Below are 56562 nucleotides of genomic sequence, written 5' to 3'. Positions count from 1 at the left end.
GTTAGCTCAGTTGGTTAGAGCAGAGGACTCATAATCCTTTGGTCACAGGTTCAAGTCCTGTACGGCCTACCAAAAATTCGCGTCCGTTGCCAGAATCTTGCGGGAATTGGGCTGAATCCCGGCGGCTGTTGGCGAACGAACACGGACGAGGCGAGGCCCTGGAGGGCCTTTCTTGGGGCCGGGGTCGTTCAGCCACCTTGCGGCCCTCGGCCTGCACGGCCTGCTGCCTGGGCCAGAAAGTAGGCATCTGATGCCGCCCTGATGCCGACACCCCCAGGCCCGCAAGAAGCTTTCGCCGCAGCCCTCCGACCCAGCGCCGGCACCCTGCGCACCATCAAACCCCGCGTATTTCCCCACAGCGGCCCGACCGGCAAGGTCCTCCGCACGGTCTATCATCCCCGCCGCAGTCAGGGAGTACGACATGGGGCCTACAGAGCTCAATACAGACGCCAAAGTGGCAGTGTTGGTGGATTGCGAGAACGCATCTCCGGATGTCTTGGAGTACGCCTTGCAAGTGGCGGCGCAGTTCGGCCGCGTGGTGCTGCGCCGGGGCTTCGGCAATCAGAACGCGCTGGCCAACAAGTGGCAGGAAGCCCTCGTCAGGCGGGCCTTCACGCCCTGCCTGCAGTACACCTATTCCTCCGGCAAGAACACCTCCGACATCGCCCTGGCCATGGATGCCATCGAGGCGATGTTTGACGGCCGGGCCGACACCTTCTGCCTCGTCACCAGCGACTCCGACTTCGCCGGCCTGTGCCGCAAGCTGCGCGAGCGTGGTGCCACCGTTCACATCGTGGGCGAGGCCAAGACGCCCGAGGCCCTGCGCAACGCCAGTGACCAGTTCTTCGAGTGGGCCCCTGCAGAACCTGCCGCAGCAGCAGAGTCGGCGGCCCAGCCCGCCAAGCCCGTGGCGCCGCCCAAGCCCAAGCAGCGGCCCAAGTCGGTCGTCAATGCCGTCAGGCTGATGGCTGCCGAGATCACCGATGGGCGCGTCGCCCTCAGCGCGCTGGGCTCCTACTTGCGACGCATGGACCCCGGATTCACGCCGCAGGCAATGGGCTACTCGGGCCTCGCCAGCATGCTCAAGACCTACGACCTCCTGCCCCTCCGCCAAGAACCAGGCGGGCACTGGACTGTCGCACTCGCCACCCCCAAAGACACCCCCGCACCGGCTGCTGCAGCCGCTGCCCCCTGAGCCCTGCCGTACCGCTCCCTCATGCTCGACGACATCAAGAAAACCCTCTGGGCCGCCGCTGACAAGCTGCGCGCCAACATGGACGCCGCCGAATACAAGCACCTGGTGCTCGGCCTGATCTTCCTGAAGTACGTGTCCGACACCTTCGCCGCACGCCGCGCCGAGGTCATCGACCGCCTCCGCAACCCGGACGACGAGTACTACTACAGCGACGCCAGCGAGGATGACCTCGCCGCCGAAGCAGACGACCGCGACTACTACACCGCCGTCAACGTCTTCTGGGTGCCCGAGGGCGCGCGCTGGGAGCACCTGCGCGGCCAGGCCAAGCAGCCCACCATCGGCCGCAGCATCGACGACGCGCTGACCTTGATCGAGGGCGAGAACCCCAAGCTCAAGGGCATCCTGGACAAGCGCTATGGCCGCGCGCAGCTGCCGGACGGCAAGCTGGGCGAGCTGGTGGACCTGGTGTCCACCATCGGCTTTGGTGACAACCCGAACACAGCCCGCGATGTGCTGGGCCAGGTCTACGAATACTTCCTGGGCCAGTTCGCCAGCGCCGAGGGCAAGAAGGGCGGGCAGTTCTACACGCCCGCCTCCATCGTGCAGACCCTGGTGGCCGTGCTGGCCCCGCATCACGGCAAGGTCTACGACCCGTGCTGCGGCTCCGGCGGCATGTTCGTGCAGAGCGAGAAGTTCATCGAGGCGCACGGCGGCAAGCTGGGCGATGTGTCCATCTACGGCCAGGAGAGCAATCCCACCACCTGGCGCTTGGCAGCCATGAACCTGGCCATCCGCGGCATCGACTTCAACCTCGGTCGCGAGCCGGGCGACACCTTCACCCGTAACCAGCACCCCGATCTGCGGGCCGACTACATCCTGGCCAACCCGCCCTTCAACATCAGCGACTGGTGGCATGGCAGCCTGGAGGGCGACCCGCGCTGGGTCTATGGTGACCCGCCGCAGGGCAACGCCAACTACGCCTGGCTGCAGCACATGCTGCATCACCTGAAGGACACGGGCCGGGCCGGCATCGTGCTGGCCAACGGCTCCATGGCCAGCGGCCAGAACAACGAGGGCGTCATCCGTGCCGCCATGGTGGAGGCGGATGTGGTGGAGGTGATGGTGGCACTGCCGGGCCAGCTCTTCTTCAACACCCAGATCCCGGCCTGCCTGTGGTTCCTGGCCAAGAGCAAGCCCGCGGCGCGCAAGGATCAGGTCTTGTTCATCGACGCGCGCAAGCTGGGTCGCATGATCGGCCGGGTGCAGCGCGAGCTGGCCGATGAAGACATCGCTCGCATCGCCGCCACCGTGGCGGCTTGGCGTGGTGAAGCCGCGCCGGGCGAGGCGCCGGGTGAGTACACCGATGTCCTGGGCTATTGCCGCAGCGTGGAGCTCTTCGAGATCGCACAGCACGGCCATGTGCTGACGCCGGGGCGCTATGTGGGCGCTGAGGAGGTCGAGGACGACGACGAAGCCTTTGCCGAGAAGATGACGCGGCTGACCGAGCGGTTGGGGGAGCAGATGGCCCAGGGGGCGGAGCTGGATGCGGTTATCCGGGCGAAGCTGGGGGCACTCGGATATGAGCTCTGAGTTGGCGACGTTTACCGTCGAAGACCTCGTGCAGGCGGGAGTGCTTGCTCCACCGATTGACGGCAACCATGGCGAGATCCATCCCAAGGCCTCTGACTTCGTGCCTACCGGCGTGCCATTCATCATGGCCTCTGACCTGAAAGGCGGTCGCGTCGACGTTCAGAATTGCGCCTTCATCACGCATGAACAGGCCGCCTCGCTGCGCAAGGGGTTCTCGAAGGCAGGAGATGTCCTTTTGTCGCATAAGGCAACGCTCGGTAGAACTGCGCTGGTTGGTCCTTGCGACCATGACTACTTGGTGCTCACGCCACAAGTGACGTACTACAGAGTTCTTGACCCGGCCCGACTCAACAATCGCTATCTCAAGTACTACTTCGACTCGGGTCCGTTCCAACAAACACTGGCCGCATGGGCAGGTTCCGGCTCGACCCGTGCCTACATTGGAATCACGGCCCAGCGAAAGCTACCTATCGTTCTCCCACCGATCGAAGTGCAGGACGCTATCGCCGAGGTCATTGGCGCACTCGACGACCGCATCACCCTACTCCGTGACACCAACACCACGCTGGAAGCCATTGCCCAGGCGCTGTTCAAGTCCTGGTTTGTGGACTTCGACCCCGTGCGCGCCAAGATGGCCGGCCGCGCCCCCGAAGGCATGGATGAGGCCACCGCCGCGCTCTTCCCTGACTGCTTCGAGGACTCGGAGTTGGGGGAGGTGCCTAGGGGGTGGAGTAGGGCAGCCCTCGGCGACTGCACCGCGTACCTTAATCGAGGTATCTCACCAAAGTACATTGAGGAGGGGGGCGTTCTGGTCTTGAACCAGAAGTGCATTCGAGACTTCGCCATTGACTCTGCAAAGGCTCGTCGGCACGACCCGTCGCAGCGCAGGATCGACGGCCGTGAGTTGCGAACTGGTGATGTGCTCGTGAACTCCACCGGCGTTGGAACACTGGGTCGAGTTGCTCAGGTCGTCGATCTGGAAGAGACAACCATCGTCGATTCGCACGTCACAGTGGTGCGCCCCAATGAGCGTCTTACCTGGAATTTTCTGGGGCTCGCTCTTATGAGAATTCAGCCGGAGATCGAACAGTTTGGCGAGGGAACTACCGGCCAGACCGAACTCAGCCGAGGAAAGCTAGCAGCCATCCGGGTTGTCGTGCCGCCAGCAGATGTTCTTGCTCGTTTTGACGCGGCGACAGTCCCCTTGCGAATGCGCATCGCTGCGAGCCAAACCCAGGCGAAGTCGCTTGCGACTCTCCGCAACACCCTCCTCCCCCGCCTCATCTCCGGCCAGCTCCGCCTGCCCGAGGCCACCGAGGCCGTTGATCACGCCCTCGCCACCACCCCATGAGCACCAGCAGTACGCACTTCACCGCCCTCAGCGCCCTCTGGGACGAGTTCCTGGCCCGCTGGCCCATGGAGAGCCTGCGCAGCATGAGCCTGGAGGAGTACTCACAGGCCGGCAGCAAGGACTGCTTCACCTACTGGCTGGAGACCCGCACGGAGGACCTGGGGTCGATCTGGGGTGGCTCGGCCTTCAAGTTCGGCGTCTATTCGCGCAAGGACCAGAGCGACAAGTCGGGACAAGCCTCCAGCGGCCTGAGCTTTGGTCCGACGCACGGCTGGCTGAGCAAGTACGGCACCACGGCTGAGCAGGCCTTCGAGTACGTGCGCGGCCTGATTGCCGACATCGCCCAGGCCGCTCGAGAAGGCCGCCTGGACGCCATCGAGGCCGCAGACCTGGGCCACGCCACCAAGTGGAAGATCGCCTTCCTCTATCAGGACCGGGCTAACCCCGTGATCGCTCCCGTGTTCAAGCGCGCGATGCTGGACGCGCTGCCGGGTGTGAGTGCCAAGACCAGCACCGGCCAGGTCTATCAGCAGCTGATGGCCGCCAAGCCCGCCGAGCAGGGGGTGCTGGAGTACGGCACGGCGCTCTGGCAGCAGGCTGGCGAGGTGCTGGCCGGGGCCATCAGCACGGACGAGGTGCTGAGCTACCTTCAGGCCCATCCTGGGATCACGTCCATCAAGCCGCCCACCAAGAGGCACGCTGGCTTCAGGCTGCCGGATGGGCGTGAGCTGTGCCTGATGCGTGCGCGGCAAACGCCGGTCGTCTACTTCCAGCCTGGGCACTGGACGCAGGAGCTCACCGAGGCCACGCAAGGCGCCACGCCCAAGGGCGCGGACGACACCCGCAGTCATGGCCTGGCCGCCAACGCACCCACCTTGGCCGCACCGAACCCCGCGGTGTCCTTCAGCATCCCCAGCCGAGAACGCCTGCTGGAGCTGTTGGAGGCTTACACCGGGGAAGTGCCGCCCGTGTTCAACGATGGCTCCAGCGATGGCGCCGGCATCCAGCCGCTAGAAGGCCCCAGCGGGGCTGCAGACCTGGCCGCGCCCCGCCCGCCCCTGAACCAAATCCTGTACGGTCCGCCGGGCACCGGCAAGACCTACAGCACCATCGACGCCGCGCTGGAGATCCTGGATCCGGCCTTCAAGGCGGCGCATCCTCATCCCACTCAACGTGCGGAGCGCAAGGCACGCTTTGACGAGTTGACGCAGCAGGGGCAGGTGGAGTTCGTCACCTTCCACCAGAGCTTCAGCTACGAGGACTTCGTCGAAGGCCTGCGTGCCAAGCTCAATGACGACAAACAGCTGGAATACAGCGTCGAGCCGGGCGTATTCAAGCGGCTCTGCGACGCCGCCCGCCCCGTCATTGACACGGGCACCCTCACCGTGCAGCCGCATGCTCGCGTCTGGAAGATCTCCATCGCCGGCACGGGCCCGTCGCCCACCAAGGCCTATTGTCTGGACCACAACGAAGCCCGCGTCGGATGGGGCAAGACGGGAGACCTGCTGCAGGACCCTGAGAGCAACACCTACTACCAGTCCCTGGGCAGCGGGGACAAGGGCACCCTGCGCTATTTCGCTGAAGAGATGGAGGTGGGGGACATTCTGCTGTGCATCCATTCGGCCTACGCGATTGCCGCCGTCGGGGTGGTGACGGGCGACTACCGCCACGAACCGCCGGAGCAGCTGCCCAAGGGGCTGATCGGCGACTACCAGCACGTCCGGCCCGTGCAGTGGCTCTACAAGGACCTGGAGCTGCCGATCGAGCCCATCAACGAGGGCAAGACCTTCACCTTGAAAACGGTCTACCAGCTGAACCGCCTGAACTGGGCCGATCTGCAGCGCTATTTGGACAGCAAGGGCTGCAAGCCGGTGGCTGGCAGCGCACGCCAGGCGGTGGTCACCAAGCCCTATGTGCTGGTCGTCGACGAGATCAACCGCGGCAACATCTCTCGCATCTTCGGCGAGCTGATCACCCTCATTGAGCCCTCCAAAAGGGCGGGGAGCGACGAGTCCCTGCAGGTCACGCTGCCCTACTCCAAGAAGCCCTTCAGCGTGCCTGACAACGTCTACCTCATCGGCACCATGAACACGGCCGACCGCTCCTTGACGGGCATGGACGTGGCCCTGCGCCGCCGCTTCGAGTTCGTCGAGATGCCGCCCAGGCCCGAAGAGCTGAAGGGCATCAACGTCGCTGGCATCGAGGTGCAGCGCTTGCTGGAGGTCATGAACGAGCGTATCGAAGCGCTGCTGGATCGAGACCATCGCCTGGGTCATGCCTTCTTCATGCCGCTGCGCGAGAACCGCCGGCTGAGCCGGCTGGAGCAGATCTTCCGCAAGCAGGTGCTGCCGCTGCTGCAGGAGTACTTCTTCGATGACTGGCAGCGGATCCAGTGGGTGCTCAACGACCACCGCAAGCCCGAGGAGTTCCGCTTTGTGCGCAGCCAGGGCGTGAACACGGCCGCGCTGTTCGGTGATGAGGTCAACGTGTCGCGCCGCCCGCAGGCCTGGTACGTGAACGACGCGGCCTTCCGCGAGGTGCAGAGCTACCTAGGCGTCATCGACCACCTCAGCGCCACGGAGCAGGACTGAGCCGCGCATGAGCGCCATGGCATCTCCTCGGGCCCCTCAGCGCATCAGCGTGCGTGAGTACGCCTGCCTGACCACCGAGGCGGTGGACCCGACGCTGGACTGCGCGCAAGTCAGCGTGACCGCGTTCGACCACCTGTGCCGCCTGAGCGAGCGCTTCTCGCGCAATGGCGCCCGGCTGCTGCAGGTCGAGGGTCGGCAGCGCCTGAAGCTGGATAGCTTCGTCGGGGTGGTTCAAACACCCTGCGGCACGACCCTCGAGATCGTCCCCAAGCACCACGCCGAAGGCGGTGACCTGGACGAGGCGAGAGCCTTGCTGCGCAAGCTCCTGCTGGCCCTGCTGGACCTGCCGACGCGTGAAGTGGGCGCGGCCTCGCTACAGCTCTTCGACGCCCCGCTGTCCGAGTGGGTGATGCGCCAGTTCCTGCAGCACCTCGATGCGCTGGTGAGCCGCGGGCTGCGCTTCGAGTACCAGCGCGTCGAAGAGGAGCTGCCCTTTCTGCGCGGCCAGCTGGACGTCACGCGACAGCTCCAGCAGCCGCCTGGCCGGGAGCATCGCTTCCAGGTGCGGCATGAGGTCTATCTGCCCGACCGGCCTGAGAACCGGCTGCTCAAGCGCGCACTGGAGCGGGTGCGCCAGCACACGCAGGACCCGGACAACTGGCGGCTGGCTCAGGAGCTGAGCTTCCGCCTCGCCGAGATCGCGGCCAGCCGACAGATCCCGCAGGACTTCCGCGCCTGGGGGCAAGACCGGCTGCTGGCCCACTACCGCCCCGTCAGGCCCTGGTGCGAGCTGATCCTAGGCGAGCACATGCCCTTGGCCCTGGCCGGCGAATTCCAAGGCCTGAGCCTGCTCTTCCCCATGGAGAAGCTCTTCGAGCGCTACGTGGCCCGCTGGCTGCGCCAGCAGCTACCGGCGGAGGCCGTGCTGCGCACCCCGGCCCGGAGTCAGTCCTTGTGCCGGCACGAACAGCAGGACTTCTTCCAACTGCAGCCCGACTTGTTCGTGACGCACCAGGGGCAGGCCTGGGTGCTGGACACCAAGTGGAAGCTGCTCGACGCCAGCGACCGTGCCCGCAAGTACGGCCTCAGCCAGTCGGACTTCTATCAGCTCTATGCCTACGGGCAGAAGTACCTGAGAGGCGAGGGGCGCATGGCGCTGGTCTACCCGGCCACGGAGCGATTCCAGGCACCACTGCCGGCCTTTGCCTTCGACGAGCGGCTGCACCTGGAGGTGCTGCCCTTTGACCTGGACCGCGAGTCCATGGGCGGCCTGGAGCGGCTGGGCTTGCCTCAGTCGCTTGCGGCCTGCGGGCTGGCACGGGCGGCATAGACTTCATCGAACACACACATCAGCACGTAGGCCGCAGAGCCAAGCACGGGGAGCACGATGACTGAAGATCAACTCGAACAAGAAGCCCTGGGATGGCTCACCGAGCTGGGATGGGCCCACCACCACGGCCAGACCATTGCCCCGGATGGCGACAACGCCCAGCGCTCGGACTACCGCCAGGTGCTGCTGAAGGAGCGCCTGTCTGCCGCCATCGCGCGCCTGAACCCGCACCTGCCGACGGCTGCTCGAGACGATGCCCTGCAGCAGGTACTCAACCTGGGGATCCCGGCCCAGCTCTCGGCCAACCGTGCCTTCCACAAGTTGCTGGTCAACGGCGTGCCGGTGCAGTACCAGAAGGACGGCGAGACGCGCGGTGACTTCGCTCGCCTGATCGACTGGCAAGACGTGACCCTCAACGAATGGTGGGCGGTCAACCAGTTCACCATCAAGGGGCCACACCACACCCGCCGTCCGGACATCGTGCTCTTTATCAACGGCCTGCCCCTGGTGCTGGTCGAGCTCAAGAACCCGGCTGACGAGCAGGCGGATATTTGGAAGGCCTACGACCAGATCCAGACCTACAAGGCGCAGATCCCGGACGTCTTCCAGTACAACGAGCTGCTGGTCATCTCGGACGGCAGCGAGGCCCGCATGGGCTCGCTCTCGGCCAACGCCGAACGCTTCCTGCAGTGGCGCACCATCGATGGGGTGCAGCTGGATCCCCTGGGCGAGTTCAACGAGCTGGAGACCCTGGTGCGCGGCGCGCTCGCGCCCGCCCGGCTGCTGGAGTACCTGCGCTTCTTTGTGCTTTTCGAGGACGACGGGCAGCTGGTGAAGAAGATTGCCGGCTATCACCAGTTCCATGCCGTCCAGGCGGCCATCCACCAGGTCGTCGCGGCGTCGCGCGCTGACAGCGCCACGGGCACGCGCGGCAAGGGGGGCGTGGTGTGGCACACCCAGGGCAGCGGCAAGAGCATCACCATGACCTGCTTCGCGGCGCGGGTGATGCAGGAGCCGCGGATGGAGAACCCGACCATTGTGGTCATCACCGACCGCAATGACCTGGACGGGCAGCTCTTCGGCGTGTTCAGCCTCTCGCAGGACCTGCTGCGAGAGCAGCCTGCCCAGGCCACGACGCGGCAGGAGCTGCGGGCCCTCTTGGCCAACAGGCCGTCCGGCGGCATCGTCTTCGCCACCATCCAGAAGTTCATGCCGGGCGAGGACGAGGACCTGTTCCCCACGCTCTCGGACCGCCGCAACATCGTCGTCATCGCCGACGAAGCGCACCGCACGCAGTACGGCTTCGAAGCCAAGCTGAAGGAGGTCAAGGTCTCGGCGCCCAAGTCGCAGGCCTTGCCGACTGCGGATGGTGATGCGCCGGGCACGCAGCCTCCCATGGTGGAGTTCGATGGGGGCGCCAGCTACACCGTCTCCAAGTACCAGGTGGGCTATGCGCAGCACCTGCGTGACGCGCTGCCCAACGCGACCTTCGTCGCCTTCACGGGCACCCCGGTGTCAGCCGCGGACCGCGACACCCGCGCCGTCTTCGGGGACTACATCCATGTCTACGACATGCAGCAGGCCAAGGAGGATGGCGCCACGGTGGCCATCTACTACGAGAGCCGCTTGGCCAAGCTGCGGTTGAAGGAAGAGGAGCTGCCTCACGTCGATGCCGAGGTCGACGAGCTCGCCGAGGACGAAGAGGAAGACGCCCAGGCCAAGCTCAAGAGCCGCTGGGCGGCGCTCGAGAAGGTGGTGGGGGCAGAGCCTCGCGTGGCGGCCATCGCGGCCGATCTGGTGGCGCACTTCGAGGCACGCTTGGCGGCGCAGCCCGGCAAGGCCATGGCGGTGACCATGAGCCGGGACATCTGCGTGCACCTCTACAACGAGATCGTGAAGCTGCGCCCGGGCTGGCATGACGAGGACCCAGAGAAGGGCGCCGTCAAGATCATCATGACCGGATCCGCCAGCGACAAGGCCCTGCTGCGCCCCCACATCTACAACAGCCAGGTCAAGAAGCGCCTGGAGAAGCGCTTCAAGGACCCGCTCGACCCCTTGAAGCTGGTCATCGTGCGGGACATGTGGCTCACCGGCTTCGATGCCCCCTGCGTGCACACCATGTACGTGGACAAGCCCATGAAGGGCCACAACCTCATGCAGGCCATCGCTCGCGTGAACCGGGTGTTCCGGGACAAGCAGGGCGGCCTTGTCGTGGACTACATCGGCATCGGCAACGAGCTGCAGGCTGCGATGAAGGAGTACACCGCAGCCCAAGGCCGTGGCCGCCCTACGGTGGACGCGAACGAGGCTTATTCGGTGCTGGCGGAGAAGCTGGATGTGCTGCGCACCTTGCTCCATGGCTATGACTGGAGCGGCTTCCTCGCGGGCGGGCACAAGGTCCTGGCCGGCGCGGCCAACCATGTGCTGGGTCTGCCCCTTGAGGCGGGCCTGAGCGGTAAGAAGCGCTTTGCAGACACAGCCCTGGCCATGAGCAAGGCCTTCTCGCTCTGCTGCACGCTGGATGAGGCGAAGGCCGTGCGTGAAGAGGTGGCCTTCATGCAGGCCGTGAAGGTGATTCTGACCAAGCGGGACATCGTGGCGCAGAAGCGCGCCGATGAGCAGCGCGACCTCGCCATCCGCCAGATCATCAGCCAGGCGGTGGTCTCCGAGAGCGTGGTGGACATCTTCGACGCCGTGGGCCTCGAAAAGCCCAACATCGGCCTGCTGGATGACGACTTCCTGGCACAGGTGAAGAACCTGCCCGAGCGCAATCTGGCCGTGGAACTGCTGGAGCGCCTTCTGGAGGGCGAGATCAAGTCCAAGTTCGCCACCAACATCGTGCAGCAGAAGAAGTTCTCCGAGCTGCTGGGCAACGTCATCACCCGCTACCAGAACCGCTCCATCGAGACCGCCCAGGTGATGGAAGAGCTGGTGGAGATGGCCAAGAAGTTCAAGGAGGCCGCATCAAGGGGTGAGGCCCTGGGCCTGTCCGACGATGAGGTGCGCTTCTACGACGCGCTGGCCAACAACGAGTCCGCGGTGAAGGAGCTTACCGACGAGACCCTCAAGAAAATCGCCCACGAGCTGACCGACAACCTGCGCAAGAACCTCAGCACGGACTGGTCAGAGCGGGAGAGCGTGCGCGCCAGCCTGCGCCTGATGGTGAAGCGCATCTTGCGCAAGTACAGGTACCCGCCGGACATGCAGGAGGCAGCGGTGGAGCTGGTATTGCAGCAGGCGCAGGCCTTGGGGGAGGCGTGGAGTTGAGATCCCGCCGAACTCTGCGGCGCTCCTCTGGAGCGTGCGCGTGACTTCCGATCACCCCGTCCCACAGCCGCCGCAGTACCTTCGGCATGCATATGACGCCACCTTGTTCGAGGTGCTGGCATCCCCCGCAGGAGTCTTCACAGTCGGGCAATCAGGCCTCGTGATCGTTGAATGGCTGGCGCATGTCAAGGCTGATAGGGCCTGCATCATCACGGCCTGGAACCCCTTCAGCGCCCCCACATTGGACGCAGAGAATGAGCACCAGCAGGAACGACTGAAGGCGCAAATTGAGGCGGCCATGCTGCGCTGGTTGCCTTCGCAGGGGCGAGATCCCAGCGGCGAATGGCCGCCCGAGGCCAGCTTGTGCGTGTTGGACCCGACGGTGCCGCAGATCGATGAATGGCTGCGGGAGTACCGGCAGTTCGCTGCCGTGACACTGTGCCCTCGTACCGGATGCCAACTGCGATGGCATCCCGAGGTTCTGGTCTAGCCATCGGCGTCGCTGTGGTCGTCACACATCCCGCAGGACCTCCACTGCTGAATTCCCCCAGTTTGCGCAGCGTGTCCGGCCTCCACCTCGTGTTGCTTCACCCCAGTGTGCGGCGTCTGCGGCACGCAGCCGAATCTGCCGGCGATGGATTCGCTGGCCGCTCAATGCGGTGGATGCTCCCCGAGGTGCTCCAGCTCCATACATTCGGTACGCTCGCGGACCTCGCGAAAAACTACGGGGACTTCTTCGTGGCTCCATGTTCCAGAGTTCGAGCCCCCGCGAAAGCCGTGGCGATTCCTATACATCCATGTTCAGCATTACGTGGCTCCTACAACTTCCGGAGCTCTCATGCGCCCAATCATCTACCTGAACTTTGTCCTGCACCTGCCGCTCATTCCGCGGCAAATCAGCGCATGGATTGTCTGGGTCATCGTTCACATGCTTCTTTTGGCCAGTGAAAAGCGCATCTAACCCTTAGCAGCACATGGCGGCCGTGCCGCCGCCATGTGCTCCATGTTCCAGAGTTCGAGCCCCCGCGTAAGCCGCGTTGATTCAGCCGCGCCGCATGGGGCCTAGGTCTTGCACAAGCGACGTCGGACGCAGGGTTTTATGGGGTAGCCAATGGCCCTGCAGTGATGGCAGCATGCGACCTCCTAGGGCCGAAGAGGTCCTCCAGTCGATATGCAGCAACGTCCTGAAATAGCCAGAAAAATGGTGCTGGACAAATGCGCTATCAATCCCAAGAAAGTGAAGCTGCCACCGATGCAGTTCCGCAGCTTCCGTCTCCCCCCCCCACACACGTTTGAGCTCACATGACGCGCATCACCGATCGCCTCAGGTCCTTGTTCCGTCGCGCCGGTCCCGCGGAGCGGGACCCCTTGGACTACGGCCAAATGGTCCACCTGGACGCCGAAGATCTGGCGGAGGGAGGCATCCTGTCGGCATACCAACAACTGCTTCCGCTTCTCAGAAGGTATGCCAGTTCTCCCCTTGAAGTCACGGAAGAAGGCGACGACGACGGCGCCACATACTGCGTCGCTGCTGGAGGGAAGAAGTACGTGATCTGGGATATCGGTGCGAAAAGCCAAGACGGGTGGGCGCGAGCCACCGTGGCGTTTTTCGATATTGTGAATGCCAGCCTTGCTTCGTCCGAGCACCGTTTCTACGCGCTGTACGGAGGCAATGACTTGAGCGGACTATTTCTAACCGAGCAGGAATTCGCAGCCGCGCGTCGCGCCATCAAGAAGCCAGCACACTGGCCTTGGGTGCCGGTCAACCAGCCTCCGCACTATGGCTATCCAGTCGAGGGGGCGGTATAGCATGCCAGCTCGGCGGACCGCCTGCGGCGTCCGCCGACCTTCAGCTTGGCAGTGGTGTTGAACGTCAGGCGCCGGTGACCACGAGGTGGGGGAGGCTTGCAAACGTGGCCGCCAAGCTGCGCGGCACGCTTGAGCTGCCGGCTGCAGTGCTGGGCAAGCAGGGCAGGAAGGGGCTGCAGGGCAGCGCATGGCCGCGGCAGCGCCTGTTCTTCAGCGTTCGAGGCGAAGCTCCACGAATGCCGTGCGCCCCGGGAAGGGGTGGCTCTGGTAGGCCTGCTGGCCCGTCAGGTTGTTGATGCCCAGCGCCAGCTCGATCTGCCGATTGAACTTGTAGGCGCCACGGACGTCCAGCTGATTGAGCCTGGACACACCGCCGTAGACCCCGGGCTTGATATCGAGGTTGTAGGTGTCGGCATAGGCACGGCCCTGATGGCGCCAGCCGACGCAGTACAGCCATCGGGCATCCGGCCGATAGCTGGCCTGCAGCGTGGCGCGGGTGCGGGGCACGCGCAGCCACCACTTGCCCACCATGGCGGGGTCCTTGGCATTGGCCGTCACCTCGCTGCGGAAGGTGTAGGCGGCGCTGGCGCTCAGGTGCAGCCCCTTGACCCAGAGGTCTTCGGCAGACCACACCAGCTCGACGCCCTGCGTCTTCACCCGCTCCACGTTCTGCACGCAGGTATAGGTCTGCGCCCCGGTGACGGTGGTCTTGCAGACGGCGGCATCGGGTGTCGATTGGCGCAGGATGGCATGGCGGACATCGTCCCAGTACAGGGACAGCCGCAGGCGCTGCCGCTCCCAGTCCTGCTCGGCGCTCAGTTCCAGGGCATCGGAGGTCTCTGCCTTCAGGGTGGGATCTGAGAGTGTCTGGCTTGTGGCGCTCACCGTGCCGTTGTAGAGCTCCTCGACGTTGGGAAAGCGGACGCCCCGCCCGAGGCTGGCCTTGAGCAGCAGTGCATCGCTGGGGGACCAGGACAGCGCGGCCTTGGGGGAGCGGCCGTTCAGTACCCGGCTGTCGTAGTTCACCGTCACGCCACTCCCCAGTTGGCGACCGTCGAAGGCCTTGAATCGCTCCTGGCGCCAGCCCAGGGTCAGCTTCCAGTCCTCGGCGATGTCCCAGACGTCCTGGGCATACAGCGCCATGACCTCGGTCCGCCCTCCGAAGAACTGGGACGGTGTGCCCTCAGCCCCTCGCCAGTCCTCGGCGGCCGTCATGCTGTTGACGCGGTTCTCCAGCCGGTAGCTGTTGTGATGCAGGCCCAGGGCGAGGGCGTGGCGGCCGTCGCCCCAGTCACCGGGCACCGGTGTGTAGCTGGCCTGCACTTCGGCGGTGTTCCAGCCGGTGCCGTCGCGCCGGGTCAGGGTGCCGGCGCCGCCCAGGGATGCCAGCGGGTCCGGGCGGCTGGCCTGGCGTGCAGCGTCCTTCAGGATCCTGTAGTCGGACAGCACCAGGGACTGGTTCCAGCCCGGACCGTGCCGTGTCTTGAAGGTGGCGCCCAGCTGCTGGTGGGTTTCCTGGCGCGTTGCGGGCGCGAAGCTGGCCAGCGGGATGTCGAAGCGGTTGGCGCCGTCCGTCACCAGGCCGGACCAGACCGCCTGGCCGGAGGCATCGCGCAGCCAGGTCTCGTTGCGCGCCTGGGCATCCACCTGCCACCAGGAGGCCATGCCGCTGGCCACCAACGTGGGCGTCAGGTCCAGGCCCGCACGCAGGTTCAGCGTGTCCTGCACCGCATGCTCGATGGCGCCCGCGTTCGCGCCGAACGCGGCGCGCCTCAGGCCCTTGGGGTCCCGGTCATAGACGATGCCGGTGACGCGCGTGGCTGGGCCCGTCACGGTCGGAAAGACGCCCGCCGCATTGGCCACCACCGTGTGGTACTGCATGGGCTGGGAGGTCGAGCTCTGGTGGTTGAAGTCCCCCACGATCCACATGCCGCTGTCCAGGCGCGTACCCGCATGCAGGGAGGCCTGCCCGCCGCCGAAGCGGTCGCGCTGCCCGTAGGGGGCCAGCGTCTGGGAGAAGGCCGTCAGGCGGCCGGAGACCTCCAGCCGCTTCGGCACGCGCTGAGTGACCGCCACCGTGGTGCCGATGGAGTTGCCCGGAAACAGGGCGGAGTAGGGGCCGAAGAACATGTCCACACGTTCGAGCGCCTCGGGGCTGATCATGTTCCAGCGCGGCGCGTCGAAGCGGCCCAGGAAGTTGCTGATCAGGTAGCCGTCCAGGTAGACCAGACCCCGCGATGGCTGCAGGGTGCCGAAGCTGCGACCGGCGATCAGGGCATTGCGATCCCCGATGTAGCGCTTGCGCAGGGTCGTGTTGGGGGCATAGGCGAGCGCGTCTTCCGGATTGACCAGGTTCTGCGCCCGCAACTGCAGGGCCGAGGTGCCGACGGTGCTGCCGGCCAGGGTGGCAGGCAGGCCGCTTCGGATGGACTGACCGGCCACGATGACCGGCGTGAACTGGGCCTCGGTGGCCACGCCTTGCGCCAGGGCCTGGCAGGCCAGGGAGACGAGGGCGGGCAGCAGCAGTGTCTTCAAGGTTCGGAAATTCATCTTGTGAGCATTCAGCGGAGGGCGCGGTGCGCCCGGGGTGTGGGGAGCGCCTGCGCGGGAGCAACTGCGGACCGCCTAGTGGCTTGGTTTGTCCAATAGCCAGTCGAGCTGTTCGGTGCTGGGAATGCCCAGCAGGTCGCGTCGGCCGGCACCCGGCCTCAGCAGGACCAGGCGAGGGGTCTCTCCACGCCATCGGGGATCGACGGCGAACTGCAGGGCCTGCGCGCTGGGGCCTGGCCTGAACGCCCGATCGCCCGGGTGCCCGCGGCTGTGGGCGGAGGGGGAGGGGAGGGCCTGCTCGTCGGCATCCATCACCACCGTGATCAACTGGATCGGCTGGGCCTTGGCCTGGCGGAAGCGATCGAGCGCCTCGACGGCCCGGGGGCAGGTCGAGCAGTAGGTGGCCGAGAAGAGCACCACGGTCGGCCTGGTCGTTTGCCGCTGCAGCGCGCGCCAGGTCTCGGGCGTCAGGGTCGTGGCCTCGCCGGCCCAGAGGGCCTGGCATCCCGCAGCCAGGGCCAGGATGCCGAGTGGGCGCAAGAGGGGGCTGTTCATGCGAGGTCCTCCACGAAGACCTGTGTGGCGGTCTGCCAGACGGCATACAGGCGGCCGCTGCCGCTGGCCAGGCGCGGGTGATCCGCCGCATGAGGCGTCTGGGCCAGAACCCTGCGCTCGAAGTGCCGGCCACTGTCGCGGGAGAGCCAGGCATGGAGCTGATGGCGCTCGCCGTCGAAGGAGCGCCAGAGCACGACCACCTGGGTGCCCAGGGCCGCCACGACGGCATGCTCGGCCGAGGGATCGGGCAGGCTTCGCTCGGACTGGCGCAGCCGGCCGTCAGCATCCAGGCGCCCATACCGCACGCGGCCCTCTCCGGCCACATGGGTGAACCACACGGCATGGAAGCCGCCTGCTGCGTCCGCGCACAGGGAGGGGCCATGGTGCGGGCAGGCGTCCAGGCGCCAGCGATCGTGGCCGATGCGCTCGACATGGCCGGGGCGCCGGCTGGATGCAAAGGCGTTGTCGCGAGTGCCGCCCGGGAAGATGTGGCGCCACAGGAAGGCGGGCTGCCCCTCGTTGCTGACGGCTGTGGCGGTCCGGCAGCACTGGCAACTGGTCGATGCCAGCGGCTGCGGTGGCTGCAAGGCCTCGAATGCCTCGTTCGCCGTGCAGTGGTACAGCAGGGAGCCGCTCGCAGCGCCAGGGGACCCGGGCGCGTGCCGGTTGAGCCAGCTGACATGCAGCTGCCCAGAGCGATCGAAGGCCAGGGACGCAAAGCCCTGGCCTTCAGGGTAGGCCGGCTCGCCCGGGGCCAGCGCGGGGCCGAAGCTGCGGCCGCCATCGCGGGACAGATGGACCCGCAGCCGACCGGCGCGGTGGTTCTCCCCGCGCGTGCTGTAGGCCAGGGCCGCCCGGCCCATCGGCCCGAAAGCCAGGCGCGGGGCGTTCTCGCTCGTCCAATGGATGGGCTCGGCGGGCGTCCCGAGGGAGCGGGCTTCATCAAAGCGGGCCGCGCCCTGGTAGACGCGCAGCTGCAGGTCCTGGCCAGCGCCCGCACTCAGAAGCCACAGCCGGCCTTCGCCATCCACCGCGGCATCGGCGCCCAGAGGAGGCCTTGGGCCTGGCGGCAGCGGTGTTTCCTGATCGAGATCGACCTTCGCCAGCGCCGCGCCACTCAGTGCCGCCAGGGTGCCTCCCAGCAGCTGCCGGCGGTGCCGGTTCGGCGGCATGCGCACGCCCGGGAAAGGGGCATGGGCCGGTGCGTCACCCGCAAGCCGGGTGGCCTCATGAGGGTTGGCATCCATCAACGGCGAGGACGCGAGGCGAGGGGCCGTGAAGCGGGCGGCATTGAGCTGCTGGCGCATGTTTCTCTCCTGGCTTCTTGGGAAAACAGTCATGTTATATGCATGAAAAATGGCGAGCATCTAGGGATGAGTCTTCTTGCATGCGCGATCAACGAGTGAATGAATTCTCGCTATTGGTGCAAACGCCTCGCGTGCCCTGATGGCTTTGCATTTGCATCTTGCGTTCGTCGAATAATACATCTATTCTGAATGCATGTTAAACGAAATGTGATGACTCGCCATGCACACCCCCCAACGCTTCCTGAGGACGGGCAACCGCACGCTGATGGTGTCCTTTGCCATCATGGTGCTGAGCACCCTGGTCGCCTACCCGCTGGCCGACCAGGTCGGCCTGGGCCTGCAAGTGCTGGCGCATCTCGCCATCGTGATCGCGGCGGGTTTCTTCAAGCTCGGCTATGTGCTTCGCCTGGCTGCGCAGCATGAGATGAGCCAAACGACGCCGGCCATGGCCTGATGCGTCGCGTGCCAGGGATCTGGCCCGCGCTGTCGGCGCGCCGGAGGGATCCGGCGCGCCTTTTCTTTCGCTGCTCCGCGCCTGGAGATTCAGGGCAGGCCGGACGCCGGGGGCTGGCCTGGCTGCGGGTCGCCTTCGACGCCCTCAAGCGCCGCGCCGCTTTCGCAGGACTTCATGCAGGAACCAGCTCGGGCTGGCGGCCACGATGAACACCGCTGCCATGACCGCCGCTGCGTGCCAAGGCTGCTGTGCGATGCCGTAGGAGCCGTCGATCAGCCGAGGCACGGCGCACCAGCCCAGGAGCGCGGCACAAAAGAGCGCCAGCCGTGCCGCAGTGCCCCGCAACCATCGCAGGCACAGCCAGGCGGCGACGTTGCTGGCGAGGAGTCCCAGGGCGAGGAAGCTGGAAACCATGTCTTCCCCCTCAAAGGCTGCCGTAGGAATGCAGGCCGGCCAGGTACATGTTGACGCCCAGGAAAGCGAACAGCGTGACCAGCAGGCCCAGCAGTGCCCACCAGGCGATGAGGCGCCCGCCGTAGCCCTTGACCAGCCGCATGTGCAGCCAGGCGGCATAGTTCAGCCAGACGATCAGGGCCCAGGTCTCCTTGGGGTCCCATGACCAGTAGCCGCCCCAGGCCTCGGCGGCCCACAGCGAGCCCAGGATGGTCGCCAGCGTGAAGAAGACAAAGCCCAGCCCGATGAGCCGGTGCATGGCCATCTCCAGCGTGGCGGGTGCGGGCAGGTGCGCACGAAGCCGTGGCCTGTCTGCCAGCAGCCGGGCCAGGCCCAGCATGGCCGCCAGGCAGAAGGAGCCATAGCCCACGAAATTCGCGGGGACGTGCAGCTTCATCCAGTAGGAGTCCAGTGCCGGTACCAGGGGCTGGATCTGGTCCGCGCCCCGGTACATCGCATACCAGACCAGGAAGGCGCAGGCAGCCACGGAGACGAGCGATAGCAACGGGGCTGCGCCCCGCAGGCCAGAGGGCTCGAGCAGCTTTAGCTGCAGCAGGCCGCAGACGACCACGAACAGCACCATCACCTCGTAGAGGTTGCTGATGGGCACATGGCCCAGGTGGGCGCCCAACTGGTAGGACTCCAGCCAGCGCAGGACCAGGGCCCCCAGGCCGACCACGACGCTGCCCTGCAGGCAGCGCCAGCCAGCCCGGTGCAGACCCGCCAGGCGCGGGCTCAGCGCGAGGGCAAATGCGAGGAAGGCCATGAGCGCGAGCGTGACCATCAGCAGGATCTGGGCCTGGCTCGAGGCCAGGGCCGCCCAGTGACGACCCGCAGCGCCGGGCGACATGGCCACTAGCGCCGACGCTGCTGCCTGCACCAGTGCGAGCAGCAAAAGGCGTGAACCTGGCGCCCACTGCCGGGCCAATGCCAGCGCGGCGCCCAGCGCCATCATGCCGATGACCCCTTCCCAGCCCAGCAGGGCGGGCCCCGCACGCAGGGCGCCAGCCACGGCCAGCAGAAGGTAGAGGCCGCCATGGACCTGCCACTCGGGCGCGGTTCCTTGGCCGCCGACCTTGAGTCGTGGGGGCCAGGTCTCAATCTGTTTCATGGCTTTTCCTTGTCGGGTTGATCAGCGCCTTCAGAGGCGCCAGGCAGGGCGGCTCGGCCTCGTCGGCGCGAGGCGGCGGGAGCAGGCCGATCACGAGGAGGTCGGGGCCGTCGCTGCGCAGCCACAGGCGCTGCTCGCGCTGCAGCACCATCAGGGCCACGCCGATCGCCAGGAGGGCCATGCCCAGCCAGACGACGGGCGCGCCGGGCGCATGCGTCACCTGCAGCACCGTGGCGCTGACGGGGGAGGCCTCGATCGGGTGCAGCAGGGGCGGTCGCCCCGCGTCGCACCAGTCCCCGTAGGCCAGCAGCGAGTCGCGGACGAAGGCCAGTGCCTGCTCGGACGCCAGCCCGGGGCGGATGTCCCGGAGCGCCTGCACGCCAGCTCGCAGCAGCAGGTCTGCGAGCAGCGGACGGTCCGCGCGGATTCCCTCCCAGCCCCTGTCGATAAAGGCGTCGGATGCCAGGTCCAGGACCTGGCTGACCGCCTGCAGGGAAGCGCCGACGCGGGTGCTCCCGACCAGCCGCTCAGCCAAGCGAGCACGGCTGGCCGGCATGGACAGGGCCTGGACCAGGGCGGCGTAGTCGTCCAGGCCGCCCTTTGCATCCAGCGGCAGCCTCAGCCAGCGGCTGGCGGCGCCGTCGGCCTCGAGGCCGATGACGGCATAGGCGCGACCCTCCCACTCGACGGGCTGGAGGTAGGCGGTCTGGCGGCGGACCTGCCCTGAGGCATCCCGCAGCTCGGTCGTCAGCGAAGGCCCGAGGTCGCGGCTCCGTGTGGCCCGAGGGCCGCTCAGAAAGGTCTTCTGCCATCCCTGGGCCTGCTCCTCGGATTCGGGCAGCACGTTCCTGGGGCGATAGCTGGCGGGCTCTACCGTCCAGGGCTGGCCGCTCAGGAGGATGGCGCCGGCCTGTCCCACCGTGAGGCTCAGGGGCAGGCGCTGACGGCCGCCGCCCTCCAGCAGCTCGGCGCTGAGGCGCGTGCCGCCATCGTCGAGACCGGACTGGTAGATCGACAGCCCCGCCACCCGGGCCGGCGTGTTCATGCTCACGCGCAGTTCCGTGAGAGGATCACCCGAGTGCAGGTCGCGGACCAGCAGCTGGCTGACGAAATCGCGCGGGCGACCGTCGGGGTGGTAGAGCGTCTGGAAGGACTGCAGTTCCAGCGCCACCGGCAGCGACCGCGCGAGGTAGCCGTTCGCCACCGTGACGGCCGCGTGGCTGGCGCGCTGGCCGGGCACGAGTTGCACACTGCCCCTGAAGCCGCCGCTGGCGGTGTTGTGGGACGGCGAGGACTGGACATTCTTCAGCGGCTGGGCGGGATCCGCCGGCCGAAGCTGCTGGGTCCACAACTGCCACTGCAGGGGCAGGTTGGCATCGATGAGCCCCCCCGCGCAGATCACCACCACGGCCAGATGCGTGGCGATGTAGCCCAGGCGGCGATGGCGCCCCGCGTGGCCGGTGATGGCGAGCGTGTTCTCGGAAGAGCCGTCGCGAACGCGGAAGCCCGTGTCACGCAGCGCCTGAACGAGGGCCGGCCGCTGCTGCAGGACCGCCACCGCTTCCAGGCGCAGGGCGCCGGGCAGATGACGGACCTGGGCCAGCGCCAGATGCGCCTTGAAGTCGGTGAACTCGCGGAGCATCTTGGGCGTGTTGCGCCAGACGCAGAGGCCGGTGGACAGGGCGAGGAAGCCGAGCAGCGAGAGAAACCAGCCTGCATGAAAGACGTCGGCCAGGCCCAGCGCCTGCATGGCACCCGCCTGCAGCTCCCCGTAGCGGGACACGTAGACGGACAGGGCCTGCTGCTGCTCCACGACCGTGCCGATGCTCGCCGCCACGGCCACGAGGGCCAGGATGGCGACGGCGAACCGCATCGAGCCCAGCACGTCCCAGGCAAGCGCGAGGAGGGGCCTGTTCACGACGCGAGCTCCGCCACCGGGTTCGAGGGGGCGGCCGAGGCCTGGGGTCGGGTCTTGCCTGCGAGCCACAGGTACAGGCTGGGCAGCACCAGCAGGGAGTACAGCGGCGCGGTGATCATCCCGCCCACCATGGGCGCGGCGATGCGGCTCATGACTTCGACGCCCACCCCTTCGCTCATCAGCATGGGCAGCAGCCCTCCCACGATCACGGCCGCCGTCATCGTCTTGGGCCGCAGGCGCAGCAAGGCGCCCTGCAGCACCGCGGCGCGCAGCTGCTGAGGGTCCAGGGCTTGTCCGTCGGGGGCTCGCGCTCGCACGGCCTGATCCAGGTAGAGCAGCATGACGACGCAGAACTCCGCCGCCACCCCCGCGAGTGCGATCAGGCCCACCACCGTCGCGAAGGACAGCTTGAAGCCCAGCAGGTGGTTGAGCCAGAGACCGCCGGAGACGGCCACCGGCAGGCTGGCCAGCACGGCCGCCACGCGCAGCGGGGACCGGAAGTGCAGCCCCAGCAGGCCCGCCACGATCAGCAGCGTGAGGCCGCTGAGACCCCAGAGGCGCCAGCGGGCCTCCCGCAGGCGAAGGTACTGGCCCACCCAGCTCTGCTGCACGCCAGGGGGCGGGCTGAGGGCGGCCAGTGCTGCATCGGCGGCGGCAATGACGGTGGCCGCGTCCTGCTCGCCCAGGGTCAGGAGGACATAGGCGACGGGTCGCGAGTTCTCGCTGCGCAGCTCGGTCGCGCCGTCCTCGACCTTGACTTCGGCGAGCTGGGACAGGGTCACCTCGCTGCCCCCCATGCCCGCCAGACGGATCTGCCCGATGGCCTCGGCGGACTCCCGCAGCGACTGCGGGTAGCGCAGCACCACGTCCACGCGCTCTCGCCCGCGGCTGATCACGTCGAAGGGCATGCCGGCCAGCGGACCCTGGACCAGGTCCATGACCGTTCCGATGTCCACGCCCAGCAGCTGCGCCTTGTGGCGATCCAGCTCGATGCGAAGGTAGCGCCCCTGCTGGGTCCGTTCGGCCAGGGCGGACTCGACGCCGGGCACCTGGGCCAGCACCCGTTCCGCCTGGGTGGCATAGGCCTGCAGCCGGGCCGGATCGTCTCCGCTGAGCTTCAGGGCCAGCGGTGTCTTGACGCCGGTGGACAGCATGTCGATCCGGGTGCGGATCGGAAAGCCCCAGGCATTGGTGAGCCCGGCCAGGCGGATTTCGGTCTGCAGCCGTTGCCGCAGCGCCTCGACGCTGATGGGCTGCGGCCACTCGGCACGCGGCTTGAGCACCACCACCGACTCGATCATCGAGAGCGGTGCCGGGTCTGTCGCGGAGTCACTGCGTCCCGCCTTGCCGTGCACCCAGGCCACCTCGGGCTGGGCCGCGATCAGGGCATTGGTGCGGCGCAGGATCTCGCGCGCCTCGTCGATCGACACGCTGGGCAGCGTGGTCGGCATGTACAGCAGGTCGCCCTCGTCCAGTGCAGGCATGAACTCCGCGCCCGTGCGCTGCAGAGGGACAACAGCGCTCAGGGCCAGGCCGAGCGCGATCACCACGGCCCACTGCGGCCGCGCCATCGCCGCGCGCAGCGCCGGGCGGTAGATGCGGCGCAGCAGCCGGTTCAGGGGGTTGCGTCGCTCGCGCTGGACCGGGCCGCGGACCACCAGGCCCATCACCACCGGCACCAGCGTGATGGACAGCGCGGCAGCAGCGGCCATGGCGTAGGTCTTGGTCAACGCCAGAGGACCGAACAGCTTGCCCTCCTGGCCCTGGAGAGAGAAGACGGGCAGAAAGGAGACCGTGATGACCAGCAGGGAGAAGAAGAGGGCAGGGCCCACTTCGCGGGCGCTGGCCACCACTTGCAGCCAGTGCGCCCCATCTGAGGCCGCGGGCCGCTCGAGCCGGCGGTGCAGGGTCTCGACCATGACCACGCTGGCATCGATCATGGCGCCGATGGCGATGGCCAGTCCGCCCAGGGACATGATGTTGGCCGTGATGCCCTGGGCCTGCAGCAGGGCCAGCGCAGCCAGCAGGCCCAAGGGCAGGGTCACCAGCGCCACGAGGGCGGATCGAAGCCGGCCCAGAAAGACGGCGCACACGAGGCCCACCACCAGGGCCTCTTCCACCAGGCGCAGGCCCAGTGAGCGGATGGCCCGCTCGATCAGGCCGGCGCGGTTGTAGGTCTCCCGCCATTCGACGCCGGGCGGCAGGCTGGGCTTGAGCTGCTGGATGCGGGCCTGGACACGCTGGAGCACCTGATGCGCATGGGCACCCTGGCGCATCACCACGATGCCACCCACCACATCGCCCTCGCCACTGAGCGCGCCGACTCCTTCGACGGGTGCCGGGCCCAGCTTGGCCCGGGCCACCTGCCCCAGGCGCACCACGGCGCCGTCCGGCAGGGTCTTGACCGGCAGGGCGGACAGGTCGTCGTCGATCCGCAGGCGCGCATCGGCCGCGATCAGGAAGCGCTGGCGCCCCATCTCGATGGCGCCGCCGCCTGCCGTGCGGTTGGCGCCGCGCACCGCCCGCATCAGGTCCTCCGGACTCACGCCCAGTTGGGCCATGCGCTGGGGCAGCGGTTCGATCTGCAGCTGCTGAGGTGCTCCGCCAAAGGTGGCGACCTCGGCCACCCCCTCAATGGCTTGCAGCTCGGGCTTGAGGGTGAAGTCCTGCAGGCTTCTGAGGGACTCCAGGCCCTGCCCGGACGTGGAGGTGAGGGCGTACTGATAGATCCATCCCGTGCCGGAGGCATCGGGGCCCAGGGCCAAGGTGGCGCCTGCGGGCAGCCGCGACTGCAGACGGGGCAGCCGCTCCAGCACGCGCAGGCGCGCCTGGGCCGGGTCCACGTCGTCGGCAAACACCACGTAGACGAAGGCCTCTCCAAACATAGAGAAGCCGCGCACGGTCTGTGTGCCGGGCAGGCCCAGCAGCTCGGAGGTGATCGGATAGGTGAGCTGGTCTTCCACCAAGGTTGGAGGCGCGCCTTCAAAGCGTGCCTTCAGCACCAGCTGGGTTTCGGAGAGGTCGGGCAGGGCGTCGAGCTTGACCCGGCTGGCCATGGCGGCCAGCACGGCCAGCAACAGCGCCGCCAGGCCCAGGACCCAGGCACGACGGCGCACCGATGCTTCGATCAGGCGAGGGACGAGGCCCTCGGCAGCATGAGAGGACGGGCCGTGCATCATGGCGCTCCGTGTTGCATGGCGGGGGGCGCTGGCGTGCGTGCCGTCGCGCCAGAGACCGCCGCAGGCGGCGAACGGCTGCCGAGCTCTGCGCTCAACAGGAACTGTCCATTGACCACCAGTTGCTCACCGGGCGCCAGGCCGTCCAGGACTTCCACATGCGGCCCGAGCGCCGGCCCGACACGAACGGGGCGCTGTTCGTAATGCTGGGGCTCGGTCTGCACGAACACAAAGCTGCCGGCGCCCGTATGGATCACAGCGTCACGGGGAATGGCAGGGACGCGCCGCCCCGGAACCAGGATCTCCCCCTGCACGGGCGCCCCCGTAGGAAAGGCCCGGGCAGCTTGATGCAGCGGCAGGCGCAGCCGGGCCATGCGGGTGCTGGGGTTGATCACAGCCTGGCGGCCGTCCACTGGCAGCGCGAGGACTTCTCCTTCCTGCACGCTGGATCGCAGCTGCAGCTGGCTGCGCGGGCGCAGCTGGCCGAGCTGCTCCGGCGTGAGCTGCACTTCCACCCAGGCCGGCTGCAGATCTGCGTACTCCAGCACCACCTGTGACGGCATGGCATACGCCCCTTCGCGCAGGCTCATGGCCGTCACGATGCCGTCGCGCTGCGCCAGTACCGGCACCACCTCGCGGACGCGGCGATCGCTCTCCAGCTGATCGATCAGGGCCTCGGGCATGTCGGCAGCCAGCAGCCGGCTGCGCATGCGGAAGCGCTCGCGGGCCACGCTGCCCATCATCATGTCGGGCGAGACGCTGCCGACGCTGGCTTTCATCGAGCCCGCCTGTGCCTGCAACAGGTCGCGCCGGCTCAGGATCTCCACGTATTCGCGCTGGCGCAGCTGCAGGTCGGGGGAATAGATCTCGTAGAGCATTTGCCCGCGCTGCACCACATGGCCCACGCCGGTCACGCCCAGCCGCCGGATCCAACCCTCCACCTTGGGCGCCACGCTGACGGCACGGCGCTCGTCCGCCAGCATCTGGCCCGTGACCCACAGGCGAGGCGAGAGTTCCCGCAGCTCTACCGCTGCGGTGCGCACCCCGCTGTTCTGCTGGACCTGCTCGGAAAGATGGACGATGGGCGCGGCCTCTGCCTGGGCGTCGCCTGTCGCCTCCCGCAGCACCAGGTCCATGCCGCAGATGGGGCACGAGCCCGGACCATTGCGGTCCACCTGCGGGTGCATGGGGCAGGTCCAATGACGGGTGGACGGGGGCGGGGTGCCGGCGCTGGCGGCCGGTGTCCGGCCGGCGAGCGCCCAGCCGAGGGTGGTGCCCACGCCAACACAGCAGGTGGCGCCCAGCAGGGCACCCCAGCGGCGACGGTTGAGATTCATGGTGGTCCTCATCAGGTCGCCGGCGCAGGCCAGGGCCCGCGCCGGCCGGGTGGCTTACTTCACGAGGATGTTGTCGCCCTTGCCCGCCTTGGGGTCGGCGTCATTGCTGAACTGCAGCACCGCGATGGCGCCGGTGAGTGCCTGACGCATCACATGGCTCACGATGGCGTTGGCGCCTTCGACGGGGGAAATGATGTCGAAGGCGGCGCCATCGCCCGGGCCGACGGTGTAGCTCTGAAGGCCGTGCAGCACGTTCTTCGGATTGCCGCCCGGATAGACGCGGTCCCAGATGCCCGCGATGGGGTGGAAGGAGGAGAACTCGTTCACCCCGGCGTTCACGAAGTGGATGCGCACGCGCTCGCCCGGCTTGGCCTGCAGGATGCGCGTGGCGGCGGGGTCATGCACCGGGTCGTACTTGAAGATGCCGCCGTTGAACATGACGTTGCTCCACTTGTTGGCCATCATGTCGTTCTGGTTGTCCGGATTGGGATACAGCTCGGACTGCACCAGCACGTACTCGCGGTCGGCCTTGGGCAGGGCGTTGGCGTCCTTCGGGTCCACGATGATCACGCCGAACATGCCACGCGCGATGTGCTGGATCATGGGATCCGAGCCGCAGTGGTAGAAGAAGGTGCCAGGGTGGGTGGCGTTGAAGGTGTAGCTCTTCGATTCACCGGGCTTGATGGACTCGAAGTCCTTCACCAGATCGGTACGGGCCGCGTGGAAGTCCACCGAGTGCGAGTTCTTGCTGGACTTGTCATTGACCAGCGTGAACTCGACCACATCGCCTTCGGTGACCCGGACCACGGTGCCGGGAATCTGCCCGTCAAAGGTCCAGGCGCGGTACATCGTGCCCTTGTTGTCGATAGGCAGATCGACTTCCTTCGCGGTCAGCGTCACCTTGACGGTCTTGGCCTCAGCCATGCCGGTGAGGGCCAGAGCCATGGCGAGTGCGAGGGTGAGTTTTTTCACTTCAGTTCCTTCTTTCATTTCGAGGTGGTCTTGCTGACGAAGCGCAGGTACGCCACCAGGGCGCCTACCTCCTCGTCGCTCATGACGCTCTCCCACTTGGGCATGAGCACGGATTTGCCGACGGCGAGCCCGCCGCCCTTGATGGCCTTGAAGAGCACGTCATCCGGGGTGTCACCCATGCCTTTGGTGTCCGTGTGGTCACGCGGCTTCACCGCCATGTCCCGGGCATTGACACCATTGCCATCGCGATTCACGCCGTGGCACTGGACGCAGTAGGTGTTGTAGAGCTTGATGGCCTTGGCATGGGGCTCGTCGGCAGACGCGCTGCCCATGGCGCTCAGGACCAGAAGGGTTGCGATCAGGGGCTTCATTTGGCTGCTCCTTGCTTGAGCGAGCTGAGATAGCCGGTGAGCTTCTGGATGTCTCCCTCGTTGAGGTCCAGGCGCGGCATCCAGACATGAGGGTCGAACTTCTGCGGATCGCGGATGTAGGCGGCGATGAAGTCCGGCTGCAAGCGGTCCCCGGCCGCGGACAGGTCCGGACCCGACACGCCGCCGGCGCCCGCCTTGGCTGAGTGGCAGGAGGCGCAGCCCCTGAGCTTGTTGAACAGCAGGCTGGCCATGGAGGCATTGAGCGGCTCATTCTTGAAGCCGCCTGCCTCAACCAGGCCCTCGCCGCTGAGCGCCATCAGCGCGTCCGCGGCGGCGGCGGCGTCGGCGGAACTCAGGGCCGGATGCGCCGGCACCTTCGTCGGGTCGATGCTGTCCAGCGCACCGCCGCTGCCTGGCTGCAGGGCATTGAGGAACATGGCCCCACCGCTGCGGATGGCCACCGGCTTCTGGAGCCAGGCCACCAGCCATTCGCGCTTGAACTTGGCACCGGCGAAGTGCAGGTCCGGGCCCTTGCGGCCCAGCACCCGGTCAACGCTGCTGGCGGCCGGCTTGGTGACGGCATGGCAGCTCACGCATTGCGACTTCAGCAGCTCGGCACCGGTCGCTGCATGGCCGGCGGTGATGCCGCCCACTGCCAGCGCCATGAGAGAGAGGAGTCTCTTCATGCGGCGCCTCACTGGATGGCCTGGCCCTTGAAGGCCTCGTTGGTGTAGACGCCGGGGCCCTTCTTCAGCGAGTCCTGGTAGTAGAAGTTCGGCTTGGGCGTGCGCTTGTTCCAGGGGTACCAGCTGTCGTTGCGCTTGACCTCGTCGTACTCCAGCACGGCCATCAGGCCGCCATGGGGCCGGTCGCCATTCATGGTGTGGGAGTCCACGTGGTCGTGGATCATCCAGCGGCCCGGGTTGTCTGCCTCGAAGATGAGGTCGTAGCGCTCGCCGGGGCCGATCAGCACGGTGTCTGCCGTGATCGGGTTGGCCAGGGGGAAGCCGTCCTTGAAGGCGATCTTGAAGGCATGCCCGTGCAGGTGCACGGAGTGGACCAGGTCACCAGCGCCGATCAGGCGCAGGCGCACCACATCGCCCTTCTTGACGCGCAGCGGCTCGGTGTCGGGGAAGGCCCGACCGTTGATGGTGAAGTAGTCGAACTTGTCGCCAGGCAGCCCGCCGAAGCCAGGCTTGTTGGCCCACTTGGAGTCCCAGTCCGAGAGCATCAGGATGTGGTCCTGCGTGACCTTCTGTTCCAGGGGCGTGGGCTTCTTGGGCTTGACGATGAAGGGACCCCACATGCCGCGCAGGGCCACGTGCTCGTTGACGTTCACGTGGCAGTGGTACCAGTGCGTGCCGGAGGGGTCGGCCTTGAAGGCGTAGGTGAAGCTGTCGCCCGGCTTGATGGCCTCCTGGGTGACGTCAGGCACGCCATCCATCTGCCAGCTCCCGCGCTGCAGCATCCCGTGCCAATGGATGGTGTGGGGCAGTGCCGTGAGGTTGTTGACCTTCACTTCGATGTCATCGCCCTCATCGACGTAGAACAGCGGGCCAGGGACCTGGCCGGCGAAGGCGAAGGTGTGGAACTGCTGCTTCTCGACGAGGGTGATGCGCGTGTCTTCGATGTTCATCTCGAAGGCTCGCTTGGCCGCAGCCGCATCCAGCATGCACCCGACGGACAGCAGCCCGAAGAGAAGGGCTGCCCGTGCCTGATGCTTCATTCCGTATTCATTTCCAAACATGGACTCTCCTGTCTCGGCCCGATAGGCCGCGCTTGAATCGAGGGCCGAAAGATACAAGCTAAATACATGTTTGGCAATAGCATCTTTAAGTTTATGCGGGAATTGGCTCTGTTCGAAGTCATTGGTCTAGGGTTCGATCAGGGCGTGCTGGAGGGGGTGGTGCGAGGTAAAATGAGCATCCGTCCCCCACCTTTTTCGATGCCATGCGTCTCACTACGTACACCGACTACACGCTGCGGGTGCTGATGTTCCTGGCCGTGAAGCACCAGACCGGCGAACTGGCGACCATTGACGAGATCTCCCGCTCGTACCAAATCTCCAAGAACCACCTGATGAAGATCGTGCACCAGCTCAGCCTGAGCGGCCTGATCGTGACGGTGAGAGGGCGCACGGGGGGAGCGCATCTGGCCAAGGAGCCTGCGCAGATTTCGGTGGGCCAGGTCGTCCGGCTTTGCGAGCCCGACTTCGCCCTGGTGGAGTGTCATGAGCCCGGCAAGGAGACGCACTGCGCGGTCTGGCAAGCCTGCAATCTCAAGTCGGGCTTCAGACGCGCACTGGATGCGTTCCTGATGGAGCTGGACCGCATGACCTTGGCAGACGCCATCACCGCGCCCTCGGTCGCCGCGTCGCTGCTGGGGGTGGAGCTCGGGAATTTCAAGTCCATTCCCATCCGTGCGGCGCCGTCGCCGGCTGCGCAGCCAAAGACGGCGGCCAGGCCGAAGGTCGTTCGCGCCAGCCCTGCCAGAGTCGCTGCGAAGACGGCGTCCGCGCCGCGGGGCGCTGCGCGCAAGACGCTCAAGTCCCAGGCCTGAGCAAGGTTCGCCGGCCTCCATCGCCCGACGCTCGCAGCGGGCAACGCTATCCAGCCGAGGGGGCAGGAGGCCTTACCGCCTTGGCTTGAAGATCGACGACCGTCAGCTCATTGAGGGTGTCGAAGAAGGCGCTCAGCGCCCGATGCAGCGCCGCCTGCACGCCGCACTGACCCGTCAGCACGCAGTGGCCTCCTGAGCCGTCAAAGCACTCGACCAGCTGGAGGTCCGGCTCCATCACCCTGACCACATCGCCGAGTCGTATCCGCGCGGGGGGGCGCGCCAGGCGCAGCCCGCCATGCCTTCCCCTGATGGTGTCGACCAGACCCATGCGGTTCAGCTGGCTGACCACCTTCATCAGGTGGCTTTTCGAGATGCCGTGCAGCACCGCAATCTCCGCGATCGTCAGCAGGCGTTCAGGCGACGCGGCGCAACTTGCCAGGACGCGCAGCGCGTGGTCGGTGTGCTCGGTCAGTCTCATCTAATACATGCCTCCAAGGTATTGCTTTTGATGGCGCTGATGATAACATGTGCTGAAAATGCATGTTTAGTTGAGGTTCGATGATGCACATGACGATGTCTACCGAGAGTGCCCTGGGGCACTTTGATCGGCATCCCTTGTGGCGCCTGGGGTTTCGTCCGCTTTATGCGTGCGCGGCCTTCGCCGCACTGATGCTGCCGCCGCTGTGGGTGCTGCTGTTGTCGGGGGGGTGGTCGCTTCCCGAAGACGTCTCGCCCATCTTCTGGCACATGCATGAAATGATCTTCGGCTTCGCGGGCGCGACCATCGTTGGCTTCCTGTTCACGGCGGGCCGGGTCTGGACAGGATTGCCGACGCCGCGCGGCCTGCACCTGGCCAGCTATGCCGGGCTCTGGCTGGCCGCCAGGATTGCCGGCGTGACCGGGCCCTATCCGGTGTTCATGGTGCTGGATCTGGCTTTCCTGCCCCTGGCGGCCGCCTGCTTCTTCGACCTGATCCTCCAGTCGAGGAACTACCGCAACCTGGGCATTGCGGCCATTCTCGCGGCCTTGGCCGCGCTCAATCTCGCCAGCCACCTCGCGCATGCCGGGCTGCTGCCCATGGCAGCGCGGACGCCGATGCATGGCGCCGTGCTGCTGATCACGCTGCTGGAAAGCGTCATTGCCGGACGCATCATTCCGAGCTTCACGATGAATGCCCTGAAGGGCGTCCAGATTTCCGCCCATCCCCTGATGGACCGGCTCACGATCGCGACGACGCTGACCGCCGGGCTGGCGTGGATGGCATGGTCCGCCCATCCCCTGACTGCGTTGACGCTGGGCGCGGCCAGTGCCCTGCACCTGTCGAGGTCCTGGCGCTGGAAGGCCGGGGCACTTGCACAGATGCCCTTGCTGTGGATTCTTCACCTCAGCTACCTCTGGATCGGGCTGGGGCTGGCGCTGCTGTCGGCAAGCGCTGCTGGCCTGCTGCCCGCCTCCGTGGCGATCCATGCACTCAGCGTCGGAGCCATGGGCGGCCTGATCCTGGGCATGATCACTCGCACGGCGCTGGGGCATACCGGCCGGGTCTTGAGCGCTGGGCGTCTGGAGATCGTCGCCTACGCCTTGGTGATGGGCGCGGCCCTGACCCGCGTGTTGCTGCCACTGGCCGGACCGTCCGGGCATGCGCTGGCCATCCCCTTGGCGGCAGGGCTGTGGGCGCTGGCTTTCGGGCTCTATCTCATCCGTTATCTGCCCATGCTCATGGCCGCCCGCGTGGATGGGAGAGAAGGATGAGCCGCGCCGCGCCATTCAGGGAGGGGCTCCCCTGGGGCCTGCTGGGCCTGACTCTGGGCATTTCCTTCGTCGCACAGCCAGGCAAGTTCCTGGCCGAGCAGGTCGAACTGCCGCAACTGCTGTCTGTGGGCAGCACGCTCTTCCATCTCTCGCATGGGGTTCAGCTGGCCCTGCTGCTGGCCTGCCTGGGTATGGCGTGGAGGCCACCGCGGAATCGGCGGGCGCTGATGCTCGCGGCGGCGGCGCTCGCGGTCCTGGCCGTCCAGCACCTGCTGTTGCTTCCTGTGCTGGATGCCCGTGTCCATCTGCACCTGAAGGGGATGGCGCCGGGGTCCAGCCATCACCACCTAGCCTATGTCTTGATGGAGATCGGCAAGGTGACCCTTCTCGTTGCACTGGCCGTGGCATCGGGCCGCCCGGCCACCGCGAAGCGCGACAACAAGGCCTGGAGTCACCCATGACGACGCTCTCCATCCTACTTTCCGCCTTCGTGCTGTCCGTGGTGGGCCTGCTGGCCTTCATCTGGAGCCAGCGTGGCGGCCTGATCGATGGCCGCGCTGCCAATGCCCAGGTGATCTTTGGGCCGGGGGAGATCGGCCATGTCGAGGAGCCCGCCGCGGATGCGAGCGCCACCCGGGCGCTGCAGCGTGCAGCAGGGGCCTTGCCCTCAGACTACGTCGATCCCGAACGCCAGAGCCGGGCGCGGGCCGACGCTTCGAGCGCCGGGCTGGTGTTCTTCTTCCTGTGTTGCGCCTTTGCCTGGCTGCTGGTCGCCTCCGCTGCGGGGCTGACGGCCTCGGTCAAGCTGCACGAGCCCGACCTGCTGGCGGACATCCCCTGGCTCAGCTTCGGACGCATCCGGACCCTGCACCTGAATGCCGTTGCCTACGGCTGGGCGCCGATGGCCGGGCTGGGCATCGCGCTCTTCATCATCCCGCGGCTGCTGCGCACCGAGCTTGTCGGCGGGCGTTACGCGCTGCTCGGCGCGGCGCTGTGGAACGCGGCGCTGATCGCGGGCCTGGGCAGCATCGCCTATGGGGTGAGCGACGGGCTGGAGTGGCTGGAGATCCCGTGGCAGATCGACCTGCTGTTCGTCGCCGGGGGCGCGCTGGTCGGCGTGCCGCTGGTGCTGACGCTGCTCAGGCGCCGGGTGGCGCACCTTTACGTGTCGGTCTGGTACATGGGCTGTGCGCTGTTCTGGTTTCCGGTGCTCTTCCTGGTCGCGAACTGGCCGGGCCTGCACCGCGGCGTGCAGCAGGCCGCCATGAACTGGTGGTTCGGGCACAACGTCCTGGGCTTGTTCTACACGCCGCTGGCCCTGGCCTCGGTCTACTACTTCCTGCCCAAGGTGCTGGGGCGGCCGGTGAGTTCCTACAACCTGTCGCTGCTGGGGTTCTGGGGGCTGGCTTTCTTCTACGGGCAGGTGGGCGGGCATCACCTCATCGGGGGGCCAGTGCCTGCCTGGATGATCACCCTGTCCATCGTGCAGAGCATGATGATGATCATCCCGGTGATGGCCTTCACCGTGAACCAGTACCAGACCCTGCGCGGCCGCCTGGGGACCTTGGTGCACTCACCCACGCTGCGCTTCATCGGGGTGGGCGGGCTGCTCTACACGGCAAGCTCTGTGCAGGGATCCCTCGAGGCCCTTCGCAGCGTCAACGCCGTCACGCACTTCACGCATTACACGGTGGCCCATGCGCACCTCGGGCTCTACGGCTTCGTGTCCATGGTCTTCTTCGGCGCCATCTACTTCATCGTGCCGCGCGTCACGGGCAAGGAGTGGCCCTCGCGACGCCTGATCTCAGCGCACTTCTGGCTGGCCTTGCTGGGCATCGCCATCTACTTCGTCGGGCTGAGCATCGGCGGCTGGCTGCAAGGGCAGGCCATGCTGGACCCGGCCCGTGCCTTCATGGAGTCCGTGGCCCTCACGCTGCCCTACCTGAAGGCCCGCTCGGTGGGTGGGGCGCTGATGCTGCTCAGCCATCTGGCCTTCGCCCTGAACTTCCTGCGGCTGCTGCACAGCCCGCGCCTGTCGGCTGGCCGGGCCACCCTGCTGGGCGCTGACAAGGAGATCCTTCATGCATAACGAGACCAAGCTGCTCGCTGGCGGCATGGTGATGCTCAGCCTGGCCACCAGCGCGCTGGTGGTCCTGCCCTACCTCACGGTGCGAGACACGCCGCCGACACAGGGGCTGAAGCCCTACACCTCCGCCGAGCTGAGGGGGCGTGAGCAGTACATCCGCAATGGCTGCGTCTACTGCCATTCCCAGCAGCCCCGGGCCCAGTCGCTGGGGCCGGACCTCTCCCGGGGCTGGGGGCGCGCCTCAGTGGCGGGCGACTACGCCTACGACACGCCGCATCTGCTGGGCACTATGCGCACAGGGCCCGACCTGCTCAACGTGGGGGCCCGGCAGCCCAGCGAGGACTGGCACCTGGGGCACCTGTTCCAGCCCCGTGCCTATGTGCCTGGCAGCATCATGCCCAGCTATCCCTATCTGTTCGAGCAGAAGGAGAGGGCGGCGCCCGGCGAGCACGTGGTCGCGCTGCCCTCGGGCCATGTGAAGCCGGGGCAGGTGCTGGTGGCCCGCCCGGAGGCGCTGGATCTGGTGGCCTATCTCAAGGCCCTGGACCGGACCATGCCGGCGCTGCCTCCGAACTCACGGCAGGGGGCGCCGTGAGCTTTGTCGTCACCGAGGCGTGCATCAACTGCGCCTACACCGAGTGCGCCTCTGTGTGCCCCGCAGGCGCCTTCCATGCAGGACCCAATATGGTGGTCATCGACCCCGACGCCTGCATGGCCTGTGGCGCCTGCGCGCCGGTGTGCCCCACGCGGGCCATCTTCCCGGACGCCCGGCTGCCACCGGGGCAGGAGGCCTTCATCTTCCTCAACCGCGCCCTTGCTGCGCGATGGCCCGCCCTCGCCGGCCCTCGCGGCCCGATGCCTGATGCGCAGCGATGGGCCAGCCCGCAGATCAAGCGGCATCTTCTCGACATCTGACCACCGGAGTCTTCCGATGAACCCGAAAGCACTGCCGCCGCCCCAGGCCCGTGAGCATCCCGACCCCCATGAAGCCCAGGATCCGATCCCGTGGCCTGTGATCCTGTTCCTGGCCTTGCTGCTGGCCTTCGGCATCGTCTACATCAGCCTGGCCAGGGTCGATGATCCGGGTGTCTGGGGGGACGACCGCAGGGCCGCGGAACTGCAGGGAGGAGCCGCCACCGGCGCCGCCAAGGCCGACGGCGGCGCCCTGTATGCCTCGCTGTGCGCCGCCTGCCACCAGGCGAGCGGGTCGGGGGTGCCCGGCGTCTTCCCGCCGCTGGCCGGGAGCGAGTGGGTGCAGGGCTCGGATGCCGTCCTCGCCCGGATCGTCCTCCAGGGCGTGACAGGCAAGCTGACGGTCAGGGGGCAGGCCTTCCAGGGCGCGATGCCCTCCTTCAAGGGGCAGCTCAGCGACGTCCAACTGGCCGCCCTGCTCAGCCATCTGCGCGGGCAATGGGGCCACAGCGCGCCGGCCGTCAATGCGGGGGTGATCGCTGCGGCGCGGCAGTCGCTGGAGGGGCGGACGCAGCCCTTCGGGGGCGAGGCGGAACTCAGGGAGCTGGCGCAATGACGGCCGCCGCATCCTCTGGACGCCAGGCCGATCTCCATGGCGAGCCCACGCGAGAGGCGATCGCCCAGCTCGTGCAGGCCTTCTATGAGGACATCCGGGCCCATCCCGAGCTGGGGCCGGTCTTTGGCGCCGTCATCGGCGACCACTGGTCGGCGCACCTCGAGCGCATGGTCGAGTTCTGGTGCACCGTGATGCTGGGAACGCACAGCTTCAAGGGCAATGTCTTTGGAAAGCACATGCAGATCGATGGCGTCAGGCCGGCGCACTTCCTGTCGTGGCTGAGCCTCTGGCGGCAGCACACGACGCAGCGATTCGACGGGCTCGCACGGGAGCGTCTCCAGCAGACGGCAGCGGGCATCGCCCGCAACCTCTACTACGGCTACTTCGGCGTTTTCCCCCGCTTCCGCTACGAGGGCACGGCCGCCATCGACGTGCTGCCGGACTAGGCCCGCGCCATGGTATCGACCCGAATGTCTCGCAGTCATCGCCCGCATCTGGGGGCGACGCTGCTGGCTTGTCTGCTGGTCTGCGCTGGGATGGGCGCCGCGCTGCGGAGCCTCACCCTGGACTTCGAGGCCTGGACCTTCGAGGACCGCCGGCAGGCGCTGGCGGCGCAGGGCCGGCTCGTGGCAGTGCCTGTCACGGGGCAGGACCAGAGCGGGCAGCCCTGGGCCTCCCCCTGGGGCCAGGGCGCTGGGACGGTGGCCATCGTGGACTTCATCTACACCCGGTGCGAGACCGTGTGCACGGCGCTGGGTGGCACCTATGCACAGATGCAGGCGGCGTGGCTTGAGCAAACGCCCGCGCCCTCGCTGCAGCTGGTCTCCATCAGCTTCGATGACAGAGACGATGTTGCCGCGCTGGGTCAGTACGCGCGCCTGCATCGCGCCATTCCCGGGCTCTGGCAGGTGGTCCGGCTGGACCGGAGGGCCGATCGCCAGGCCCTGCTGAGGGCGCTGGGGGTGGTCGCCATCCCCGATGGCCTGGGCGGCTACACGCACAACGGCGCCCTGCATGTCGTGGACGGAGAGGGCCATGTCCAGGGGCTGTTTGACTACGCCGACTGGCGGGAAGCGCTGGCATTGGCCCGGCGCCTGGGGGCGCGGACATGAGCCGCCGACAGGCGCTGCTGGCCCTGGCGGCGGTCGCCTGCCTGCTGCATCCCGGGCTTCGCAACTTCCTGGAGGCCAGCATGTTCAGGCACATGCTGGTCCTCTATCCCGGGCTGCTGTGCCTGGGCTGGCTGGCCGGCCACGGCCTGCGGCAGACGGCGCTGCATCGCGTGTTCAAGTCTTGCGACGCCCAGGGGCTGCTGACCGTGAGCTGGGTGACCCTGGTGGGCTTCTTCTGGATGGTCCCCGCCGCGCTGGACTGGGCCGTGCTGGAGCCGCTTGGTGGGCTGGCACGCGACCTCAGCCTCGCCCTGGCGGGGTGTGTCCTGGCGTGGCGCCTGCCTCGTCTGGCGGCCGAAACGCTGCTGTTCCTGGCGGGGAACAGTGCCTGGATGCTGGTGACGGCGGGGGCGCTGATCGAGTCCACCCCCACCCGTCTTTGTGTCAGCTACCGCCTGGATGAGCAGGTCTGGACGGGATGGGGCCTGATCATCCTTGGCGGAAGTCTGGGCGCCTGGGCGCTTCACGGCGTCCTGCGCAGAAGCTCCCAGGCCAGTGCCTGAGGCGGCAGCGCGTCAGTCGCCGAGCACCAGGTCGGCGATGCGGCCGGCGCCCTGCGGCCCCAGCACGGTGACTTCCAGGCCCCGCCGGGCCATCGATCCCGCGACCTCGACAAAGGGAAATACATCACCGCCGGAGCCGACGGCCGGCACCACCGCGCTTGAACTCAGCCATGGAGCTCCTCCTCGGCGGCGCCCGTCGCCGCCGTGGCAAGACCTGGCACCACGAGCGCGCGTGCCCCGGCCAGGAGCGCGATCTCGCAGATGTGGTTGAGCCGCTCGACATGCTCGAAGGCTTCCTGCGCATCGCGGCCCACGGCGACCACGCCATGCTGCGCCAGGCCCACGATATGGGGCGCAAGGGCAGGGCCGGCGTAGAAGGCCTGGCGCGTGGCTTCCGCCAGCTCCGCACTGGTGGCTGCCAATGCCGGGACGTCAGGGCCGACGCGCGTGTAGCGGGCGACTTCGGGAAACTGCAGGGCCAGCTCACGCAGCCGGATGCCTGCGAACAGGGCCGCGACCACATGGGTGGCATGGACATGGAGCACACAGCCCGGTGCGGGCATGCCGGCGTGGATGTACCGGTGCAGGTCCAGCTCTCCGGACGGTTGGCGTCGCGGGGCGGCAAGAGTCGCTGCGCTCGCCGCGGCTACCGGGATGAAGTCCTCGGGCTGAAGGGCCTGCTTGCGAACGCCGGAGGGCGAGATCCAGAGGCCTTGACCGGGCAGCAGGACGGAAACATTGCCGTCCCTGGTGCTGATCCAGCCTCGTTCGTAGCTGCGCCTGAGTGCATCGCAGGCACCCTGCAGGGCTTGCTGTCTTTGCATGATGGTCTTGAGTTGTGGGGGGATGCATTTAATGCTACATTGAAAATACATCTTTAATCAAGCGGGGCTTCGGGACGCTGCCTCGCGCAGTCAGTCATGAGCCCCCTGCCATTGCACCTCGACGCCCTGCCGCCCGGTCGTCCGACCCTCGCCGCGGTCTTCGAAACCTATCTTTCGCTGTCGGTTGGCGAGTCCCTCGAAGTCCGCTCGGCGCAAGACCTCCATGCTGTTCGGCTGCACCTGCAGTCGGTACTGGGTGCCGAGCATTTGTGGAAGCCAGGGCAGGCAGGCCCTGGCACCTGGACGGCCACGATCACCAAGTTGCGTGCTTTCGAGAGCTGCTGCGGCGCATGCGGCTGAGGTGGCCTGCGCAACGCGGACCCTGCAGACGCTGGGCACGAGTGACGTGCGCCAGCGCTTCGAACGGATTGCCGTCCTGGATCCGTTGGTCGGCCGCCTGGCTCTAGAGTCGGGCCAGCGCACGGCTGTTGTGGGTCACCCTGGACGTGGCGGAGGGCCGGGTGCTCGCGGGCATGAGCTGCAGCTGCACACCGCGCGAGCGGGTCCAGACGACGCAGGCCGTCGTCATGCACGCTGGTGCGTGGCACTGCCTGTCTGCTAACCCAGGGTCCGTGACTGCGCGGATGGCGTATCGTCCGCGCAGACCAGGTGGCGCACGGAGGCTTCAATGCCGGGCACCAGCCCCAGCATTGCCGCGCCGAAGCGCGCCAGGCCTCGGGCGTTGCCGATCAGGCCGCCATACGCGCTGCCGTTCACCTGGTGTGCGTGCAGCCGGACCCAGCCCTCCGAGAGACCCGCGACGACGTCATGCCTGGGAACCATGAGGCCCAGGTCCGCATTCAGGAGGCTGAACCGGCGGAGATGGCCAAGGGCCCAGGGCTGATGCGGGCGCGGCGCAAAGCCCAGCTGTGCCTGCTCACCCAGCTGGAGCTCCGCCAGGAGTCCGCGCTGCAGGGCCTGGCGAAAGCCCACGCCGGTCGCGCGCTCGATCGCCCGCCCCAGGGCAAGGTAGCCGATGTTCGAGTAGCGAGGTGACTGGCGCCGCAGTGTGGCGGCCTCTGCCAGGCGGCGATCCACGAAGTCGGCCTCGTTGAAGTGCATGTCTTCGCTGGCGCGATGCGTCCAGCGCAGCGGCCAGGGGGTGGAGAAGCCGGCCCTGTGTGTCAGTGTTTCCTGCAGCGTTCCCAGATGACCCAGGGCCGGGAGGCCTGTGCCGGTCGCGATGGGCTGGTCCAGATGCAGGGCGAGTCGGGCCACCAGCGTGGCGGTCAGTGGCTTGGTGAGGGAGTAGAGATTGAACACGGTGTCCGGCACCACCCGCTGCCCTTGACCCGCATCGGCCATGCCGGCGCAGTGCTCCAGTGGGGCCGATCCGGCGCGCATGACACGGTACTGCAGGCCAGCCACATCACCGCGACGGATCCACCGATCCAGCCCCGCGAGGATCGCGGCCGGCATCGCGCCGGGGGGGAGGGGCGACTCTGGACGTGGCGCTTGGGCTGGCACGGCATTACCCTCAATAGTTATACGGCCGTATAATGCGCCCATGATTCCTCGCCGCCAACGTTCCCCCGGCATTGCGGACCGTCCGCCGCGCGCTGCCACGGCGGACGCTGGTACGCGGGAGCGACTGCTCGCCACGGGCCTGGATCTGGCCCGGCGCGACGGCATCAAGAGCGTCAGCGTGCGGGCGGTGGCGGCGGCGGCCGAGGTCAACCTCGGCAGCTTCGTCTATCACTTCGGCACCCGTGACGCCTTTGTCTACGAGCTGGTGGATCGCTGGTACGCCCCGCTGATGGCGGGCCTGCAACTGTCTGCCGGCAGTGACGATCCCTTGCGGGGCGTGCTGCGCCAGCTGGGTCACTGGGTGGCTGCCAATGGTCGCTTTCTGGCCATGCTGATCCGTGACGCCGCGGCAGGCGAAGCCGGAGTCCGGGACTTCCTCGCGACCATGGACCGCCGCCACATCGCCCTCCTGCTGGACCTGATCCGGCAAGGCCAGGAAGCGGGGCGTCTGGCCAGAGCGGACCCCACCTTGCAGCTGATGTTCCTGATGGGCTCAGTGGTGCTGCCCATCCTCATGCTCCAGGGGCAGCAGGGGCTGGGCCCCGAGGCCTTCCTGAAGCGGCTCGCCAGCCTGGCGGGCGATGAGCAGGCGATCGACACCCGCCTGGACTGGGCGCTGCGCGGCCTCGCCGCCGTCACTGAAGGTTGAACCATGAAAGAGAGACGCTTGCGCTCCCTTGGCGCCCTGACGGTGGCGATGGCGCTCACCTCGGCCAGCGTGCTGACTGCCTGCCAGGAGTCCCTGCCGCCGGCCTTGCATGGCTATGTCGAGGCGGAGCTGCTGCACGTGGGGCCGGTCAGTGGTGGAACGCTGGCTCAGGTGGCGGTGCAGAAGGGGCAGCGCGTGAGCGCGGGGCAGCTCTTGTTCACGATGGATGCCACCCCGGAGGAGCGCCAGGCCGATGCCGCGGCGGCGCGCAGCGAACGCGCGTCGGCCCAGCTGGACAATCTGCGCACAGGCCGGCGGCCCCTGGAGCTGGCCGCCCTGCAGCAGCAGCTGAGGCAGGCGCAGGCCGCCCGTGCCGCGTCTGCCAGTGCCCTGCAGCGCCAGCGGCAGCTGGTGGAACAGGGCTTCGTTTCCGCCGCGCGCCTGGATGAACTGATCGCGCAGCGGGACCGCGATGCGGCGCGCGTGCGCGAGCTTCAGGCCCAGCTGGACTTCGCACAGCAGGCGGCCAGGCAGGATGAGATCAGGGCTGCCGCAGCCGACAGCCGTGCCGCACAGGCCGACGCCGATCTCGCCGCCTGGCGTCGCGGCCAGACCCAGCGCCTGGCGCCGCGTGCGGCCGAGGTCCTGGATGTCGTGCACAGACCGGGCGAGGTGCTGGCGGCCGGTGCGCCTGTGGTCAGCCTCCTGCCTGAGGGGGCCCTGAAGGTGCTCTTCTTCGTGCCGGAGACCCAGTTGCCGCAAGCCGCCGTGGGCCGGCTGGTCCGCGTGAGCTGCGATGGCTGCGCCCAGGCTCAGCAGGCCCGCATCCGCTGGGTCTCACCTCAGGCGGAGTACGCACCGCCTGTTCTTTACAGCAACGAGGCACGGGCCAAGCTGGTGTTCCGCGTGGAAGCCGAGCCGATGGCCAGTGCGCAGCTCCGGCCGGGGCAGCCGGTGGACATCCGCTTTGACGCCGGGCAGGCCCAGTGATGGACAGCAGCGCAGCCATTGACGTTCGGGGGCTGAGCAAGTCCTTCGGCGGGCGCAGGGTGGTCGACCAGGTCGATATCCGCGTCGAGCGGGGGCGCATCTGTGGCTTCCTCGGCCCCAATGGCAGCGGCAAGACCACGACCATCCGCATGCTGTGCGGCCTGCTCCATCCAGACGCCGGCGAAGGTCAGTGCCTGGGCCTGGACATCCGCCGGGACAGTGCGCTGATCAAGCGCCGTGTCGGCTATATGACCCAGCGCTTCGGCCTCTATGAGGACCTCACCATCGAAGAGAACCTGGACTTCGTGGCACGCGCCTACGGCATCGACCGGCGGCAGGATCGCGTCCGGGACGCCCTGGTCTCACTCGGGCTGGAGGGCCGACGCCGCCAGCTGGCCGGGCCCTTGTCCGGCGGATGGAAGCAGCGGCTGGCCCTGGCGGCCTGCATGCTGCACGAGCCCGAGCTGCTGCTGCTCGACGAGCCGACGGCGGGCGTGGATCCCAAGGCGCGGCGCGACTTCTGGGCCCAGATCCACCGCCTGGCCGACCAGGGTCTGACCGTGCTCGTCAGCACGCACTACATGGATGAAGCCGAGCGTTGCCACCAGCTGGCCTACATCTCCTACGGGCGGCTGCTGGCCACCGGCACGGCGTCCGAGGTCATCGAGCAGTCGGGGCTGCTGACCTGGTCGGTGGAGGGGCCGGCGCTGAGGGCCGTGCACGAGGCCCTGGCTGGCTCCGAGCCGTGGCTCTGCGCTCCTTTCGGCACGGTGCTGCATGTGAGCGCCCCGCGCGGCGCCGACCTCCCGCAGTGGCTGGACCAGCACCTGCCTGACCACGGCTGCGAGGTGCAGCCGATTCCGACGGGACTGGAAGATGTCTTCATCGCCCTCACCGACCGTGCCCAAGACAACTTCGCCTGAGCGGGCCCGTGACGACGGCAGCGGCTTCTCGTGGAGCCGGGTACTGGCCGTGCTGCTGAAGGAGTTCATCCAGCTGCGGCGCGACCGCATGACCTTCGCCATGCTCATCGGTGTGCCCATCATGCAGCTCCTGCTGTTCGGCTACGCGATCAACGCCGATCCGAAGCGCCTTCCGACGGCCGTGGTCGCGCATGACAATGGCCCGCTGGTGCGCAGCGTGGTGCAGGCCGCTGCCAACACGGGCTACTTCAGGATCACCGATGAGGTCTCGGAGTCCGAGGCCGAGCGTCTGCTGGAGGCGGGCACGGTGCAGTTCGCCTTGGTGTTTCCTGCGGACTTCACCCATCGGCTGCTGCGGGGCGAGTCGCCCCCGCTCGTGGTGCTGGCCGATGCGGCTGATCCCGCGGCGGGTGGCCCGGCCATGGCCGCGCTGGCCCAGCTGCCGAGCGTCGCACTGAAGCGGGAACTGAGCGGCCCCCTCGCTGCCCTGGCGCCGCGGCCCGCGCCCTTCGAGCTGATCGTGCACCGCCGCTACAACCCCGAGGGCATCAGCGCCTACAACGTCGTGCCGGGTCTGCTGGGCGTGATCCTCACGATGACGCTGGTCATGATGACGTCCATGGCGATGACGCGCGAGCGCGAGCGCGGAACGCTGGAGAACCTGCTGGCCACGCCCGTGCGCCCGCTGGAGATGATGGCGGGCAAGATCCTGCCCTACGTGATCATCGGCTATGGGCAGGTGGTGATCGTGCTCACGGTCGCCCGGCTGCTCTTCGAGGTGCCCATGCTGGGCAGCCTGATGGACCTGATGATGGCCGTGGGGCTGTTCATCGTCGCGACGCTGACCGTGGGCTTCACCTTCTCCACCGTGGCCCGGTCGCAAATGCAGTCCATGCAGATGACCATGTTCTTCTTCCTGCCCAACATCCTGCTTTCGGGGTTCATGTTCCCATTCCGCGGGATGCCGGGCTGGGCGCAATGGATCGGCGAAGCGCTGCCACTCACGCACTTCCTGCGCATGGTCAGGAGCATCATGCTCAAGGGGGCAGGCATGGCCAGCTTGTGGCCCGAGGCGCTGGCCATCGGGGCGTTCATCGGGCTGATGGGAGGGGTGGCGCTGATGCGCTACCGGCAGACCCTGGACTGATGGGGCGCCCTTTGAGACCGGAAGCCGGGGCGATGCGGGCAAGGACCCCACCACCACGGGCTCCACCGGCCTATCCCCGCCTCGGCTAGCATTGCCGCCATGCGCCTGCTCCTTGCCGAAGACGAACGTGCCCTTGCCGACTGGCTGGTCCGCGCCCTGCGGCAGAGCGACTTCGTCGTGGACTGGGTGGACGACGGCCGCCTGGTGGCCGGCCAGCTGCAGGCGACGCGCTACGACGCCCTCATCCTGGACCTGGGCCTGCCGGGCCTGGGCGGTCACGAAGTCCTGAGCCAGCTGCGCAAGGCCGACTTGCGGGTGCCCGTGCTGGTGCTGACGGCGCGCGATTCGCTCGCCGAGCGCGTGAGCACCCTGCACGAGGGCGCGGACGACTTCCTCGCCAAGCCCTTCGAGATCCAGGAGCTGGAGGCCCGGCTCGTGGCCCTGATCCGCCGTTCGCGCGGGCGCGAGCAGCCGCGCTTCAGCTGCGGGCCGCTGAGCTATGACGCGGCGAGCAAGCAGTTCACGCTGGACGGCGAATCGCTGGCGCTGTCGCCCCGTGAGCATGCGGTGCTGCGCACGCTGATCCAGCACAGCGGCGAGCCGCTCTCCAAGCAGGAGATCCTGGAGCGCCTCTTCTCCGACGAGCAGGACGTGCGGCCCGAAGCCGTGGAGGTGCTGATCCACCGGCTGCGGCGCCGGCTGGAGTCCGGCAAGGTCCGCATCACCACGCTGCGCGGCCTGGGCTATGTGCTGGAGCCTGCATGAGGCCGCTGCGGCTGCCGCAGCTGCCGGCGGCCTGGCACCGGTTCAGCGTCCGGCGCACGCTGCTGACCCTCTCCCTGCCCATCATGCTGTTCATGGTGAGCATCGAGTCGGCCCTGACCTGGAAGACGGGGCTGCAGGCGGCCAACGCGGCCTATGACCGTTCGCTGCTGGGCGCCATCAAGGCCATCGACAGCAATGTCTCGACGGACACCGGCCTCTCGGTGGAGCTGCCCTACCGCATGCTGGAGTTCTTCGAGCTGACGGCCAGCGGGCAGGTCTTCTTTCGCGTCAGCACGGACGACGGCCTGGTCGAGATCGGCAATGCCGGCCTGCCCCTGCCGCCCGGGGGCTTGGCGCTGGGCGTGCCGCAGTTCATCGACGCGGAGTACTTCGGGGAGCCGGTGCGCGTGGGGGCGTTGTCCCGCGAGCTGGACCCGGAGCGACCGGGGCGGCGGCTGGTGATCCAGGTGGCCGAGTCCACCGCCTCGCGCAACGAGTTCTCCCGGGGCTTGCTCCTGCAGGCCATCGCACGCGATGCGCTGACCATCCTGGTGGTGATGGCCACACTGGCCCTGGTCATCGGCTGGGCCCTGCAGCCCCTGGAGCGGCTGAGGCGCGAGGTGGAGGCACGCTCCGAGGACGACCTCTCGCCCGTCGATGAGACCCAGGTGCCCGCCGATGCCGCGCCCCTGGTGCGTGCCATCAACCACCACCTGCAGCGCCAGCGGGAGCTGATCGAGGGCCGGCGCCGCTTCGTGGACGATGCCTCGCACCAACTGCGCACACCGCTGGCCACGCTGTCCACGCAGGTCGGCTACGCCCTGCGCGAGCAGGACCCGGCGCGCGTGGCCGAGGCCTTGTCGGCACTGAAGTCGCAGATCGAGGACACGGTGCGGCGCACCAACCAGATGCTGGCGCTGGCCCGAGCAGACACGGCCGAGGTGCAGATGGAGCCCCTGGATCTGAACGCCCTGGCCGATCGCTGCGCGCGCGAGAGCTGGCCAGCGGCACGGGCGGCCGGCGTGGACCTGGGCCTGGAGCCGGCGCCCACGCCGCTCACCGTGCTGGGTCACGCGGGCCAGCTGCGCGAGGCCTTGCTGAACCTGCTGGACAACAGCCTGCGCTACGTGCCCGCCGGGGGGCAGGTGACGGTGCAAGTGTTTGCCGACGCCGAAGGCGCCTGCATCCGCGTGGTCGATGACGGCCCCGGCATTCCGGCCGCCGAACGGCCCCGGGCCGGCGAGCGCTTCTTCCGCGGCAGCAACGTGGAGCAGCCGGGCTCGGGGCTGGGCCTGGCCATCGTCAGGGCCGTCCTGCAGCGCCACCACGGCCGGCTGGAGATCGCCGCAGCCCAGCTGACGCCGGAGGGCGGTGAACGCGGCACGGCCGTGTCCCTGAGGCTGCCCGTGCAGGCTGTCGGCGATTGAAAGGCGACTGAAAGGCGCGACTCCGTAGAGTGCGCCCCATAGCAGGTGGCAGACCGTTCCCCAAGGCCCCGGCTTCCGGGGGACGGCACAGATCACCGCATGGAGACGACATGCCCAAAGCCCTGACATGGATGGCTGCACGGCTGCTCACGGCCCTGGCGCTCGCGCCACTGGCCTGGGCACAGCCGGCCGCGGCACAGTCCGCAACGGCGACTCCCCCGTCGCCGGCAGCGCCGCCCGAGTGCATCGCCCCGGCCAAGCCCGGCGGCGGCTTTGACCTGACCTGCAAGCTGGCGCAGGCCGCGCTCAGCCAGGCCGTGGCGGGCGAGGCACCGCTGCGCATCAGCTACATGCCAGGCGGCGTCGGGGCCATCGCCTTCGACACCATCACCGCCCGAAGGCCGGCCGAGGCGCAGACCCTGGTCGCCTTCTCCAGCGGCTCCCTGCTCAACCTGGCCCACGGCCGCTTCGGCCGGCACGGCCTGCATGACGTGCGCTGGCTGGCCGCCATCGGCGCGGACTACGGCATCGTGCTGGTGAGCAGCCAGTCCCCCTGGAAGACCCTGCCGGACTTGCTGGCGGCGCTGAAGGACAAGCCGGGCAAGGTCACCTTCGCGGCGGGCGGCACCATCGGCAGCCAGGACTGGGTCAAGTCGGCCCTGCTGGCCGCGGCGGCGGGCGTGGATCACAAGTCCATGCGCTTCGTCGCCTTCGAGGGGGGCGGCGAGGCCACGGCGGCCCTGAAGGCCGGGCATGTGCAGGTCTACGCGGGCGATGCCTCGGAGGTCGCGGACAAGCTGCCGCCCAACGGGCCATTCCGCGTGCTGGCCGTCATGTCGGAGAAGCGCCTGCCGGGCCTGCTGGCCCAGGTGCCGACGGCGCGCGAACAAGGGGTGGACATCGTCTGGCCCAGCGTGCGCGGCTTCTACATGGGGCCCAAGGTGCCCGATGCCGCCTTCCAGGCCTGGAGCCAGCGCTTCGAGCAGCTGATGGCCACGCCGGCCTTCGACAGGCTGCGCGCCCAGCACGGCCTCTTCCCCCTGGCCCTGACCGGCCCTGCCTTGCAGGTCCACCTTGAGGACCAGACCCGACGCTTCGCCGACATCGCCGAGCGCTTCGGGCTGCGCCGATGACGGGCGTCTGACCCTTCCCCGCCTGGACAACGCGGACCTGTCGTGAGGGACAGGCCGGGGTCAGGTGTTGCCTGCAACTGCCTGCCCCCATTCCTCCAGGCGTCCCGACAGACTTTTTCCCTGACCTCAAAAACCAACGGAGACCTCCATGAACAAGACTTCCCATCCCCTGAGCGCCTGCGCTCTGGCCGCCTTGTGCCTCGCGGCGCCCCTGAGTGCCGTGGCGCAGAGCTCGGTGAGCATCTACGGCATCGCCGACGTGATCGTCGAGCACCGCAACCACATGTCGGCCACGGGCGGCAGCCGGACCTCGGTGACCTCGGGCGGCATGAACACCTCGCGATGGGGCCTGCGCGGCAGCGAGGACCTGGGCGGCGGCCTGAGCGCCGTCTTCAACCTGGAAGCCGAGGTCGGCATGGACTCGGGCGCGGCAGCGTCCAACTACTGGGGGCGCCAGGCCAATGTGGGCCTGCAGGGGGCGTTCGGCCGTGTCGTCACGGGCCGCTCCTACACCACGGCCTACGACTTCCTGCTGCCTTTCGACCCCATGGGCTATGCGCCCTTCTACTCCTGGGCCACCTCGGCTGGTGCAGCCGGCACGCGCAAGGACGGCATGATCACCGGTGCGCCCAACCTGATCAAGTACGAAGGCAAGTTCGGCCCCGTGAAGCTCGGTGCCACGGTGGCCGCGGGCGAGGGCGCCTCGACCGGCCGCTACGCAGCGCTCGGTGCGGTCTACGAGGCGGATGGCCTGGGCGCCGTGCTGGTGATGGATCAGCGCGACCAGCAGACCGGCGCCACGAGCAAGGAGCAGACCGTCCACCTCGGCCTGAGCTACGACATGAAGCCGGTGAAGCTCTTCGTGGCCCTGCGCCAGTACCGGAAGACGCCCACGACCGGCACCGAGCAGAAGAGCACCCTGGGCTGGATCGGCGCCACCTGGGTCGTGACCCCGCAGCTGGACCTCACGCCGGCCTACTACTTCCAGTCCATCAAGAGCGGCCCCGCCACGCCGGAGAACCCGCACCTGCTGGCCCTGCGCGCCAAGTACGCGCTGTCCAAGCGCACCTGGCTGTATGCCGTGGCCTCCAACGCCGGGGCCAAGAGCGGGGTGGTGAGCGTCTCGCGCGATGACGCCGCCTTTGCCGACACCCAGTCCAGCTTCGGCGTGGGCATCCAGCACCGTTTCTGAAGCCGCCATTCCAGGAGTCATCCATGCATCAAATCACCCGACGCACCTGCCTGGCGCTGGCCGCCACGGCCCTGTCCTGCGCTGCCCTGGCCCAGGTGCCGGCCGGCTATCCGGCAAGCTACCAGTCCCTCATCGACGCGGCGAAGAAGGAGGGCAAGGTCACCATCTACACGCCCACCGACGCCGCGGCCGGCAAGCCGCTGGTCAAGGAGTTCGAGAGCCTCTACCCCGGCGTCAAGGTCGAGTACATGGACATGAACAGCGTGGAGCTGTTCAACCGCTTCATCAGCGAGACCGCCGCGGGAACGACCAGCGCCGACGTGGTCTGGAACTCGGCCATGGACCAGGCCGTCAAGCTGGTGGCTGAGGGCTATGCGCAGCCGTATGAGTCGGTCGAGTCGCGGGCGCTGCCGGCCTGGGCCGTCTACCAGAAGACGGCCTACGGCACGACCTTCGAGCCCCTGGGGCTGGTCTACAACAAACGCCTGCTGCCCGCAGCGGATCTGCCCAAGACCCATGCCGATCTCGTCAAGCTGCTGGCCGACCCGCGCCTGCAGGGCAAGGTCACGACCTACGACATCGAGAAGGCCGGCGTGGGCTTCCTCTACCTGACGGCGGACGTGCATGTGAACCCCACGCTGACCTGGGACGTGGTCAAGGCCATGGCGGGGGCCGGCGTGAAGCTGCAGTCCTCCAGCAGCACGATGATGGAACGCATCTCCTCGGGCGAGCAGCTGCTGGGCTACAACATGATCACCTCCTATGCCCACGCCCGCGGCAAGAAGGACAGCAACATCGGCTACGTGCTGCTGAAGGACCACACCCTGGTGATGAGCCGCGTGGCTTTCATCGCCAAGGGCGCGAAGAACCCCAACGCGGCAAAGCTGTGGCTGGACTATCTGCTCTCGCGGCGCGGCCAGACCACGCTGGCCACGGCCTCCGAGCTCTACTCGATCCGCTCCGACGTGGAAGGCGAGATGACGGCCCAGGCCCTGCAGAAGGAACTGGGTCTGACCCTGCGCCCCATCGCCATCGACCAGAACCTGCTGACCTACCTGGAGCAGGGCAAGCGCCTGGATTTCATCAAGACCTGGCGCTCCTACGTGGCGCGCAAGTGAAGACCTGACCCGCGGGAGCGACCATGACGTCCATGACCCCATCCCTGCCGCGCCAGCGCGGCCGATCGCCAGGCCTGCCGGGGCTTCCCGGGCTGCCGGCTGTCGTCCGTGCACTGGTGATCGGCGTCACCGCGCTGGTGGTGCTGCTGCCGCTGGCCATGATCGGCTACCAGAGCCTGCTGTCCGCGCCCTTCTTCATGCCCCGGCATGAGGTGTCGCTAGATGCCTACCGCTTCGTCTTCGACGATCCGGACTTCTGGTACGCGCTGCGCAACTCGCTGCTGATCGCCAGCGGCATGGTGGGCATCGCCGTGCCCCTGGGGGCGCTGCTGGCCTTCCTGATGGTGCGCACCGATCTGCCGGGCCGGCGCTGGATCGAGCCCCTGCTGCTGACGCCCATCTTCGTCTCGGCCGTGGTGCTGGCCCTGGGCTATGTGGTCTCGGCCGGGCCAAGCGGCATCTACACCCTGTGGTGGCGCCAGGCCATCGGGCCGGAATGGTGGGACGTGTACTCCATCGGCGGCATCGCGGTCATCGCAGGGCTCACCCATGTGCCGCACGTCTACCTCTACGCCTCGGCGGCCCTGCGCAACCTGGGCAGTGACGTGGAGGAGGCCGCCCGCGTGGCGGGCGCCTCGCCGCTGCGGGTGGCTCGCGACGTGAGCCTGCCCATGGTGATGCCCTCCATCCTCTTTGCCGGGGTGCTGGTCTTCTTCCTGGGCTTCGAGGTCTTCGGCCTGCCCCTGGTGCTGGGCGATCCCAACGGCTACCTGGTGCTGACGACCTATATGTACAAGCTGGCCAGCAAGCTGGGCTCGCCGTCCTACCACCTGATGGCCGTGGTCGCGGTGCTGATCGTGCTCGTCACCTTCCCCCTGGTGCTGCTGCAGCGCCGCCTGCTGCGCAGCGCCAGCAAGTATGTGTCCATCAAGGGCAAGGGCGGCCGCCAGGTGCCGCTGCGCCTGGGCGGCTGGCGCTGGCTGGCGATCGGCATCGTCGGGCTGTGGCTGTTCCTCACGGTCCTCGTGCCGGTGTCGGGCGTGGTGCTGCGCTCCTTCGTGTCGCAGTGGGGCGAGGGCATCTCGCTGGTCGAGGCCTTCACGTTGCAGCATTACGTGGATGTCTTCGAGCAGGACAATCTGGTGCGCGCCATCCTCAACACCCTAGGCATGGGCGTAATCGGCGGCGCGCTGGCGGTGGCCTGCTACACGGCCATCTCCTTTGCCGGCCACCGCCGCAATGACCTGGCCACCAAGCTGATGGACTACCTGGTGCTGGTGCCGCGCGCCGTGCCGGGCCTGCTGGCGGGCCTGGCCTTTCTGTGGGTCTTCCTCTTCGTGCCGGGCCTCAAGGAATGGCGCAACTCCATGTTCGCCATCTGGATCGCCTACACCGTGATCTGGCTGGCCTACGGTCAGCGCGTGGTGCAGAGCGCCTTGCTGCAAGTGGGCCCGGACCTGGAAGAGGCGGCCCGCACCGTGGGCGCCACGCCCTCTCAGGTCAGCCGCCACGTGACCCTGCCCCTGGTGCGCTTTGGCCTGCTGTCGAGCTGGCTGCTGGTCTTCCTGATCTTCGAGCGCGAGTACTCGACCGGCGTCTACCTGCTCTCGCCGGGCACCGAGGTCATCGGTGCCCTGCTGGTGTCCATGTGGGCCTCGGGCGCCACGGACCTGGTCGCCGCACTGTCTGTCATCAACATCGTCATGGTCAGCCTGGGTCTGGCTGTGGCACTGCGTTTCGGGGTGAAGCTCCATGACTAAGCTCGTCGTCAACGACATCCACCTGGGCTACGGGCAAGTGCCTGTGCTGCAGGGCGTCTCCTTCAAGCTCAAGGCCGGCGAGGTGGTCTCGCTGCTGGGCGCCTCGGGCAGCGGCAAGACCACGCTGCTGCGCGCCGTGGCGGGCTTGGAGCACCCCTCCCAGGGCAACATCCTGCTCGACGGCGAGGCGCTCTACGACGCCGCCCGCGGCATCGACCAGCCGGCCGAGCGCCGCTCGCTGGGCCTGGTCTTCCAGTCCTACGCCCTATGGCCGCACCGCACCGTGGCGCAGAACGTGGGCTACGGCCTAGTGCTGCGCAAGGTGCCCGCGGCCGAGGTGAAGGAGCGCGTGCAGGCCGCACTGGACAACCTCGGCCTGGGCCATCTGGGCGAGCGCTATCCCTTCCAGCTCTCCGGAGGCCAGCAGCAGCGCGTGGCCATCGCGCGGGCCCTGGTCTACAACCCGCCGGTGATCCTGCTGGATGAGCCCTTGTCCAACCTCGATGCCAAGCTGCGCGAGGAAGCCCGGGCCTGGCTGCGCGCGCTGATCGTGCGGCTCAACCTTTCCGCGCTGTGCGTGACCCACGACCAGACCGAGGCCATGGCCATGAGCGACCGCATCCTGCTGCTGCGCAACGGCCGCATCGAGCAGGAGGGCTCGCCGCAGGAGCTCTACGGCGCGCCGCAGACGCTCTACACGGCCGAGTTCATGGGCAGCAACAACCGCTTCGAGGCCACCGTGGACCAGGTCGGTGCCGACGAGGTCCGCCTGCAGGGGCCGGCCGGCTCGCTGCTGGCCCGCAGCCGCAGCCCCCTGCGCGTGGGCGACAGGGCTCAGGTCGTCATCCGCCTGGAGCGCGTGGGCGTGGCTGACGATCCGGGACCCAACCGCATGCAGGCTCGCATGATCACGTCCATGTACCTGGGCGACCGCTGGGAGTACCTGCTCGAGAGCAGCGGCCTGCGCCTGCGTGCCTTCGGCCAGCAGCCTCGCGAGGCCGGCCGCGACTACTGGGTGGACCTGCCCGCCGAGGCCTGCTGGGCGTACGCGGCCTAGGCCGGCGCGCTTGGCCCTGCGTGCTTCGTCCGGGCGCTCAGACGGCGAAGCGCCACTCCTGGATCGTCGCATGCGCCGGCCGCTGCTCGCGGGCGGCACGGGCCCGTGCCGCCTCCACCCAGCGCCGGGCGAGCGGGAAGGGGCCGAAGCCGGACTCGGTGTTGATGTGTCCCACCGCGCCCAGGTTGCTGTAGCTGGCGCCCCAGCGGCTGGCCCAGCGCAGCGCGCTGGCGGCGCTCATCCACGGGTCGGTCTGGCTGGCGACGAGGCTGCTGGGCACGGCCAGGCGGTGGTGGGGCAGGGCCTCGGCCAGGCCGAACTTGTCCGGCTCGGCCGGGGCCACGAAGAGCACCTGGCGGATGGGCGTGTCGGCATGGTCGGCCAGGTGGCGGGGCCGCTGTCGTGCAGGCCGGGAATGATGAGCAGGCGGGGGGGCGCGGGCCGATGGGCCCGGGAATCACGGCAGGACATGGGCTCCAGCTTAGGCAGCGCCGCGCAAGGACGGAAGGAAGCAAAGCGCAGCAGCTCATGCGTGGCGCGCCGAAGGCTGCGGCCGCTCAGGCGGGCAAGACCTGACCCTCGCGGACGCCCTGCACGGCCTCGCGGGTCCAGGGCGGCGCGAAGGTCTTGATGAAGGCGTAGGCGTAGTCGCGCAGGTAGGCGTCGCGCCGCAGGGCCAGGCGGGTCATGTTGTCGGCGAAGAGAAGGCGGGCGTCGTGGGCGGCCAGGTGGCGGTCGCGCTCGTCGTCATAGGCGATGGCCGCGACGATGCCCACGCCCAGGCCCAGCTCCACATAGGTCTTGATCACGTCGGCGTCCATGGCGGCCAGCACCACGTGCGGGGCCAGGCCCGCAGCCTTGAAGGCCTGGTCGATGTGGGAGCGGCCGGTGTAGCCGGTCTCGTAGGTCACGATGGGGTAGTCGGCCAGGCGCTGCAGCGTGAGCGTCTCGCCGCGGCGCTGGGCCTCGGCCAGCGGATGGTTGAGCGGCGTGACCACGGTGTGGGTCCAGCGGTAGCAGGGCAGGGCGACCAGCTCCTCGTACTGGGCCAGCGCCTCGGTGGCGATGCCGATGTCGGCCTCGCCATCCAGCAGCAGCCGGGCAACCTGCTGCGGCGATCCCTGCTGCAGGGTCAGCTCGACCTCGGGATGGCTGACGCGGAAGTCCCTCACCACGGGAGGCAAGGCATAGCGCGCCTGGCTGTGCGTGGCGGCGATGCGCAGCACGCCGCGGCCGGCGCGGGCGAAGTCGTCCCCGGCACGGCGCAGGTTCTCGGCCTCCTGCAGCAGGCGCTCGACGATGGGCAGCACATTGCGGCCCGGGTCGGTGAGGCCGGTGAGGCGCTTGCCGGCGCGCATGAAGATCTCGATGCCCAGCTCGTCCTCCAGCTCCCGGATCTGGCGGCTGACGCCCGGCTGGGAGGTGTGCAGGGCGGCGGCCACCTCGGTGAGATTGAAGCCGCGGCGCTGGGCTTCGCGGACGGATCGGAGCTGCTGGAAATTCATGGAGTGCCTTCTTGTTATGCGCTTTTCATTCTTGCGAGGGTCGGTGCCGCTGTCCTCCAAGAAAAAGTGCAAAGCATGTGAAGGCAGCGCTCCAATGCGATGTGGCCGCCCGTTCAGTCCGCGTCGGCGCTAGCAGGGAGAGGGTACTGGCGGTCGATGTCCGGCGCAGCACCGAGGCCCGCGCCGTCGTCGAAGGTGGCGAGTACCGCAGCGGTGTCGTCATAAAAGCGGCGCACGCACTCGGCCCGGGGCGGTGAGGAAGGCCAGGCACAGAGGGGCCACCGGGGCAAGCCCAGGATCAGCCATTCGACGGGGACCGCGTCCTGCCTCAGCACCGGCCGTCGCGCGACAAGGGCGGCCACCACGCTGACCACCCGGCGCAAGTCATGAGTGCCCCGGACCTGCCATGGCGAGCCAGGCCCCCAAGGAGATCAAGAAACTTGGGGTGGCTCGGTTTCATTGAGCGCCAGCACCGGCAGGCGCTGGGTCACGCGCGCATCGACTGCCTGGTGGGCTGAGATGAGGCGACCCTTGGCGCCGCAGCAAGGCGTGCTCATGGGGGCGCAGCGTAGCGCATGCGCCCTTGAATCAAATGAGTCTCAGCCGATTGACCACGGCCACGGCCTGGGCTCGATTCGAGACATTGAGTTTCGCGTAAACGTTTTTCAGGTGGAATTTCACCGTCCGCTCCGAGGTGTAGAGGATGCGGCCGATTTCCCAGGACGTTTTCCCTTCCACCACCCAACGCAGGACGTCGCGTTCCTTGTTGGTCAGGTTGATGCCGAAGAAGTCGTCCTTCACCTGGTGGTCCACCGCATGCAGGGTGAAGGTGGAGTGCAGGTAGAAGGCCACGAAGCTCAGCAGCAGCGGGTGCTGCACGCCGACCTCGTCGCATTCGAACTGCCAGAAGGTGTGGACGTCATCGGTGCCCGAGATGGCCGAGCGCACGCTGGCGGCGAGGCCCGAGCGGCCCTGCATGCGCGTCAGGAGCTCATTCGTGCCCTCGGGCACGCCCAGGTCCAGGTGGTCACGGCTGGCCCACTGAAAGGCGTGATCGATCTGGTTGAACTTGGCAAACCGCGCACTGTAGGCCTCAATGCCGATGGCTCCGCTGAGTTTGGATTGCCCGACAAATCCTTCGTCCCGTCCTCCGTTGTAATAAGCAAAACCCCTGGAAAGGGCCTTGCCCTCGCGCTCGTGGAGCAGCAGGCAGCGCTTGAATGGAATCACCTCGTTCAGACGCTGGGTGAATTGGTCCAGCTGGTCAATGAAATCGGCCGAAGGGCGGATTTCATTGATGATTTTCGAGAGGGTTTCCAATTCTCCGGTCGTGGCGTGAATATTAGACATACCTATCTCTTAGAACAAATAACTCCCTACCTCAGCCCGTCAGCAGCAAGGCTGCATCACGGCCGTGATCAGAAGGCTTTCCTGTGTCAACACGATGACCCGGGCTCCACGGTTGGCGAAGTGGGTCTCGGCGAAATGTAGAGAAAACTATGCGGTTCTCTCTTTGGCGATAGAAACCTACGCCCATCGCCTCGAATCGTGCTAGCCATTGAAGACAACAATGGCAGCCTCAGTGTTGAATAGGATAAGCGACGTCCCGGCGAGAAAATATCCCATGAACAAACGCTCGGACCTGTAAGGACTGACACTGTCTGTAAACGAGTGTCGATGCTAATTTCCCCCGGGATTTGGGTAACTTTCACCCACCTTGTTGAGTAACTGATTGAATAGCCGGCGTTACGCCGCCGGCCGGGGGAAGAAAGCCGCTGCGCTGGAAGTGCTCGAAGTAACGGTCCAGCCATTGGGCGGCGGGCCGCAGGCCTTCCGCCAGGGCACGGGGCGCCCAGGCCTTCAGATGGTCCAGGGCGATGGGCAGGCGGGCACCGACGCTCGGATCCGCCACCGGATTCAGCTTGTGCAACACGGGGATCAGCATGGCCAGGGGATGGCTGCTGTCCTGGCGCACATGGGCGCCGAGCCGTGACAGCCAGTCTTCGTAGGGCAGACGTTCCAGCGCGAAGCCCCGGGCCTCGATGAGGTCCACCACCTCGTCCAGTGAGTTCCAGTCCGGGTTCAGCACATGCACCGCATGGCCCGGTGCGGCGGGATGCCGGGAAGCCTCCACGATCAGGCGGGCGGCGAGGTCCACGGGCAGGATGTTGTCGAAGCCCACGTCCCGCGGCGCCTTGCCGAAGACGGCGATGCCCTTGATCAGGCGGCTGAAGAGATCGTCCGTGTTCATGCGGCCGGTGACGGAATGCCCCACGATGCGCGAAGGCCGGTAGATGCACACCGGCAGGCCGCGGCGCCCCGCCTCGGCCACCAACTGCTCGGCCACCCACTTGCTCTGCTCGTAGCCGCCTTGCAACAGCGCGTGGAAGGGGATGTCCAGGTCTTCGCGGATCACCTCGGCGCGGCGGTTGAGCACGCCCACCGTGGAGATGTAGTGCACCGGCTTGGCATGGTGGGCACAGGCCAGGCGCAGGATGTCGGCCGTGGCGTCCACATTGGCCGGCTTGAGCATGGCGTAGGGGTAGACGAAGTTCACCAGCGCGCCGTTGTGATAGATCGCGTCCAGCTGCTCGGCCATCTGCGCGTGCAGTTCGGGCGTCAGGCCCAGCTGGGGCGCGCCCAGGTCGCCGGGCAGGGCCACGATGCGTCGGGCATGGCGCTCATCCCACAGTCCGTGACCCTGAAGGGCCTCGACCAGGCGCTGGTGGCCGCTTTCAGCGTCGCGCGCCCGCACCAGGCAGTGCACGCGGGCCTCGGTGCTGGCCAGCAGCTCGGCCAGCAGGTGGGCCCCCAAGAAGCCGGTGGCGCCGGTGAGCAGGATCTCGCGAGGGTCGCCGCCGCGGGCGGGCGCGGCAGGGGTGATGCCGGCATCCAGATGGGCTTCGGCCGGCAGGTCCGGCACGGCCTGCTCCGGCGCCGTCTCGCTGCTGCGCAGGCGCTGGGCCATCTCGGCGATGGTGGGGCCGGCCATCAGTTGCTCCATCCCCAAGCGTGCGCCCAGCTTCTCCTCGATCTGGAACAGCAGGACCGAGGCCAGCAAGGACTGACCCCCGAGGTCGAAATAGTTGGCATGCACGCTGATCTGCGGCCTCTTGAGCAGGGCCGCCCACAGATCATGCAGCTGCTGCTCCAGCGCATCCCGCGGGGCGACGTGATCCGGCGTCTCGACGGGCTGCTGCAGGAGGCCCAGCAGGGTGGCCCGGTCGATGGCGCCCTCCCGGCGTGGCAGGGCGGGCAGGGCGCGCAGCTGCGGCCGGCCCAGGCCCAGGGCGGCAGAGGCGTCCTGCAGTGAGGACTCCAGCGCCGCGGCCGGCAGCCCCTCGGCGGGCACGAAGAACAGGCAGCTTGCCCACTGCCCCGCCGGGTCCACGACGTCCAGCAAGGCCAGCTCGCGGACGCCGTCGCTGCACGCCAGGGCCTGTTCGAGCGCGGCGCTGCCAGGCAAGGGCTCGCGCGCGGGCGAGGCCAGCACAAAGGACGCCTCGACGCCCAGGCCCTGCGGCCCCTGCCAGCCCGGCAGGCCGCTC

At 67.8% G+C, this 56562-nt stretch carries 52 protein-coding genes and 1 tRNA gene (1 of these 53 only partly in view); 32 read left to right on the top strand and 21 right to left on the bottom strand.

What is annotated here, in order from left to right:
- The 9 genes from H5407_RS07340 to H5407_RS07300 all read left to right on the top strand — a co-directional run.
- A tRNA-Ile gene (locus H5407_RS07340) sits at positions 1 to 72 on the top strand; it begins 5 nt to the left of the window's first position.
- Between the two features lie 349 nt (positions 73 to 421).
- A complete protein-coding gene (locus H5407_RS07335; RefSeq protein ID WP_183103796.1) occupies positions 422 to 1195 on the top strand; it encodes an NYN domain-containing protein in 774 nt (257 codons plus the stop codon).
- Between the two features lie 21 nt (positions 1196 to 1216).
- Positions 1217 to 2785 carry a class I SAM-dependent DNA methyltransferase gene (locus tag H5407_RS07330; RefSeq protein WP_183103795.1) on the top strand — a complete coding sequence of 523 codons (1569 nt, stop codon included), beginning with the start codon at positions 1217 to 1219 and terminating at the stop codon, positions 2783 to 2785.
- Positions 2775 to 4136 (top strand): restriction endonuclease subunit S, encoded by a 1362-nt coding sequence (locus H5407_RS07325; protein ID WP_183103794.1) that lies wholly within the window; start codon positions 2775 to 2777, stop codon positions 4134 to 4136. Before H5407_RS07330 ends, H5407_RS07325 begins: the two co-directional genes overlap by 11 nt.
- Positions 4133 to 6727 (top strand): AAA family ATPase, encoded by a 2595-nt coding sequence (locus H5407_RS07320; protein WP_220800513.1) that lies wholly within the window; start codon positions 4133 to 4135, stop codon positions 6725 to 6727. The genes H5407_RS07325 and H5407_RS07320 overlap by 4 nt, the downstream gene beginning before the upstream one ends.
- Positions 6728 to 6743: 16 nt before the next feature.
- Positions 6744 to 8057, top strand: a complete 1314-nt coding sequence (locus tag H5407_RS07315) for an McrC family protein (protein ID WP_183103793.1) — start codon at positions 6744 to 6746, stop codon at positions 8055 to 8057.
- Positions 8058 to 8114: 57 nt separating this feature from the next.
- Complete coding sequence (locus H5407_RS07310; RefSeq protein WP_183103792.1) at positions 8115 to 11324, top strand: type I restriction endonuclease subunit R; 3210 nt, start codon at positions 8115 to 8117, stop codon at positions 11322 to 11324.
- Between the two features lie 160 nt (positions 11325 to 11484).
- On the top strand, positions 11485 to 11814 hold the full coding sequence (locus H5407_RS07305; RefSeq protein ID WP_183103791.1) for a DUF3293 domain-containing protein: 330 nt from the start codon (positions 11485 to 11487) through the stop codon (positions 11812 to 11814).
- Positions 11815 to 12626: 812 nt separating this feature from the next.
- On the top strand, positions 12627 to 13133 hold the full coding sequence (locus H5407_RS07300) for a hypothetical protein (RefSeq protein ID WP_183103790.1): 507 nt from the start codon (positions 12627 to 12629) through the stop codon (positions 13131 to 13133).
- Positions 13134 to 13343: 210 nt separating this feature from the next.
- On the opposite strand, the gene H5407_RS07295 is transcribed toward H5407_RS07300, so the two are convergent.
- The 3 genes from H5407_RS07295 to H5407_RS07285 form a co-directional block, all read right to left on the bottom strand.
- The gene (locus H5407_RS07295) at positions 13344 to 15668 is read right to left on the bottom strand and encodes a TonB-dependent receptor (protein ID WP_183103789.1); all 2325 of its coding nucleotides are present in this window, start codon (positions 15666 to 15668) and stop codon (positions 13344 to 13346) included.
- 90 nt (positions 15669 to 15758) lie between these two features.
- The gene (locus H5407_RS07290) at positions 15759 to 16238 is read right to left on the bottom strand and encodes a thioredoxin family protein (protein WP_183103788.1); all 480 of its coding nucleotides are present in this window, start codon (positions 16236 to 16238) and stop codon (positions 15759 to 15761) included.
- Positions 16235 to 17545, bottom strand: a complete 1311-nt coding sequence (locus H5407_RS07285; protein WP_183103787.1) for a hypothetical protein — start codon at positions 17543 to 17545, stop codon at positions 16235 to 16237. The genes H5407_RS07290 and H5407_RS07285 overlap by 4 nt, the downstream gene beginning before the upstream one ends.
- Positions 17546 to 17765: 220 nt before the next feature.
- Between H5407_RS07285 and H5407_RS07280 the strand changes: the two genes are divergently transcribed.
- Entirely contained in the window at positions 17766 to 17999 is a 234-nt protein-coding gene (locus H5407_RS07280; RefSeq protein WP_183103786.1) for a hypothetical protein, read from the top strand.
- Between the two features lie 144 nt (positions 18000 to 18143).
- Here H5407_RS07280 and H5407_RS07275 read toward each other — a convergent pair whose 3' ends face one another.
- The 9 genes from H5407_RS07275 to H5407_RS07235 are packed head-to-tail and all read right to left on the bottom strand — an operon-like array spanning position 18144 to position 29084.
- Positions 18144 to 18413 (bottom strand): hypothetical protein, encoded by a 270-nt coding sequence (locus tag H5407_RS07275; protein WP_183103785.1) that lies wholly within the window; start codon positions 18411 to 18413, stop codon positions 18144 to 18146.
- A gap of 10 nt (positions 18414 to 18423) precedes the next feature.
- Positions 18424 to 19563: a c-type cytochrome biogenesis protein CcsB gene (gene ccsB, locus H5407_RS07270; RefSeq protein WP_183103784.1), complete on the bottom strand. Its 1140-nt coding sequence runs from the start codon at positions 19561 to 19563 to the stop codon at positions 18424 to 18426.
- The gene (locus H5407_RS07265) at positions 19550 to 21481 is read right to left on the bottom strand and encodes a cytochrome c biogenesis protein ResB (protein ID WP_183103783.1); all 1932 of its coding nucleotides are present in this window, start codon (positions 21479 to 21481) and stop codon (positions 19550 to 19552) included. The genes ccsB and H5407_RS07265 overlap by 14 nt, the downstream gene beginning before the upstream one ends.
- Positions 21478 to 24660 (bottom strand): efflux RND transporter permease subunit, encoded by a 3183-nt coding sequence (locus tag H5407_RS07260; RefSeq protein WP_220800512.1) that lies wholly within the window; start codon positions 24658 to 24660, stop codon positions 21478 to 21480. Before H5407_RS07260 ends, H5407_RS07265 begins: the two co-directional genes overlap by 4 nt.
- Positions 24657 to 25994, bottom strand: coding sequence for an efflux RND transporter periplasmic adaptor subunit (locus H5407_RS07255; protein WP_183103782.1), 1338 nt, complete (start codon positions 25992 to 25994; stop codon positions 24657 to 24659). The genes H5407_RS07260 and H5407_RS07255 overlap by 4 nt, the downstream gene beginning before the upstream one ends.
- Positions 25995 to 26048: 54 nt before the next feature.
- Positions 26049 to 26966, bottom strand: a complete 918-nt coding sequence (locus H5407_RS07250; RefSeq protein WP_310737627.1) for a multicopper oxidase domain-containing protein — start codon at positions 26964 to 26966, stop codon at positions 26049 to 26051.
- A gap of 14 nt (positions 26967 to 26980) precedes the next feature.
- On the bottom strand, positions 26981 to 27337 hold the full coding sequence (locus H5407_RS07245) for a cytochrome c (protein ID WP_183103780.1): 357 nt from the start codon (positions 27335 to 27337) through the stop codon (positions 26981 to 26983).
- A complete protein-coding gene (locus H5407_RS07240; RefSeq protein ID WP_183103779.1) occupies positions 27334 to 28023 on the bottom strand; it encodes a cytochrome c family protein in 690 nt (229 codons plus the stop codon). Before H5407_RS07240 ends, H5407_RS07245 begins: the two co-directional genes overlap by 4 nt.
- Positions 28024 to 28031: 8 nt before the next feature.
- Complete coding sequence (locus tag H5407_RS07235) at positions 28032 to 29084, bottom strand: multicopper oxidase domain-containing protein (RefSeq protein WP_183103778.1); 1053 nt, start codon at positions 29082 to 29084, stop codon at positions 28032 to 28034.
- Positions 29085 to 29287: 203 nt separating this feature from the next.
- On the opposite strand from H5407_RS07235, the gene H5407_RS07230 reads away from it, so the two are divergent.
- Positions 29288 to 29896, top strand: a complete 609-nt coding sequence (locus H5407_RS07230) for an Rrf2 family transcriptional regulator (RefSeq protein ID WP_183103777.1) — start codon at positions 29288 to 29290, stop codon at positions 29894 to 29896.
- A gap of 46 nt (positions 29897 to 29942) precedes the next feature.
- Here the strand turns inward: H5407_RS07230 and H5407_RS07225 are convergent, their stop codons facing one another.
- Positions 29943 to 30374, bottom strand: a complete 432-nt coding sequence (locus H5407_RS07225; RefSeq protein WP_183103776.1) for an Rrf2 family transcriptional regulator — start codon at positions 30372 to 30374, stop codon at positions 29943 to 29945.
- Positions 30375 to 30454: 80 nt separating this feature from the next.
- On the opposite strand from H5407_RS07225, the gene H5407_RS07220 reads away from it, so the two are divergent.
- From H5407_RS07220 to H5407_RS07180, 9 genes are read left to right on the top strand one after another with little or no spacing between them, the layout of a single operon-like run.
- On the top strand, positions 30455 to 31648 hold the full coding sequence (locus H5407_RS07220; protein WP_183103775.1) for an NnrS family protein: 1194 nt from the start codon (positions 30455 to 30457) through the stop codon (positions 31646 to 31648).
- A complete protein-coding gene (locus tag H5407_RS07215; RefSeq protein ID WP_183103774.1) occupies positions 31645 to 32109 on the top strand; it encodes a hypothetical protein in 465 nt (154 codons plus the stop codon). The genes H5407_RS07220 and H5407_RS07215 overlap by 4 nt, the downstream gene beginning before the upstream one ends.
- Complete coding sequence (locus H5407_RS07210; RefSeq protein WP_183103773.1) at positions 32106 to 33737, top strand: cbb3-type cytochrome c oxidase subunit I; 1632 nt, start codon at positions 32106 to 32108, stop codon at positions 33735 to 33737. The genes H5407_RS07215 and H5407_RS07210 overlap by 4 nt, the downstream gene beginning before the upstream one ends.
- Complete coding sequence (locus tag H5407_RS07205; RefSeq protein ID WP_183103772.1) at positions 33730 to 34329, top strand: cbb3-type cytochrome c oxidase subunit II; 600 nt, start codon at positions 33730 to 33732, stop codon at positions 34327 to 34329. The genes H5407_RS07210 and H5407_RS07205 overlap by 8 nt, the downstream gene beginning before the upstream one ends.
- Positions 34326 to 34649, top strand: coding sequence for a ferredoxin family protein (locus H5407_RS07200; protein WP_183103771.1), 324 nt, complete (start codon positions 34326 to 34328; stop codon positions 34647 to 34649). The genes H5407_RS07205 and H5407_RS07200 overlap by 4 nt, the downstream gene beginning before the upstream one ends.
- A 16-nt stretch (positions 34650 to 34665) precedes the next feature.
- Positions 34666 to 35262: a cytochrome c gene (locus H5407_RS07195; protein WP_183103770.1), complete on the top strand. Its 597-nt coding sequence runs from the start codon at positions 34666 to 34668 to the stop codon at positions 35260 to 35262.
- Positions 35259 to 35708, top strand: a complete 450-nt coding sequence (locus tag H5407_RS07190) for a group III truncated hemoglobin (protein WP_183103769.1) — start codon at positions 35259 to 35261, stop codon at positions 35706 to 35708. The genes H5407_RS07195 and H5407_RS07190 overlap by 4 nt, the downstream gene beginning before the upstream one ends.
- Positions 35709 to 35732: 24 nt before the next feature.
- Positions 35733 to 36374 (top strand): SCO family protein, encoded by a 642-nt coding sequence (locus tag H5407_RS07185; protein ID WP_183103768.1) that lies wholly within the window; start codon positions 35733 to 35735, stop codon positions 36372 to 36374.
- On the top strand, positions 36371 to 36937 hold the full coding sequence (locus H5407_RS07180) for a hypothetical protein (protein WP_183103767.1): 567 nt from the start codon (positions 36371 to 36373) through the stop codon (positions 36935 to 36937). The genes H5407_RS07185 and H5407_RS07180 overlap by 4 nt, the downstream gene beginning before the upstream one ends.
- 12 nt (positions 36938 to 36949) lie before the next feature.
- Here the strand turns inward: H5407_RS07180 and H5407_RS07175 are convergent, their stop codons facing one another.
- Both H5407_RS07175 and H5407_RS07170 read right to left on the bottom strand, forming a co-directional pair.
- The gene (locus H5407_RS07175) at positions 36950 to 37087 is read right to left on the bottom strand and encodes a hypothetical protein (protein WP_183103766.1); all 138 of its coding nucleotides are present in this window, start codon (positions 37085 to 37087) and stop codon (positions 36950 to 36952) included.
- Between the two features lie 14 nt (positions 37088 to 37101).
- A complete protein-coding gene (locus H5407_RS07170) occupies positions 37102 to 37761 on the bottom strand; it encodes a class II aldolase/adducin family protein (protein WP_183103765.1) in 660 nt (219 codons plus the stop codon).
- 96 nt (positions 37762 to 37857) lie between these two features.
- On the opposite strand from H5407_RS07170, the gene H5407_RS07165 reads away from it, so the two are divergent.
- Complete coding sequence (locus H5407_RS07165) at positions 37858 to 38121, top strand: DUF2249 domain-containing protein (protein ID WP_183103764.1); 264 nt, start codon at positions 37858 to 37860, stop codon at positions 38119 to 38121.
- A gap of 258 nt (positions 38122 to 38379) precedes the next feature.
- Here the strand turns inward: H5407_RS07165 and H5407_RS07160 are convergent, their stop codons facing one another.
- Positions 38380 to 39240 carry a serine hydrolase gene (locus tag H5407_RS07160; RefSeq protein WP_255501120.1) on the bottom strand — a complete coding sequence of 287 codons (861 nt, stop codon included), beginning with the start codon at positions 39238 to 39240 and terminating at the stop codon, positions 38380 to 38382.
- 88 nt (positions 39241 to 39328) lie between these two features.
- Here H5407_RS07160 and H5407_RS07155 point away from each other — a divergent pair, with 88 nt between their 5' ends.
- The 11 genes from H5407_RS07155 (at position 39329) to H5407_RS07105 (ending at position 51509) form a co-directional block, all read left to right on the top strand.
- The gene (locus H5407_RS07155) at positions 39329 to 39997 is read left to right on the top strand and encodes a TetR/AcrR family transcriptional regulator (protein WP_183103762.1); all 669 of its coding nucleotides are present in this window, start codon (positions 39329 to 39331) and stop codon (positions 39995 to 39997) included.
- Between the two features lie 3 nt (positions 39998 to 40000).
- Positions 40001 to 40987, top strand: coding sequence for an HlyD family secretion protein (locus tag H5407_RS07150; protein WP_183103761.1), 987 nt, complete (start codon positions 40001 to 40003; stop codon positions 40985 to 40987).
- Positions 40987 to 41910, top strand: a complete 924-nt coding sequence (locus H5407_RS07145; RefSeq protein ID WP_183103760.1) for an ABC transporter ATP-binding protein — start codon at positions 40987 to 40989, stop codon at positions 41908 to 41910. The genes H5407_RS07150 and H5407_RS07145 overlap by 1 nt, the downstream gene beginning before the upstream one ends.
- Positions 41864 to 43057, top strand: a complete 1194-nt coding sequence (locus tag H5407_RS07140; RefSeq protein ID WP_183103759.1) for an ABC transporter permease — start codon at positions 41864 to 41866, stop codon at positions 43055 to 43057. The genes H5407_RS07145 and H5407_RS07140 overlap by 47 nt, the downstream gene beginning before the upstream one ends.
- A gap of 99 nt (positions 43058 to 43156) precedes the next feature.
- A complete protein-coding gene (locus H5407_RS07135) occupies positions 43157 to 43822 on the top strand; it encodes a response regulator (RefSeq protein ID WP_183103758.1) in 666 nt (221 codons plus the stop codon).
- Positions 43819 to 45249 (top strand): sensor histidine kinase, encoded by a 1431-nt coding sequence (locus H5407_RS07130; protein ID WP_183103757.1) that lies wholly within the window; start codon positions 43819 to 43821, stop codon positions 45247 to 45249. Before H5407_RS07135 ends, H5407_RS07130 begins: the two co-directional genes overlap by 4 nt.
- A 110-nt stretch (positions 45250 to 45359) precedes the next feature.
- Entirely contained in the window at positions 45360 to 46382 is a 1023-nt protein-coding gene (locus tag H5407_RS07125; RefSeq protein WP_220800511.1) for a tripartite tricarboxylate transporter substrate binding protein, read from the top strand.
- A 148-nt stretch (positions 46383 to 46530) separates the two neighbouring features.
- The gene (locus H5407_RS07120) at positions 46531 to 47574 is read left to right on the top strand and encodes a porin (RefSeq protein ID WP_183103756.1); all 1044 of its coding nucleotides are present in this window, start codon (positions 46531 to 46533) and stop codon (positions 47572 to 47574) included.
- Positions 47575 to 47597: 23 nt separating this feature from the next.
- Entirely contained in the window at positions 47598 to 48692 is a 1095-nt protein-coding gene (locus tag H5407_RS07115) for an ABC transporter substrate-binding protein (protein ID WP_183103755.1), read from the top strand.
- A gap of 23 nt (positions 48693 to 48715) precedes the next feature.
- Positions 48716 to 50452, top strand: coding sequence for an iron ABC transporter permease (locus tag H5407_RS07110; protein WP_183103754.1), 1737 nt, complete (start codon positions 48716 to 48718; stop codon positions 50450 to 50452).
- Positions 50445 to 51509: an ABC transporter ATP-binding protein gene (locus H5407_RS07105; RefSeq protein WP_183103753.1), complete on the top strand. Its 1065-nt coding sequence runs from the start codon at positions 50445 to 50447 to the stop codon at positions 51507 to 51509. The genes H5407_RS07110 and H5407_RS07105 overlap by 8 nt, the downstream gene beginning before the upstream one ends.
- A 37-nt stretch (positions 51510 to 51546) precedes the next feature.
- Here the strand turns inward: H5407_RS07105 and H5407_RS07100 are convergent, their stop codons facing one another.
- The 5 genes from H5407_RS07100 to H5407_RS07085 form a co-directional block, all read right to left on the bottom strand.
- Positions 51547 to 51894 (bottom strand): alpha/beta hydrolase, encoded by a 348-nt coding sequence (locus H5407_RS07100; RefSeq protein WP_183103904.1) that lies wholly within the window; start codon positions 51892 to 51894, stop codon positions 51547 to 51549.
- Positions 51895 to 52066: 172 nt separating this feature from the next.
- Positions 52067 to 53014, bottom strand: coding sequence for a CysB family HTH-type transcriptional regulator (locus tag H5407_RS07095; protein ID WP_183103752.1), 948 nt, complete (start codon positions 53012 to 53014; stop codon positions 52067 to 52069).
- 431 nt (positions 53015 to 53445) lie between these two features.
- Complete coding sequence (locus H5407_RS24215; RefSeq protein ID WP_255501119.1) at positions 53446 to 53571, bottom strand: hypothetical protein; 126 nt, start codon at positions 53569 to 53571, stop codon at positions 53446 to 53448.
- 31 nt (positions 53572 to 53602) lie between these two features.
- Entirely contained in the window at positions 53603 to 54364 is a 762-nt protein-coding gene (locus tag H5407_RS23995; RefSeq protein ID WP_220800510.1) for a helix-turn-helix transcriptional regulator, read from the bottom strand.
- A gap of 358 nt (positions 54365 to 54722) precedes the next feature.
- Positions 54723 to 56562, bottom strand: a 1840-nt coding sequence (locus H5407_RS07085) for a thioester reductase domain-containing protein (protein ID WP_183103751.1), incomplete at its 5' end; no start/stop codon positions are given.

Origin of the sequence: Mitsuaria sp. WAJ17 (genome assembly GCF_014174515.1) — a bacterium.
Classification (GTDB): Bacteria; Pseudomonadota; Gammaproteobacteria; order Burkholderiales; family Burkholderiaceae_C; genus Roseateles_B.
This window is presented reverse-complemented; position numbering and strand designations above follow the sequence as displayed.

Coding starts and splice junctions, on each gene's coding strand:
- H5407_RS07335 (WP_183103796.1), top strand. CDS start 422: ATGGGGCCTACAGAGCTCAATACAGACGCCAAAGTGGCAGTGTTGGTG.
- H5407_RS07330 (WP_183103795.1), top strand. CDS start 1,217: ATGCTCGACGACATCAAGAAAACCCTCTGGGCCGCCGCTGACAAGCTG.
- H5407_RS07325 (WP_183103794.1), top strand. CDS start 2,775: ATGAGCTCTGAGTTGGCGACGTTTACCGTCGAAGACCTCGTGCAGGCG.
- H5407_RS07320 (WP_220800513.1), top strand. CDS start 4,133: ATGAGCACCAGCAGTACGCACTTCACCGCCCTCAGCGCCCTCTGGGAC.
- H5407_RS07315 (WP_183103793.1), top strand. CDS start 6,744: ATGGCATCTCCTCGGGCCCCTCAGCGCATCAGCGTGCGTGAGTACGCC.
- H5407_RS07310 (WP_183103792.1), top strand. CDS start 8,115: ATGACTGAAGATCAACTCGAACAAGAAGCCCTGGGATGGCTCACCGAG.
- H5407_RS07300 (WP_183103790.1), top strand. CDS start 12,627: ATGACGCGCATCACCGATCGCCTCAGGTCCTTGTTCCGTCGCGCCGGT.
- H5407_RS07290 (WP_183103788.1), bottom strand. CDS start 16,238: ATGAACAGCCCCCTCTTGCGCCCACTCGGCATCCTGGCCCTGGCTGCG.
- H5407_RS07285 (WP_183103787.1), bottom strand. CDS start 17,545: ATGCGCCAGCAGCTCAATGCCGCCCGCTTCACGGCCCCTCGCCTCGCG.
- H5407_RS07280 (WP_183103786.1), top strand. CDS start 17,766: ATGCACACCCCCCAACGCTTCCTGAGGACGGGCAACCGCACGCTGATG.
- H5407_RS07275 (WP_183103785.1), bottom strand. CDS start 18,413: ATGGTTTCCAGCTTCCTCGCCCTGGGACTCCTCGCCAGCAACGTCGCC.
- ccsB (WP_183103784.1), bottom strand. CDS start 19,563: ATGAAACAGATTGAGACCTGGCCCCCACGACTCAAGGTCGGCGGCCAA.
- H5407_RS07260 (WP_220800512.1), bottom strand. CDS start 24,660: ATGATGCACGGCCCGTCCTCTCATGCTGCCGAGGGCCTCGTCCCTCGC.
- H5407_RS07255 (WP_183103782.1), bottom strand. CDS start 25,994: ATGAATCTCAACCGTCGCCGCTGGGGTGCCCTGCTGGGCGCCACCTGC.
- H5407_RS07245 (WP_183103780.1), bottom strand. CDS start 27,337: ATGAAGCCCCTGATCGCAACCCTTCTGGTCCTGAGCGCCATGGGCAGC.
- H5407_RS07240 (WP_183103779.1), bottom strand. CDS start 28,023: ATGAAGAGACTCCTCTCTCTCATGGCGCTGGCAGTGGGCGGCATCACC.
- H5407_RS07235 (WP_183103778.1), bottom strand. CDS start 29,084: ATGTTTGGAAATGAATACGGAATGAAGCATCAGGCACGGGCAGCCCTT.
- H5407_RS07230 (WP_183103777.1), top strand. CDS start 29,288: ATGCGTCTCACTACGTACACCGACTACACGCTGCGGGTGCTGATGTTC.
- H5407_RS07225 (WP_183103776.1), bottom strand. CDS start 30,374: ATGAGACTGACCGAGCACACCGACCACGCGCTGCGCGTCCTGGCAAGT.
- H5407_RS07220 (WP_183103775.1), top strand. CDS start 30,455: ATGATGCACATGACGATGTCTACCGAGAGTGCCCTGGGGCACTTTGAT.
- H5407_RS07215 (WP_183103774.1), top strand. CDS start 31,645: ATGAGCCGCGCCGCGCCATTCAGGGAGGGGCTCCCCTGGGGCCTGCTG.
- H5407_RS07210 (WP_183103773.1), top strand. CDS start 32,106: ATGACGACGCTCTCCATCCTACTTTCCGCCTTCGTGCTGTCCGTGGTG.
- H5407_RS07205 (WP_183103772.1), top strand. CDS start 33,730: ATGCATAACGAGACCAAGCTGCTCGCTGGCGGCATGGTGATGCTCAGC.
- H5407_RS07195 (WP_183103770.1), top strand. CDS start 34,666: ATGAACCCGAAAGCACTGCCGCCGCCCCAGGCCCGTGAGCATCCCGAC.
- H5407_RS07190 (WP_183103769.1), top strand. CDS start 35,259: ATGACGGCCGCCGCATCCTCTGGACGCCAGGCCGATCTCCATGGCGAG.
- H5407_RS07185 (WP_183103768.1), top strand. CDS start 35,733: ATGTCTCGCAGTCATCGCCCGCATCTGGGGGCGACGCTGCTGGCTTGT.
- H5407_RS07180 (WP_183103767.1), top strand. CDS start 36,371: ATGAGCCGCCGACAGGCGCTGCTGGCCCTGGCGGCGGTCGCCTGCCTG.
- H5407_RS07170 (WP_183103765.1), bottom strand. CDS start 37,761: ATGCAAAGACAGCAAGCCCTGCAGGGTGCCTGCGATGCACTCAGGCGC.
- H5407_RS07165 (WP_183103764.1), top strand. CDS start 37,858: ATGAGCCCCCTGCCATTGCACCTCGACGCCCTGCCGCCCGGTCGTCCG.
- H5407_RS07160 (WP_255501120.1), bottom strand. CDS start 39,240: ATGCCGGCCGCGATCCTCGCGGGGCTGGATCGGTGGATCCGTCGCGGT.
- H5407_RS07155 (WP_183103762.1), top strand. CDS start 39,329: ATGATTCCTCGCCGCCAACGTTCCCCCGGCATTGCGGACCGTCCGCCG.
- H5407_RS07150 (WP_183103761.1), top strand. CDS start 40,001: ATGAAAGAGAGACGCTTGCGCTCCCTTGGCGCCCTGACGGTGGCGATG.
- H5407_RS07145 (WP_183103760.1), top strand. CDS start 40,987: ATGGACAGCAGCGCAGCCATTGACGTTCGGGGGCTGAGCAAGTCCTTC.
- H5407_RS07140 (WP_183103759.1), top strand. CDS start 41,864: ATGTCTTCATCGCCCTCACCGACCGTGCCCAAGACAACTTCGCCTGAG.
- H5407_RS07135 (WP_183103758.1), top strand. CDS start 43,157: ATGCGCCTGCTCCTTGCCGAAGACGAACGTGCCCTTGCCGACTGGCTG.
- H5407_RS07130 (WP_183103757.1), top strand. CDS start 43,819: ATGAGGCCGCTGCGGCTGCCGCAGCTGCCGGCGGCCTGGCACCGGTTC.
- H5407_RS07125 (WP_220800511.1), top strand. CDS start 45,360: ATGCCCAAAGCCCTGACATGGATGGCTGCACGGCTGCTCACGGCCCTG.
- H5407_RS07120 (WP_183103756.1), top strand. CDS start 46,531: ATGAACAAGACTTCCCATCCCCTGAGCGCCTGCGCTCTGGCCGCCTTG.
- H5407_RS07115 (WP_183103755.1), top strand. CDS start 47,598: ATGCATCAAATCACCCGACGCACCTGCCTGGCGCTGGCCGCCACGGCC.
- H5407_RS07110 (WP_183103754.1), top strand. CDS start 48,716: ATGACGTCCATGACCCCATCCCTGCCGCGCCAGCGCGGCCGATCGCCA.
- H5407_RS07105 (WP_183103753.1), top strand. CDS start 50,445: ATGACTAAGCTCGTCGTCAACGACATCCACCTGGGCTACGGGCAAGTG.
- H5407_RS07095 (WP_183103752.1), bottom strand. CDS start 53,014: ATGAATTTCCAGCAGCTCCGATCCGTCCGCGAAGCCCAGCGCCGCGGC.
- H5407_RS24215 (WP_255501119.1), bottom strand. CDS start 53,571: ATGAGCACGCCTTGCTGCGGCGCCAAGGGTCGCCTCATCTCAGCCCAC.
- H5407_RS23995 (WP_220800510.1), bottom strand. CDS start 54,364: ATGTCTAATATTCACGCCACGACCGGAGAATTGGAAACCCTCTCGAAA.